Origin of the sequence: Rheinheimera sp. (assembly GCF_030690345.1) — a bacterium.
Lineage (GTDB): Bacteria > Pseudomonadota > Gammaproteobacteria > Enterobacterales > Alteromonadaceae > Alishewanella.
In genome coordinates this window covers 689,457-747,127 of sequence record NZ_JAUYGV010000007.1, presented here as the reverse complement: position 1 = coordinate 747,127, position 57,671 = coordinate 689,457, and the positions used below count along the sequence as shown (strand labels likewise).

At 50.1% G+C, this 57,671-nt stretch carries 52 protein-coding genes (1 of these 52 only partly in view); 16 read left to right on the top strand and 36 right to left on the bottom strand.

Annotated features, from left to right (window positions below):
- Positions 1-49: 49 nt before the first annotated feature.
- A complete protein-coding gene (locus Q8O77_RS14260) occupies positions 50-1,204 on the top strand; it encodes a cupin domain-containing protein (protein WP_305554440.1) in 1,155 nt (384 codons plus the stop codon).
- A gap of 76 nt (positions 1,205-1,280) precedes the next feature.
- On the opposite strand, the gene Q8O77_RS14255 is transcribed toward Q8O77_RS14260, so the two are convergent.
- Entirely contained in the window at positions 1,281-1,709 is a 429-nt protein-coding gene (locus Q8O77_RS14255) for a DUF4826 family protein (RefSeq protein WP_305554438.1), read from the bottom strand.
- A gap of 244 nt (positions 1,710-1,953) precedes the next feature.
- On the opposite strand from Q8O77_RS14255, the gene Q8O77_RS14250 reads away from it, so the two are divergent.
- The gene (locus tag Q8O77_RS14250) at positions 1,954-2,997 is read left to right on the top strand and encodes a Glu/Leu/Phe/Val dehydrogenase (RefSeq protein ID WP_305554435.1); all 1,044 of its coding nucleotides are present in this window, start codon (positions 1,954-1,956) and stop codon (positions 2,995-2,997) included.
- Between the two features lie 42 nt (positions 2,998-3,039).
- Here Q8O77_RS14250 and Q8O77_RS14245 read toward each other — a convergent pair whose 3' ends face one another.
- Positions 3,040-3,885, bottom strand: coding sequence for a patatin-like phospholipase family protein (locus Q8O77_RS14245; RefSeq protein ID WP_305554432.1), 846 nt, complete (start codon positions 3,883-3,885; stop codon positions 3,040-3,042).
- A gap of 143 nt (positions 3,886-4,028) precedes the next feature.
- On the opposite strand from Q8O77_RS14245, the gene Q8O77_RS14240 reads away from it, so the two are divergent.
- Genes Q8O77_RS14240 through prsR form a run of 3 tightly spaced genes read left to right on the top strand, consistent with a single transcriptional unit; the run spans position 4,029 to position 8,226 of the window.
- Positions 4,029-4,772 (top strand): serine protease, encoded by a 744-nt coding sequence (locus tag Q8O77_RS14240; RefSeq protein ID WP_305554429.1) that lies wholly within the window; start codon positions 4,029-4,031, stop codon positions 4,770-4,772.
- A gap of 40 nt (positions 4,773-4,812) precedes the next feature.
- Positions 4,813-6,846, top strand: a complete 2,034-nt coding sequence (gene prsK / locus Q8O77_RS14235) for an XrtA/PEP-CTERM system histidine kinase PrsK (RefSeq protein ID WP_305554426.1) — start codon at positions 4,813-4,815, stop codon at positions 6,844-6,846.
- A 24-nt stretch (positions 6,847-6,870) separates the two neighbouring features.
- Positions 6,871-8,226 carry a PEP-CTERM-box response regulator transcription factor gene (gene prsR, locus Q8O77_RS14230; RefSeq protein WP_305554423.1) on the top strand — a complete coding sequence of 452 codons (1,356 nt, stop codon included), beginning with the start codon at positions 6,871-6,873 and terminating at the stop codon, positions 8,224-8,226.
- 41 nt (positions 8,227-8,267) lie between these two features.
- Here the strand turns inward: prsR and Q8O77_RS14225 are convergent, their stop codons facing one another.
- The 10 genes from Q8O77_RS14225 to tkt all read right to left on the bottom strand — a co-directional run bounded on the left by Q8O77_RS14225 (position 8,268) and on the right by tkt (position 18,882).
- Positions 8,268-9,527: a lipopolysaccharide assembly protein LapB gene (locus Q8O77_RS14225; RefSeq protein ID WP_305554421.1), complete on the bottom strand. Its 1,260-nt coding sequence runs from the start codon at positions 9,525-9,527 to the stop codon at positions 8,268-8,270.
- Position 9,528: 1 nt separating this feature from the next.
- Positions 9,529-10,146 (bottom strand): energy transducer TonB, encoded by a 618-nt coding sequence (locus tag Q8O77_RS14220; RefSeq protein ID WP_305554418.1) that lies wholly within the window; start codon positions 10,144-10,146, stop codon positions 9,529-9,531.
- A 2-nt stretch (positions 10,147-10,148) separates the two neighbouring features.
- Complete coding sequence (locus Q8O77_RS14215; RefSeq protein ID WP_173499750.1) at positions 10,149-10,553, bottom strand: biopolymer transporter ExbD; 405 nt, start codon at positions 10,551-10,553, stop codon at positions 10,149-10,151.
- A gap of 11 nt (positions 10,554-10,564) precedes the next feature.
- On the bottom strand, positions 10,565-11,092 hold the full coding sequence (locus Q8O77_RS14210; RefSeq protein WP_305554413.1) for a MotA/TolQ/ExbB proton channel family protein: 528 nt from the start codon (positions 11,090-11,092) through the stop codon (positions 10,565-10,567).
- Positions 11,092-12,447 (bottom strand): MotA/TolQ/ExbB proton channel family protein, encoded by a 1,356-nt coding sequence (locus Q8O77_RS14205; RefSeq protein WP_305554410.1) that lies wholly within the window; start codon positions 12,445-12,447, stop codon positions 11,092-11,094. Before Q8O77_RS14205 ends, Q8O77_RS14210 begins: the two co-directional genes overlap by 1 nt.
- An 18-nt stretch (positions 12,448-12,465) precedes the next feature.
- Positions 12,466-13,236: a DUF3450 domain-containing protein gene (locus Q8O77_RS14200; protein ID WP_305554407.1), complete on the bottom strand. Its 771-nt coding sequence runs from the start codon at positions 13,234-13,236 to the stop codon at positions 12,466-12,468.
- A 248-nt stretch (positions 13,237-13,484) separates the two neighbouring features.
- Positions 13,485-14,549 carry a class II fructose-bisphosphate aldolase gene (fba, locus tag Q8O77_RS14195; RefSeq protein WP_305554404.1) on the bottom strand — a complete coding sequence of 355 codons (1,065 nt, stop codon included), beginning with the start codon at positions 14,547-14,549 and terminating at the stop codon, positions 13,485-13,487.
- 49 nt (positions 14,550-14,598) lie between these two features.
- Entirely contained in the window at positions 14,599-15,780 is a 1,182-nt protein-coding gene (locus Q8O77_RS14190) for a phosphoglycerate kinase (protein WP_305554401.1), read from the bottom strand.
- Positions 15,781-15,805: 25 nt separating this feature from the next.
- On the bottom strand, positions 15,806-16,810 hold the full coding sequence (epd, locus tag Q8O77_RS14185) for an erythrose-4-phosphate dehydrogenase (protein WP_305554398.1): 1,005 nt from the start codon (positions 16,808-16,810) through the stop codon (positions 15,806-15,808).
- A 74-nt stretch (positions 16,811-16,884) separates the two neighbouring features.
- Entirely contained in the window at positions 16,885-18,882 is a 1,998-nt protein-coding gene (gene tkt, locus Q8O77_RS14180; protein WP_305554395.1) for a transketolase, read from the bottom strand.
- Between the two features lie 330 nt (positions 18,883-19,212).
- On the opposite strand from tkt, the gene metK reads away from it, so the two are divergent.
- The 7 genes from metK to Q8O77_RS14145 all read left to right on the top strand — a co-directional run bounded on the left by metK (position 19,213) and on the right by Q8O77_RS14145 (position 25,194).
- Complete coding sequence (metK, locus tag Q8O77_RS14175) at positions 19,213-20,361, top strand: methionine adenosyltransferase (RefSeq protein WP_305554392.1); 1,149 nt, start codon at positions 19,213-19,215, stop codon at positions 20,359-20,361.
- A gap of 186 nt (positions 20,362-20,547) precedes the next feature.
- Positions 20,548-22,140 (top strand): AbgT family transporter, encoded by a 1,593-nt coding sequence (locus tag Q8O77_RS14170; protein ID WP_305554389.1) that lies wholly within the window; start codon positions 20,548-20,550, stop codon positions 22,138-22,140.
- Positions 22,141-22,245: 105 nt separating this feature from the next.
- Positions 22,246-22,974 carry a 16S rRNA (uracil(1498)-N(3))-methyltransferase gene (rsmE, locus tag Q8O77_RS14165; RefSeq protein WP_305554386.1) on the top strand — a complete coding sequence of 243 codons (729 nt, stop codon included), beginning with the start codon at positions 22,246-22,248 and terminating at the stop codon, positions 22,972-22,974.
- 9 nt (positions 22,975-22,983) lie between these two features.
- Positions 22,984-23,946, top strand: a complete 963-nt coding sequence (gshB, locus tag Q8O77_RS14160; protein WP_305554383.1) for a glutathione synthase — start codon at positions 22,984-22,986, stop codon at positions 23,944-23,946.
- Between the two features lie 24 nt (positions 23,947-23,970).
- The gene (locus Q8O77_RS14155) at positions 23,971-24,528 is read left to right on the top strand and encodes a YqgE/AlgH family protein (RefSeq protein WP_305554380.1); all 558 of its coding nucleotides are present in this window, start codon (positions 23,971-23,973) and stop codon (positions 24,526-24,528) included.
- Positions 24,528-24,944: a Holliday junction resolvase RuvX gene (gene ruvX / locus Q8O77_RS14150; protein WP_305554377.1), complete on the top strand. Its 417-nt coding sequence runs from the start codon at positions 24,528-24,530 to the stop codon at positions 24,942-24,944. Before Q8O77_RS14155 ends, ruvX begins: the two co-directional genes overlap by 1 nt.
- Positions 24,928-25,194: a DUF1653 domain-containing protein gene (locus tag Q8O77_RS14145; protein ID WP_305554374.1), complete on the top strand. Its 267-nt coding sequence runs from the start codon at positions 24,928-24,930 to the stop codon at positions 25,192-25,194. Before ruvX ends, Q8O77_RS14145 begins: the two co-directional genes overlap by 17 nt.
- On the opposite strand, the gene Q8O77_RS14140 is transcribed toward Q8O77_RS14145, so the two are convergent.
- The 4 genes from Q8O77_RS14140 to Q8O77_RS14125 form a co-directional block, all read right to left on the bottom strand.
- Positions 25,172-25,726 (bottom strand): hypothetical protein, encoded by a 555-nt coding sequence (locus Q8O77_RS14140; RefSeq protein WP_305554371.1) that lies wholly within the window; start codon positions 25,724-25,726, stop codon positions 25,172-25,174. The two genes, Q8O77_RS14145 and Q8O77_RS14140, sit on opposite strands and share 23 nt — an antisense overlap.
- A 5-nt stretch (positions 25,727-25,731) precedes the next feature.
- Positions 25,732-26,436 (bottom strand): hypothetical protein, encoded by a 705-nt coding sequence (locus Q8O77_RS14135; RefSeq protein ID WP_305554369.1) that lies wholly within the window; start codon positions 26,434-26,436, stop codon positions 25,732-25,734.
- Positions 26,437-26,500: 64 nt separating this feature from the next.
- The gene (locus Q8O77_RS14130) at positions 26,501-27,109 is read right to left on the bottom strand and encodes a DUF2589 domain-containing protein (protein WP_215397317.1); all 609 of its coding nucleotides are present in this window, start codon (positions 27,107-27,109) and stop codon (positions 26,501-26,503) included.
- A gap of 349 nt (positions 27,110-27,458) precedes the next feature.
- Positions 27,459-28,343, bottom strand: a complete 885-nt coding sequence (locus Q8O77_RS14125) for a tRNA/rRNA methyltransferase (protein WP_305554363.1) — start codon at positions 28,341-28,343, stop codon at positions 27,459-27,461.
- A gap of 140 nt (positions 28,344-28,483) precedes the next feature.
- On the opposite strand from Q8O77_RS14125, the gene Q8O77_RS14120 reads away from it, so the two are divergent.
- Together Q8O77_RS14120 and Q8O77_RS14115 are read left to right on the top strand one after the other, a co-directional pair.
- Positions 28,484-29,320, top strand: coding sequence for a 23S rRNA (adenine(2030)-N(6))-methyltransferase RlmJ (locus Q8O77_RS14120; RefSeq protein WP_305554360.1), 837 nt, complete (start codon positions 28,484-28,486; stop codon positions 29,318-29,320).
- 3 nt (positions 29,321-29,323) lie between these two features.
- Positions 29,324-30,106: a S1/P1 nuclease gene (locus Q8O77_RS14115; RefSeq protein ID WP_305554356.1), complete on the top strand. Its 783-nt coding sequence runs from the start codon at positions 29,324-29,326 to the stop codon at positions 30,104-30,106.
- Here Q8O77_RS14115 and Q8O77_RS14110 read toward each other — a convergent pair.
- The 5 genes from Q8O77_RS14110 to imuA are packed head-to-tail and all read right to left on the bottom strand — an operon-like array spanning position 30,079 to position 36,949.
- Positions 30,079-31,209, bottom strand: coding sequence for a dienelactone hydrolase family protein (locus tag Q8O77_RS14110; RefSeq protein ID WP_305554353.1), 1,131 nt, complete (start codon positions 31,207-31,209; stop codon positions 30,079-30,081). The genes Q8O77_RS14115 and Q8O77_RS14110 overlap by 28 nt on opposite strands.
- The gene (locus Q8O77_RS14105; protein WP_305554350.1) at positions 31,209-31,754 is read right to left on the bottom strand and encodes an isochorismatase family protein; all 546 of its coding nucleotides are present in this window, start codon (positions 31,752-31,754) and stop codon (positions 31,209-31,211) included. The genes Q8O77_RS14110 and Q8O77_RS14105 overlap by 1 nt, the downstream gene beginning before the upstream one ends.
- An 11-nt stretch (positions 31,755-31,765) precedes the next feature.
- Positions 31,766-34,870 (bottom strand): error-prone DNA polymerase, encoded by a 3,105-nt coding sequence (locus Q8O77_RS14100; RefSeq protein ID WP_305554347.1) that lies wholly within the window; start codon positions 34,868-34,870, stop codon positions 31,766-31,768.
- Positions 34,871-34,881: 11 nt separating this feature from the next.
- A complete protein-coding gene (locus tag Q8O77_RS14095) occupies positions 34,882-36,279 on the bottom strand; it encodes a DNA polymerase Y family protein (protein WP_305554344.1) in 1,398 nt (465 codons plus the stop codon).
- A gap of 1 nt (position 36,280) precedes the next feature.
- Entirely contained in the window at positions 36,281-36,949 is a 669-nt protein-coding gene (gene imuA / locus Q8O77_RS14090; RefSeq protein ID WP_305554341.1) for a translesion DNA synthesis-associated protein ImuA, read from the bottom strand.
- A gap of 137 nt (positions 36,950-37,086) precedes the next feature.
- Between imuA and Q8O77_RS14085 the strand changes: the two genes are divergently transcribed.
- Complete coding sequence (locus tag Q8O77_RS14085; protein WP_305554338.1) at positions 37,087-37,398, top strand: hypothetical protein; 312 nt, start codon at positions 37,087-37,089, stop codon at positions 37,396-37,398.
- Here the strand turns inward: Q8O77_RS14085 and rlmC are convergent.
- From rlmC to Q8O77_RS14020, 13 genes are all read right to left on the bottom strand, one after another.
- Positions 37,395-38,540, bottom strand: coding sequence for a 23S rRNA (uracil(747)-C(5))-methyltransferase RlmC (rlmC, locus tag Q8O77_RS14080; RefSeq protein WP_305554335.1), 1,146 nt, complete (start codon positions 38,538-38,540; stop codon positions 37,395-37,397). The genes Q8O77_RS14085 and rlmC overlap by 4 nt on opposite strands.
- Positions 38,541-38,608: 68 nt before the next feature.
- A complete protein-coding gene (gene pbpC / locus Q8O77_RS14075) occupies positions 38,609-40,879 on the bottom strand; it encodes a penicillin-binding protein 1C (protein ID WP_305554332.1) in 2,271 nt (756 codons plus the stop codon).
- A gap of 75 nt (positions 40,880-40,954) precedes the next feature.
- Positions 40,955-46,789: an alpha-2-macroglobulin gene (locus Q8O77_RS14070; RefSeq protein ID WP_305554329.1), complete on the bottom strand. Its 5,835-nt coding sequence runs from the start codon at positions 46,787-46,789 to the stop codon at positions 40,955-40,957.
- A 127-nt stretch (positions 46,790-46,916) separates the two neighbouring features.
- Positions 46,917-47,438 carry an RNA 2',3'-cyclic phosphodiesterase gene (thpR, locus tag Q8O77_RS14065; RefSeq protein ID WP_305554326.1) on the bottom strand — a complete coding sequence of 174 codons (522 nt, stop codon included), beginning with the start codon at positions 47,436-47,438 and terminating at the stop codon, positions 46,917-46,919.
- Entirely contained in the window at positions 47,438-49,714 is a 2,277-nt protein-coding gene (locus Q8O77_RS14060) for a YgiQ family radical SAM protein (RefSeq protein WP_305554861.1), read from the bottom strand. Before Q8O77_RS14060 ends, thpR begins: the two co-directional genes overlap by 1 nt.
- A gap of 185 nt (positions 49,715-49,899) precedes the next feature.
- Positions 49,900-50,793 (bottom strand): RES family NAD+ phosphorylase, encoded by an 894-nt coding sequence (locus Q8O77_RS14055; RefSeq protein WP_305554323.1) that lies wholly within the window; start codon positions 50,791-50,793, stop codon positions 49,900-49,902.
- A 178-nt stretch (positions 50,794-50,971) separates the two neighbouring features.
- Complete coding sequence (locus Q8O77_RS14050; protein ID WP_305554321.1) at positions 50,972-51,265, bottom strand: addiction module antidote protein; 294 nt, start codon at positions 51,263-51,265, stop codon at positions 50,972-50,974.
- A gap of 1 nt (position 51,266) precedes the next feature.
- Positions 51,267-51,566 (bottom strand): type II toxin-antitoxin system RelE/ParE family toxin, encoded by a 300-nt coding sequence (locus Q8O77_RS14045; RefSeq protein WP_305554318.1) that lies wholly within the window; start codon positions 51,564-51,566, stop codon positions 51,267-51,269.
- A gap of 273 nt (positions 51,567-51,839) precedes the next feature.
- A complete protein-coding gene (gene nadS, locus Q8O77_RS14040) occupies positions 51,840-52,124 on the bottom strand; it encodes a NadS family protein (protein WP_305554315.1) in 285 nt (94 codons plus the stop codon).
- 217 nt (positions 52,125-52,341) lie between these two features.
- The gene (locus tag Q8O77_RS14035) at positions 52,342-52,971 is read right to left on the bottom strand and encodes a hypothetical protein (protein ID WP_305554311.1); all 630 of its coding nucleotides are present in this window, start codon (positions 52,969-52,971) and stop codon (positions 52,342-52,344) included.
- Positions 52,964-53,596 (bottom strand): hypothetical protein, encoded by a 633-nt coding sequence (locus Q8O77_RS14030; RefSeq protein ID WP_305554308.1) that lies wholly within the window; start codon positions 53,594-53,596, stop codon positions 52,964-52,966. Before Q8O77_RS14030 ends, Q8O77_RS14035 begins: the two co-directional genes overlap by 8 nt.
- A gap of 390 nt (positions 53,597-53,986) precedes the next feature.
- Positions 53,987-54,733 carry a triacylglycerol lipase gene (locus Q8O77_RS14025; RefSeq protein WP_305554305.1) on the bottom strand — a complete coding sequence of 249 codons (747 nt, stop codon included), beginning with the start codon at positions 54,731-54,733 and terminating at the stop codon, positions 53,987-53,989.
- Positions 54,734-54,765: 32 nt separating this feature from the next.
- Complete coding sequence (locus Q8O77_RS14020; protein ID WP_305554302.1) at positions 54,766-55,368, bottom strand: HutD family protein; 603 nt, start codon at positions 55,366-55,368, stop codon at positions 54,766-54,768.
- A gap of 249 nt (positions 55,369-55,617) precedes the next feature.
- On the opposite strand from Q8O77_RS14020, the gene Q8O77_RS14015 reads away from it, so the two are divergent.
- Positions 55,618-55,995, top strand: coding sequence for a hypothetical protein (locus Q8O77_RS14015; protein ID WP_305554299.1), 378 nt, complete (start codon positions 55,618-55,620; stop codon positions 55,993-55,995).
- Between the two features lie 66 nt (positions 55,996-56,061).
- On the opposite strand, the gene Q8O77_RS14010 is transcribed toward Q8O77_RS14015, so the two are convergent.
- Positions 56,062-57,099, bottom strand: coding sequence for a S9 family peptidase (locus Q8O77_RS14010; RefSeq protein ID WP_305554296.1), 1,038 nt, complete (start codon positions 57,097-57,099; stop codon positions 56,062-56,064).
- A gap of 230 nt (positions 57,100-57,329) precedes the next feature.
- Positions 57,330-57,671, bottom strand: partial view of a GNAT family N-acetyltransferase gene (locus Q8O77_RS14005; protein ID WP_305554293.1) — the 3' portion only. It continues 126 nt past the right edge of the window; the window shows 342 of its 468 coding nt (coding positions 127-468); its start codon lies off the right edge, out of view — the gene reads right to left on this strand; its stop codon occupies positions 57,330-57,332.

The following is a 57,671-nucleotide window of genomic DNA, read 5'->3' as shown; positions in this document are numbered from 1 at the left end:
CATTACAACAAGGCGCTGAATTCAGCGCCTTTTTTCTCAGGAAACACTTATGTATCAACTGAATTTAGGCTCGCTTAGCGTGGCAGAGTTTCTGAATGAATACTGGCAGAAAAAACCATTGCTGCTCAAAGGCGGTTTTAAACAGTTTGCTGATCCGCTGACAGCCGATGAACTGGCCGGTTTGGCGCAGGAAGAAGACATCGAGTCACGTATCGTCAGTTGCGCAAATAAACAGTGGGATATGCAAACCGGACCCTTTGAGGATTTCACCGGCTTTGGCGCAACAGACTGGACCCTGCTGGTGCAAGCTGTGGACCACTGGCACCCTGACGCAGCTAAATTGCTGGACCCGTTTCGCTTTATCCCGAACTGGCGCATAGATGATCTAATGGTCAGCTTTTCCACACCGGGCGGCGGCGTTGGCCCGCATCTGGATCAGTACGACGTATTTATTATTCAGGGCGAAGGTAAACGTCACTGGCGGGTTGGCATGCCGGACAGCAGCTTAGAGCAATTATGCCCGCACCCGCGGCTGTTACAGGTAAGCCCCTTTAATGCCTGTATTGATGTAATAACAGAACCTGGTGACATTTTATATATTCCACCGGGTTGCCCGCATGATGGTATCAGTATCGAAAACAGCCTGAATTATTCGGTTGGCTTTCGTGCGCCGGCACAAAAAGATTTACTTACCGGGCTGGTAGATCATTTAATTGACCATGACATTACCGGCAACCGCTTTAGCGACAACGGCCGCAGCGCAGCAATATCCGTTGGCGCTATCAGCGATACCGATCTTAGTCAGGTGCAACAGCTGTTACTGCAGTTGGTTAATGACAAAGCCATGCTGCCGCATTGGTTTGGCAGTTTAATTACCCGCGCCAAACACGAGCTTGATATCAATGAGCCTGACCCGCACTATGCGGCTGATGAAATTGCTGAATACCTCGACGAAGGCTCGGTACTCAGCCGCAGTGGCGGCCTGCGCTGTTGCTACTATCAGCAGGCAAGCAGCAGCGATATTCTGCTGTTTATTAATGGTGATCAGATCACACTACCGGCCAATGAGCTGGCAACAGCACAGTTGTTGTGTGATTTTACCAGCCTGACTGCAGAGCAGAGTTTGCATTTTAACCAATCGGCTGAACGTTTGATGCTGCTCACTACCCTGCTTAACCAGGGCTACTGGTACTTCAGCGAGTAATGCTGTTACCTGTAAAACATAAATAAAAAACCGCACTTAGTGCGGTTTTTTATTTATTGTAAAGCAAAGACTACACTTAGCTGACAGCTTCAGCCTGCCACAGCTCGTCGTTATTAAACATCTCATATAAAGCATGTGCGCGATTGACCAGCAAATTGACAAAGTCTTGCTTGGTTTTATCGGTAATGCCTGAATCAATAATTTGCTGGGCTTTTAATTGCCAATGTAATGAAAACGCCCTGACGGCTTCTCTGGCATCAGGTGCGGCAGAAAATGCCATATGATCTGTCGGCAGATCGCCGCTAATCACCCAAAATGACTGTTTATCTTTGGTATTCAGCTTCCATACCGCCATATAGGGCGGTAAATAACGGCTTTCGGACGCTGCAACAGTGTCCGGAATAATACCTTTGCCGGCTAAATACTCATTCGCCTTCTGAAACTGCGCCCTTACCCATTCGGCACGTGCCTGTTCAATTTGTTGCTGAGTTAACTGCTCACTCATTATACGACTTCCTGCTGTAATTTTTTTTGCTACTTTAGGTGACTCGCCGGACACAATCAAGTGTTGCTGTAAATTGTCGACAATCACCTGGACTGACCAGATTATTTTTTCCGGCATTTCTGGTGTAACTCAGGTTGAAATGCTACATTTCGCGGCGCAAAAATGCCGCTGTCAAAGTGGCTGTTAACCAGACCGACTTAAAGCCCTGAAACAGTCAGGCAGTCAATAAACGGAGAAATCAGTCGTGGCCGTATTTAATCATTCTGAGTTCGATAATCATGAGCAAGTGGTCTTTTGCAGCGATGCAGAAACCGGTCTGAAAGCTATTATCGCTGTACACAGCACTGCTCTGGGTCCTGCTGTTGGTGGTTGCCGTTTATGGGATTATGTCTCAGACGAAGCTGCATTAAATGATGTCTTACGTTTATCCCGTGGCATGACCTATAAAAACGCGATGGCAGGTTTACCCTTAGGCGGCGGTAAATCGGTTATTATCGGCGATGCTAAGAAGATTAAATCCGAAGCCTTATTCCGTGCCTTTGGCCGTATGATCCATCGCTTGTCCGGCAGCTATTACAGTGCTGAGGATGTCAATATCACTACCGGCGACATAATGATCGTTAATAAAGAAACACCGTTCGTTGCAGGGCTGGAAGGTAAAAGCGGTAATCCGGCGCCCTTTACTGCGCTGGGAACCTATCGCGGCATAAAAGCGGCAGCGAAACACCGCTTTGGCTCAGACGATCTGAGCGGTAAAACCGTCGCTATCCAGGGCCTTGGCAGTGTCGGTTTTTATTTGTGTGAGCACCTGCACAAAGAAGGTGCAAAGTTAATTGTTACCGACATTAATCAGGACGCCGTGCAGCGTGCCGTAAACCTGTTTGCTGCTAAGGCTGTAGGCTTGGATGACATCTATGCTGCCGAGGCGGATATCTATGCGCCTTGCGCTTTAGGTGCCACGATTAATGACGAGACTATCCCGCAGCTAAAAGCACGTATTGTTGCCGGCTGCGCCAATAACCAGTTAAAAGAAGCACGCCATGGCGAAGTGTTGCGGCAAAAAGGCATATTGTACGCACCGGACTATGTGATCAATGCCGGCGGCATTATCAATGTCGCATCAGAGATGCGCCCGCAAGGCTACTCAGAAAGCGAATCAACAGCCAAAGTGATGGCTATTTACGATACGCTGCTGACTATTTTCCAACGCGCTGATGCGGAGCAACAGCCTACCAGTCAGGTAGCGGATTTAATGGCACAGGAAATTATCCGCCGCGGTAAAAACTGATACTTTTACCACGAAAAACACCGCGCCATGCGCGGTGTTTTTTTATGCTGCGGTAAATAAAGCCCCCAGTTTTAATGGCACTATGCTCATCGCGGTGTCGTAGCCGGTATTAAACAATTGCTGTTTTTGCTGCTGGCTCATGGCAAAGTCAACCGATGACACCGCGCCGGTGTTGATCACTATGGTATTGTGCCAATGTTCAGCATGCACATATTCTCTGGATACTGCGCTCATAAAGGTTCTGATTAACATATAAATGTAGGATACCAACGGAAAATAGCGGCTGGTTTTAACCGGCTGAGCTTCAGTATCGCTTTTCAACCGGAAACAGATTAACGGCACCCCACAGCCTGACCAATCATGATGCAACGCATCTTCAGACAGGATCACGCCATCGGTCATAATGTGGTTTTCAAACGCCTGAAAGGAAAAAAACAGCGGGATCGACATCGAAAAACGGATAGCTTTTGACACTTTAAGCGTTGGTGTGAGTAAGCGATTAAATACCACAGGCCCACCACCGTTAATGTCCGTAGCCAGCACATGTAAATCGTGTGGTAAATCAGCAAACGTTGCCCCCTGCAACTGTTTGTCTAACCAGGCTTCCAGCTTATTACCGTTACAAAGGCCGCCGGTACGCAGCAAAGAGGTAAAGGAGAAACTCCAGAATTGCTTAAAATCCGTTTGTAGCGCTAATGCTTTAATATCGGCCAAACTCCAGCCTGCGGCATATAATGCTGCGACAATACTGCCACCAGATACGCCAACCAGATGGCGAAAGCGGAAGCCCATTTCAAGTAACGCCTGTAAAATACCGATATAACAGCTAAGCCTGGTGCCACCGCCGGAGAATATCGGTACAATTTCTTTATCCGCTTTACTTAACATAGCAGCGCTTTCCGTGGCTGTTGAACAACATTGTTAGTATGGGGGAATTTCTCACGCTTGCCATTAAATGCTGCAGCTATTTTGTACAATCTGCGCTAGTATAGTGTCATTACACAATAACTTAGATATGGATTGTCTTAAGTATGTATAGAATCCTGCTATGCCTGCTGGCGTTGTATTGTCCCCTGCCGGTGTGGGCGGACTTAAGCAGCAGCATAGAGCAAATAAAGCCATCCGTTGTCGCCTTAGGAATATACAGCCCGCTGGGCTCTCCCAGAATCAAATTAATCGGCAGTGGCTTTGTTGTTGAGCCCGGCAACAAAATCGTGACCAATCATCATGTGATATCCAAACCGTTAAATACGCAACGTAATGAAAGCTATGTCGTACTTTCAGGCTCTGCCGACAATGTCATTGTTCATCAGATTATCAATACTAAACAGCAGCCGGCTCATGATTTAGCCGTGCTTAAGATTGATGGCAAATTGCCGGCCGTTGCCCTTGGTGACGCTAAGCTCATTGCTGAAGGCACTGAAATCGCCTTTACCGGCTTTCCTATTACGGCGGTGCTGGGCCTGTACCCGGCGACTCACCGTGGCATTATTTCAGCAATAACGCCGATTGCGATACCAGCGGATAATTCTGCACAATTACAAGCCTCTGCTCTTCGTCAGCTACGCAAGCCCTTTATGGTATATCAGCTTGATGCAACGGCTTATCCGGGCAACAGTGGCAGCCCGTTGTTTGATGTAAAAACAGCACAAGTCATCGGTATTATTAACCAGGTCTATGTAAAGTCTACCCGTGAAGCGGTATTACGGGACCCCAGTGCTATCAGCTTCGCCATACCGGTATCACTTTTACTGCCGTTATTGGATAACCAGTAACTAACATGAAATCAATACACCTTGGCACGGATGCGATTTAATGGATGTATTTAGCCAACTGGCGCTGGATAAAATTGGTTTTGCATTAGCCGGCTTGGCCAACCTGTTTTTCTTTCTGTTGATCCTGGTAACACGGGTAAAAAACCTGCCGCGCTTTTTGCTGTTAACCTGGGCCTTAATCAGTATATGTTGGTCGGTGTTTTATATGCTCAGCCCGGCACCGGCGTATTCCAATGCCACGTCGTTACTGCTGGAGCTGGCACGAAACTTTGTGTTAATGCTGTTCTTATTGTCAGCATTGGGCCAGGGAAATAAGAGCCTGCGGCAATTACTGCAGAGCCATACCGTAGTTGCGCTTACTCTGTTGATCAGCATTTGGTTTGTACTGAGTAAATGGCAACTGATCTCAGTCAATTTGATGTTCACCGGTAGCCTGGCACTGTATATTTTCCAACTTGCTCTGCTCGAAGCCATGTACCGCAAAGCAGCGGAGAACAAATGGCAGTATAAGCCGTTGGTGTTAAGCATCACCGTTTGCACCGCGTTTGATTTTATACTGTTAGCAGAAGCAGCGCTGTTTGGTCAGATTGACGCGCAAATGTGGGCTGCCCGCGGCTTTATCTGCGCCGCTATGGTACCGTTCCTGATTATTGCTGTACGCCGCATTCAGGCATGGGGCATAAGCGTTTATGTCTCAAGGGACATTGTGCTGCAAAGTACCCTGGTTTTAACTGCCGGCCTTTACCTGTGTCTGATCGCTATCGCTGGTTTCTACATTCGCTATATTGGCGGGCAATGGTCAAATCTGCTGCAGGCCATATTTCTGGTATTGGGCTTTACTATGCTTGCCGGCATGTTATTGTCCGGTGCCCTACGCCGGCGACTAAAAGTATTTATTGAGAAACACTTTTTTGCCAACAAATTTGATTACCGGTTAAAGTGGCTGGAACTGACGCGACAACTAAGGCTGGTTGATATAACCAAGCCTGAGCAATATGACACTATTTTACAAGCTTGGCTCAGCGCTATCGGCTACAACAGAGGCTGTTTACTGCGAATTGGCAGCGCTACACATATTGTGCAACTGGCATGCTATAACCGCCCGCTGTTGTCTGACAATGAAAAAACGCTGGTGCAACGTTATGTTGCAAAATTTGCCAGCAGCCATTGGTTGGTTGATTTGTCTGACAGTACCGATCCTTTTACGCAACAACAGAGCAAGCTGAGCAATGTCGACATTCAGTTAATAGTGCCAATTCATTCGGATGGCAAACTCTGGGGGCTTTGCCTGATGAATACTCCGCTGGTTGACAGGCAAAAGCTGAATTGGGAACTGCGCGATTACCTTATGTTAGTAACGGAGCAAATCAGCAGTTATTTAATGTTGATGCAAGCCAGTAAAGCGCTCAGTGAAAATGCCCAATTCGCTGCTTTTAGCCGCATGTCTGCGTTTGTGCTGCATGATCTGAAGAATGTAAAAGCACAAATCGATTTAATGTTACAAAACAGTATTAAACACAAAACTAACCCTGAATTTATTAACGACAGCTTCGACACCTTAGCGGCCATGCAGCAAAGGCTTGATAATATGCTGTCACAATTGAGCAGCAAGCGCAGCGACAACGCCGGCCAAAGTGTATTTAATGCCGCAAACATCGTGCAGCAGATCATTAGTCAACGCTGTGCGGCGAAGCGTCCGCTACCAATACTACACGTGGACAGTGATGCGGAGTTATCCTTGAATAAGGAGCGTTTCGCCAGCGTTGTTTATCATTTAATAGATAATGCACAGCATGCAACACCGGCAGATGGCGAGGTTAAGGTATCTATATTCAGCGATGCCTTTTACCTGACACTTGAGATAGCTGATACCGGTTGCGGTATGTCTGCCGACTTTATCAACCAGCGTTTATTTAAACCCTTTGACTCAACCAAAGGTAATGCAGGCATGGGCGTTGGTGCTTATGATGCGCTACACTTTGCAGAACAACATAACGGGCAGTTACACGTGAGCAGCACAGAAGGTACAGGTTCCATCTTTACCCTAAAGCTGCCACGCTATCAGCCTGTATAAAGCAGTAAATACAAGGACTGTTCAATGAAAACTGTATTAGTCATAGAAGACGATATTGGCATCCAGAAACAACTTAAATGGAGTTTGCCTGATTATGAATTAGTGTTTGCTCAGGACAGAACCTCAGCGTTAACACAATTAAGACGTTATGAACCCGAAGTGGTCACCTTAGACCTGGGCTTACCACCGGATCCGGCAAATGCCAGCGAGGGCCTTGCCTGCCTGCATGAAATTCTCAGCTGCCAGCCGGGTTGCAAAGTCATTGTTGTAACCGGAAGCAATGACAATGAACATGCGCTAAAAGCCGTAGCCCTTGGTGCCTACGATTACTACCAAAAGCCTATCAATACTGATGTGCTTACGGTGATTTTGGACCGGGCATTTAAGCTAAGCCAGCTTGAAAGCGAGAATAAAGCGCTCAGAGCCGCCAATCTGAACAATGCCGACATCATTGGTAACAGCGAAGCGATGGCAAAAGCCTGTCGCACGGTAGAGAAAATAGCCCCGACTGAAATTACCACCTTATTGCTGGGCGAGAGCGGCACGGGCAAAGAAGTCTTTGCCCGTGCTATACACCGGCAAAGCCCGCGTAACAACAAAGCCTTCGTTGCAATAAACTGCGCCTCCATTCCGGAGAACTTACTGGAAAGCGAGCTGTTCGGTTATGAGAAAGGCGCCTTTACCGGAGCAAACAAAACCACTCTGGGCAAAATAGAATGCGCTAACGGTGGTACTTTACTACTGGACGAAATCGGTGATATGCCGTTAAGTTTGCAGGCGAAAATGCTGCGATTCTTGCAAGAACGGGTTATAGAACGGGTTGGCGGCCGCCAGGAAATTGAAGTGGATGTCAGGGTGATATGCGCCACCCACCGTAATCTGGCAGAAATGGTGGCAGATCAGAGCTTTCGGGAAGACTTGTACTATCGTATCAGTGAAATCACCTTGCTAATTCCTCCGCTGCGCCAACGCGGTCATGATATCGTGGTTATTGGCAAGGTTCTGCTAAATAAATTCAATCACGAATTTAATACACAGATACAAGGCTTTACTGAGTCTGCTATGCAAGCCATGCTGCAATACAGTTGGCCTGGCAATATCAGAGAACTACAAAACAAATTAAAGTCGGCTGTTATCCTGGCCGACAGCAAGTATATCTCAGCTGAAGATATCGGCCTGTCAGAACAACATAGCAAAACGGATACACTGCGCAAAGTGCGGGAGCAAGCAGAAACCGGCGCGATTCGTCATGCCTACACCCTCGCGAATGGCAACCTGTCTAAGACTGCAGATGCACTGGGAATTACCCGACCAACGCTTTATGCCTTAATCGACAAGTACAGACTGCATGACTTGCGAAGTATTGAGGCTGAAACCTGAGATTGAAGCATAAAAAAACCCCACCGAAGTGGGGTTTTTCTTTACAGGCTAATGCCCTTTTGTTTCGCTTTATCTTTGATATAAGATTCCCACCCACGCACCTGACGGGACATTGTTGAATCTTTCTTCGCGTTCATCAGTGCAGCATAAGCTTCTTTATACTTTTTCTGATAGAAATACGCATCAACCAAGCTCATATAAACGCCTGACGGCTTATCCACGTTCATGGATAACGCCTTGTCATACGCTGCTATCGCATCGTTATAACGCTGAACTGCTAAGTAAGCCGAACCCTGACGGCGATAAGCATCGGCGTCGTTTGTTAACTTAGCTACTTCACCGTAATACTCAGCGGCCTTTAAGAACTCCCGGGCTGCCTGATAGTTAGAAGCAATAAAATTAAGGTTGGTTTTGTCTTTCTTCACCAAACCGCTTTTCATGTGCTTTTCCATCGTCACAGCTGCTTTGTATGGAATGTTATTATTCGCATACATCTGCGCTAACATTCTTACTTCAGAGTCTTTAACCAGATAGCCTTGCGAATAGGCCAGTTGTAATGTTGACAGCGACTTAGAGTACTCTTCAGTTAAAGTATAAAAGTTACCTAAATATACCCAGAACTGTTTGTTCTCCGGAAACAGCTGCACCATGGTTTCCACCACAGTAATCAACTCTTTGTAGCGCTTGGTCTCATACAAAGCAGCCATTTTCAGCTGATATGGGCCTTCAACAGGTTTAGCTGAAAAACGGATAGCGTCATCTGCCGGCGCCAATACCTTATCATACTGATTCATCAGATAATAAGCGTTGGCAATTCGCATATACGCATCTGAATTTTGCTCACCGGTAAACATTATCCAGCTTTCATAAGCTTTAATGGATTTCTGATACTGTTTGTCCTGTAACAACATATCTGCCAGCAACTTTAACGAACTGGCCTGATCATTAAATGTCAACTCGTCCGGCGCAACTGCCAGCGTCAGATATTTAATGGCCTGCTTTTCGTCTTTTGTTGCATACAGATTACCAAGAAAGCGGTTTAACGTTGCAGTATCAAACGTATTGCTGGATTTAGCCTCCAGCAATACGGCGATAGCTTCGTCCAGCTTTTCTTCATTGTACAGTTCAAAAGCTTTAACCAGAACTTTACCAACACGCTCACCCACAATTTGGGTTTTGCGTGCCTTACGTTCTTCTACCTGCGCCATATTTGGCTGAACAGCAGCAGACACCGGAGCAATGGCCACACCAAGCGTAGTCAGGACTATTAATGCTGAAGTAAGCGTTTTAAACTTTTTCATATCAACCTCCCGCCATGTCTAAAGTGAAATCCAACTGAACCTGCATCCCGGTCTGCTTTAACGGCTTACCGTCAACAACTTTCGGGCTGTATTTCCAGCGTCGTAAAGCGCGGATAGCTTCGCGGTCGAATACACGGCGTGGCTCAGCTTCGATAACTTCTACTTCATCAACGCTGCCGTCTTCCATAATACTAAACCGTAGCTTTACCCACCCCTGCAAGCCATCGCGTGCAGCTTGCACAGGATATCTTGGTTCAATACGAACGATAGGTGTTGCATCACCGTCACGCATCATACTGGATGGGTCACCTAAACCTCCCGCACCAGCTCCCAGGCTTAAACCCGGCATATTAAAGCCAATTGCACCGGCAGCATTAGCTGACTCAGGCTCAGGCTGCGGCGCCTTAGGCGGTTGAGCCGGCGGCGGCGGTGGCGGCGGTGGCGGTGGCCGACGTGTCTGCGTATCTGAATCAGGTGGCGTAGTGTTTAGCTCAATCACTATACGCTCTTGGTCAACCACCCGACGCTCTCCGGAACCTTTAACCAGAAGGGCCATAATCAGAAACAACACGAACGTTACCACCGCACCGATAATTAACGATGTTAGGAAACGTGCCATAGTTACTTAGTCTCCCCGGCGATACTGATCACCAGCGTTGGATCAGCAGCTTTAATCTGATCCATTACTTCCATCACTGTACCGTGTTTCGCTTCTTTATCAGCTTGCACAATAATAGTGTCGGTTGGTGATTCGGCTCTTAGCCGTTCAATATTCGCAGATACACGCTCAACATCAACCGTACGCTTATCCATCCAAATCTCACCATTCGCACGAATAGCGATAAAGATGGTTGCTGTAGGTTTCTTCTGAGCTTGCGCTGCCTCAGGCTTGTTTACATCGATACCGGCTTCTTTCACGAAAGAAGTAGTAACAATGAAGAAAATCAACATAATGAATACGATATCCATCATCGGCGTAATGTCGATTGCGGCCTCATCGTCTTCACGAATACGTTTACGTGCCATAAAAATCTCTCTTAATGATGCGGTAAGCTGTCAACGAGATCTGCTTTTTCCCGTTTAACTTTTACTTCCAGCCGCGAACTGAAAAATACGCCTGATAATGCTGCAACCATACCCGCCATCGTCGGAATTGTTGCCATCGAAATACCGGCAGCCATGGTTCTCGGATTACCGGTCCCCTGTGTCGCCATAATGTCGAATACTGCGATCATACCGGTTACGGTACCCAGCAAACCGACCAGCGGACACATAGCCACAAGCGTTTTTATCAGTAACATTCTTTGATCTAACTGAAGCGTCGCCTCGGAAATCCAGGTATCGCGAATTTTATGTGCATACCAAGAGGTAGTGTCTGGCCGGGCATCCCAACGGGCGATAATATCCCGCTTAATTTTTGGAAATATCCAGCTAACGTACCAGTAGCGCTCCAACATCATAAACCACATGATGAACAGCACCAGGGCGACAACATACAATACGTTGCCGCCGGTATGAATAAAATCCTGTACCGATTCCCACAGCTCAATAAGCTGGAGCATCATTAGGCTTTCTCCTTCTCCGCATGAGCAGCAACAATACCTGCGCTTTGCTCATCCAGCACGTGTAAAACAGTTTTCGCTTTAGAAGCAACGATACTGTGTACGAAAATCAATGGCAATGCAGCAATCAAACCCAGCGCAGTAGTAACAAGCGCCAGAGAGATATCACCCGCCATCAGTTTCGGATCACCGGTACCGTACAGCGTAATAGTTTGGAAGGTTAAGATCATACCGATAACAGTACCTAACAGACCCATTAATGGTGCAACCGCTGCAAACAGTTTGATCATACCAATACCACGGTCAACTTTTGGTGTTTCACGCAGAATAGCTTCGTCCAGTTTCAGCTCAAGGTTCTCTACATCTGCAGACATATTCTGATGGTATACCGTCAGGATACGACCCAATGGGTTGTCTTTTGATGGATTGCCCAAATTCTTCAGCTGGGCACGGATTTTTCCGCCCACTACGCTCAGTACAATGAAACGCTCAAGAGCAATCAGGAAACCGATAAACAGTAACACTGTAATCAAATAACCTACTGTGCCACCCTGATGGTAGTATTCCATTAACGTGCTGCGTTGCTGGTTTAAACGCAGTAATGAGTTACCTTTAGTCGGGTCAAGGAAGAAACCAACCAACTCACCTGGCGCTGCGTTATTAAAAGCGGCAACTGAGCTGTGAATTTTTGCCTGTGGCGCACGACCTAATGGCTGCAATTGATCCGTAGTGTCGTTGCGTAACAGATATTCATCTGCGGTAGTAACGTGGAAAGCACCAAAACGTGTAACACGCTTAGTTTCTACACCGCCATCCAGTTTAACCACTTCAGCATCAAACTTAGCAACTTTGCCTGACTCGGTCATTTCGGTCAGCATAGCCAGCCACAGATCTTCCATTTCTTGCAGAGTTGGTAATTCTGTTGCTTCTGCAATTTTACGCAGCGGCACATCACGGCCAGGATATTGCGCACTAACTACTGAGCTGGAAATGGTACCAATTGCTTCGTTCGCCGACTGACGTACCACACCAAACACTTCACCCATAGTACCTAAAGCACTTTCAAGTTCAGTTTGTTTTTGTGCAATAAGAATATCGTTATCAGCATATTGCTTTTGCAAACGCTTGCCACGTGCTTCTTCATCAGCGAATTGCTTTTTAGCCGTATTCAGTAATGCTTGCTTGTCTGAACGCTCGGCTAAGAATGCGCGCTCGCGTTCCTGGTTAGCACGGCCTTCAATAGCACGTTCTTTCTTGATTTGTTCAAGTAGCTGGTCCAGCTTGGCGGTATCAGCCGCTGCACCAAAAGCCATAGTTGCAGAAAGTGTTACTGCCGCAGCTACGACGAAAGATTTCATTTTCATTCTCATTTACTCTTACTCCGCTGCGAATAGTGGTACGCGATCCATTTCAAGCTGGGCTTCACGACGCGCCATCTTGATGAAATTGGTCACTGAATTCATGTACGAATCTGGTAATTCGTCCCAGCTTTGAGTTGTTTTGTTCCACACCCAACCGGCTTCACCGTCTAACGACTGCGCCATCAGAACCAAACGGCCCAAATGTACATAGTCAACAGTCATGTCGCTGCCGCCAACAGTTAAGGTGCCCTGGAACGCTGCCAGCTCTGAGCCGTAGCCCATTTCAATGCTGTAAGCTTCAAGGATTTGACGGAACTGCTCTGAACGCTGAACGTCTGAACGGCTCATCAATTCACGTAAATTTTCTACGCGTTCGGTGCGGCGCTCGGTACGCAGTGGAATATCAGCTTTGATAAACTGTTCCAGTGCATCGATCATACGGAACATTAGCGGTACCGTACCTTTATTGGTGTTCTCCAGACCATCAATTTGACGCTGGATAGAGTTAACTTGCCGTTGTTGGTCAGCAACCAGAGTCGCCAGAAAGTCGTTATACACTTTCAGGTTCTCAGTCTGGTCAGTAACCTGACGGTACTCACCCAGCAGTTCCTGAGACTGTTCATAAATAGTGTTAATTTTTTCTTGAGACTGCACAGCTGCGCGCTGGATTTGACTACCTTCCTGATGCAAAGCTTTTAAATCTGTTGCCAGAACATTCGCAGACAGAGCGAAAGTACCGGTCAGAGCTGTTGCAACAAGACTCTTGCGAATTTTATTGTTAAACATAGTTCCCAACCAATTATTGCTGATTAACGTAACCTGAAGTTGCAAGGGCCATACTGTTCTTGGAGACAGAGGCGGCCCTCAGTTAGAGGGTAAACCGTCCGCATCATTACAGGTAAAAACGCCCTTGTCAAGACAACACAGGCGTCCGGAGCTCTGCTCTGATGCGGTTATTTATGCGGTTTTTCACCCAATTTATGCACTATTAAACAAATGAAAATTTATTTGTTATAGTTCATTAATTTTTTTGCTTATTTTATATTCGGCGTTAATTTCCCCGCCGAATATAATGCAACCATATCATCCAGTGATATCGCTTTAATTTTGCTGCCGTGTCCGGCAGCATTAAACGCTTCATAACGGGCAATACACACTTCCATCATGGCTTTTACTGACTCTTGCAGATACTTGCGCGGGTCAAACTCAGCCGGATGTTGTGTCATATAACGCCGGATAGCACCGGTCGACGCTAACCGTAAGTCGGTATCGATATTGATTTTACGCACACCGTACTTAATGCCTTGCTGAATTTGCTCCACCGGTACACCGTAAGTTTCCGGGATCTGCCCGCCATTTTCATTAATGATTTTCAACCATTCCTGCGGCACCGATGATGAACCATGCATCACCAGATGCGTATCCGGAATACGCTCGTGAATGGCTTTAATGCGGTCAATTGCCAGAATATCGCCTGTCGGTGGCCGGCTGAACTTATAAGCACCGTGTGAGGTACCACAAGCTATAGCCAGTGCATCCACTTGCGTTTCACGCACAAACTGCGCAGCTTCTTCCGGGTCGGTCAGCATTTGATCATGGCTCAGTATGCAATCTGCACCTATGCCATCTTCTTCACCGGCCGCACCGGTTTCCAACGAGCCCAAACAACCTAACTCGCCCTCTACCGATACACCACAGGCATGCGCTATTTCAACAACTTTGCGCGTTACATTAGCGTTATACGCATAATCCATCGGCGTTTTGCCATCTTCACCCAGAGAGCCGTCCATCATTACCGAAGAAAAGCCCAACTGAATGGAGCGCTGACAGACGCCCAAAGAGGTACCGTGGTCCTGATGCATCACTACCGGAATGTGCGGAAATTCCTCTACTGCAGCCAGAATTAAATGCCGCAGAAAAGGTGCCCCGGCATACTTACGGGCGCCGGCAGAAGCCTGCACAATCACCGGGCTGTCGGTTTTATCCGCCGCCAGCATAATAGCGCGCATTTGCTCAAGGTTATTGACGTTAAACGCCGGTATGCCGTAGCCGAACTCGGCAGCATGATCCAGCATTTGACGCAGGGAAATAAGGGCCATGAAATCCTCTCTTAATCTTTTAGGGTACAGTTGTAATATGACATTTTTATTATTGTGCTTTTGCGCGTTGTTCCAGTATAGCTACTGCCGGCAGAGTTTTACCTTCCAAAAACTCAAGGAAGGCACCACCGCCGGTAGAAACATAGGATACTTTGTCAGCAATATTGTACTTATCGATAGCAGCCAGGGTATCGCCACCACCGGCAATGGAAAACGCATTACTGTCGGCAATCGCCTGCGCCAATGCCTTAGTGCCGGCGGCAAACTGATCAAACTCAAATACCCCTACCGGGCCGTTCCAGACAATGGTTCCGGCTGACTTTAAAATGTTAACCAGCTGTGCCGTGGTATCCGGGCCGATATCGAAAATCATATCGGCGTCGTCTACCGCAGCTACCGGCTTTAAGGTAGCAACTGTGGTTTCACTGAATGCCTGGCCTACCACTACATCGGTTGGTACCGGAATATTGCCACCACGCGCTTTGGCTTGCGCCATTAAACGCTGCGCTTCTGGAATTAAATCAGCCTCATACAGTGATTTACCGACATTATTGCCGTTAGCGGCAATAAAGGTGTTGGCAATGCCGCCGCCAACGATTAACTGATCGACAATACCGGATAACGACTCAAGTACTGTCAGCTTGGTTGATACTTTAGAACCACCAACAATAGCGACTAATGGCCGTTTAGGGTTTTTCAATGCTGCTGCCAGCGCTTCCAGCTCGGCAACTAACAAAGGCCCGGCACAGGCAACAGGCGCGAATTTCGCTACACCATGGGTAGAGGCCTGGGCGCGGTGCGCAGTACCAAAAGCATCCATAACAAATACATCACATAATGCCGCCAGTTTTTGCGCCAAAGCGTCGTCATTTTTGCCTTCGCCTTTATTAAAGCGCACGTTTTCAAACACTACGACTTCACCGGCATTGATGTCGATACCATCCAGATAACTACTCGCTAAACGCACTGGCGCTGCCAATACCTGCGCCAGATAATCCACTACCGGTTGCAGTGATGATTCTGCATCATACTCGCCCTCTTGTGGCCGGCCCAAGTGCGACATTACCATCACTTTAGCGCCTTTACTCAGTGCCAGTTCAATCGTAGGTAATGCTGCTTTTAACCTGGCATCAGAGGTGACTTTGCCGTTTTTTACCGGTACGTTTAAATCTTCGCGGATCAGTACACGTTTGCCGTTAAGATCCAAATCGCTCATGCGAATAACAGACATTTCTTGCTCCTTGTTATAAATTCGTTTACATCATCACCCGCGCGGTATCAAGCATGCGATTAGCGAAGCCCCATTCGTTATCACACCACACCAGGCATTTTACCAGCCGTTTATGACTAACACGGGTTTGCGAGCCATCGACAATGCAGGAATGCGCATCGTGGTTAAAATCCACCGATACCAGAGGCTCTTCAGTGTAATCCAGAATACCGGCCAGCTCGCCGATACGGGCTTGTTGCAGCACCTTGTTAACCGCCGCTATGCTAACGTCCTGATGCAGGGTGACACTTAAATCCATCGCCGTCACATTTACCGTAGGCACCCGCACCGCTATGGCTTCAAAGCGGCCGGCAAATTTCGGCAGTATGCGCTCTATGCCCAGCGCCAACTTGGTATCTACCGGAATAATTGACTGGCTGGCCGCGCGGGTGCGGCGTAAATCCGGATGATATGCATCTATTACCTGTTGATCATGCATAGAAGCATGGATAGTGGTAATAGTACCGCTTTCAACACCAAAATGCTGATCCAACACCTGGATCACCGGCACTATACAGTTAGTGGTGCAAGACCCTGCTGACACTACTGTCATATCAGCAGTTAAACTGCCGTGGTTAATACCGTAGATAATAGTGGCATCGATATCGGTGTCTGCGGGATGGGAAAACAATACTTTTTTCGCGCCCGCCGTTAAATGCCAGTTGGCATGCTTGCGGCTGTGAAATACGCCGGTGCACTCCAGCACCACGTCTACTTCAAGCTCACTCCACGGCAGTTCCAGCGGATCCGCCTCAGCAAACAAGGCTATCTTGTTGCCATCAACTGTTATACCACCATCGTAGGAGCTGACACTAAAGCCAAAGCGTCCGTGTGAAGTATCATACTTCAGCAAATGCGCTACGCCTTTGGCGTCGGCCAGTTCATTAATGGCCACCACCTGCAACTCGTGTTGCCAACCGTTCTCATAGATGGCACGCAGAATATTACGCCCGATACGGCCAAAGCCGTTTATTGCCAGTCTGATTGCCATAACACCACACTAAATGACATAAAAAAACACGACATAAGAAAATGGGACCAAAGCTGGTCCCATTGTATTGCACATTACGCCAGCAACTGTTCAGCTGCTTCGAGCACTTTTTCAGTGGTAATGCCAAAGTGTTCGAATAACTGTTCAGCCGGTGCCGACTCGCCAAAGCTGGTCATGCCGATAATTTTGCCGGTTAGTCCGACATATTTATACCAACAATCGGTAATACCGGCTTCCACCGCGATGCGCTTGCTTACTGAGGCTGGTAAAACGGCTTCGCGGTAAGCGGCATCCTGTTGTTCAAACACGTCTGTTGATGGCATGGATACCACACGCACTGCCTTACCCTGCTCTGTTAGCTTAGCTGCGGCTTGCATCGCCAATTCCACTTCGGAGCCGGTAGCAATAATAATCAACTCTGGTGTGCCGGCGCAGTCACGCAGAATATAACCACCGCGTTTTACATCGGCCAGTTGCTGCGCATTACGTTGCTGTTGTGCCAGATTCTGCCGGGTGAAAATTAAGGTGCTTGGGCCATCAGTGCGCTCTATCGCGGCCTTCCAGGCTACGGCAGATTCTACCTGGTCGCACGGGCGCCAGTTCATCAGGTTTGGCGTAGCACGCAGTGCTGCCAGTTGTTCTACCGGTTGGTGCGTCGGGCCATCTTCACCCAAACCGATAGAATCGTGAGTGTAGACAAAAATGACACGCTGTTTCATCAGTGCGGCCATACGTACCGCATTACGGGCATACTCCATAAACATCAGGAAGGTAGCACCGTAAGGTACAAAGCCGCCGTGCAGTGCAATACCATTCATAATGGCCGACATGCCAAATTCACGTACGCCGTAATAAATGTAGTTACCGCTGGCATCGGTGCCGGTGAGTGGCTTAGAGCCGGACCAGATAGTCAGGTTAGAACCGGCTAAATCCGCCGAACCACCGATAAACTCCGGTAACAGCGGGCCAAAAGCATTTAATGCATTTTGTGATGCTTTGCGGCTGGCAATATTAGCCGGGTTGGCTTGCAACTGTGCAATATAAGCTTGTGACTGCTCTGGCCAATTGGCAGGCAACTGGCCGGCTACGCGACGGCTGAACTCGGAGGCCAACTCAGGGAAAGCGGCGCTGTAGCGGGCAAACAATTGCTGCCAATCTTGCTGCTGTGCGCTGCCTTTGGCTTTGGCATCCCAGTCAGCATAAATATCAGCCGGAATGTCAAAAGGCGCATGCGGCCATTGCAGGAAATCACGCGCGGCCGCAATTTCAGCATCGCCCAGCGGTGCACCGTGGCAATCGTGGCTGCCGCCTTTATTCGGTGCGCCGTAACCTATTACCGTACGGCAACAAATTAATGTTGGTCTGGTGGTATCTGCTTTGGCCTGCGTAATAGCAGCTTCCACAGCAGCGGCGTCATGGCCGTCAACATTGCTAATCACCTGCCAGCCGTAGGCCTCAAACCGTGCAGGGGTATTATCGGTGAACCAGCCTTCAACATGGCCGTCAATAGAAATACCGTTGTCATCCCAAAAGGCAATCAATTTACCCAGGCCTAAAGTGCCGGCTAACGAGCAAGCTTCATGCGAAATACCTTCCATTAAGCAGCCATCGCCTAAAAAGGTGTAAGTATGATGGTCAACAATGTCGTAACCCGGCTGGTTAAACTGCGCGGCTAAGGCTTTTTCTGCAATCGCCATACCTACCGCATTGGTAATACCCTGGCCCAGCGGGCCGGTGGTGGTTTCCACTCCCGGCGCATAACCGTATTCCGGGTGGCCCGGCGTTCTGGAATGTAACTGACGGAACTGTTTTAAATCGTCAATGCTTAAGTCATAACCGCTTAAATGCAGCAGGGAATACAGCAACATGGAGCCATGGCCGTTTGACAGAATAAAACGGTCGCGGTTTGGCCACTGCGGATCCTGCGGATTATGCTTGAGAAAATCACGCCATAACACTTCGGCAATGTCGGCCATCCCCATTGGGGCGCCCGGGTGTCCTGATTTAGCTTTTTGCACCGCATCCATGCTAAGCGCACGGATAGCATTAGCGAGTTGTTTACGAGATGGCATGTTCACTCCTGACATTGCGCGGCTTCTTATAATGAAGCTGATTATTATTAAGCTGAAATGTTAAGGCTCAAAGTGTCGCTATTTTCACAGAGCCCCCGCCGGATGGCAAATTTAAATCCGTCGGCAGAAACAATTTTCAGCCGCTCAGATCTAACTGGCTGCACTAACGTAATAAGCAACGTAAAATAGCATTAAAGACGTCTGGGTGGCAGATTTTTCTGGCAAAGACAGCACACTTTCTCTAGAATAGCCGCCTATTTTTTGGGTTCGTTATGGCATTTTTAAGCAGAACGAACTTAACTGCATTAACCTTATTTTGGAATACAACCGATGGCACAACACATTTTTACTTCTGAGTCAGTATCTGAAGGACATCCGGATAAAATTGCTGATCAGATTTCTGACGCCGTATTGGATGCAATCCTGGAGCAAGACCCTAAAGCCCGCGTAGCCTGCGAAACCTTCGTTAAAACCGGTATGGTGCTGGTAGGTGGTGAAATCACGACTTCTGCCTGGGTTGATATTGAAGAAATTACCCGCAAAACCGTGCGCGAAATTGGCTATGTGCATTCAGATATGGGCTTCGATGCCGATTCTTGCGCCGTATTAAATGCCATCGGTAAACAATCGCCGGACATTAACCAGGGTGTAGACCGCGCCGATCCGAAAGAGCAAGGCGCCGGTGACCAGGGTTTAATGTTCGGCTACGCCAGCAACGAAACAGACGTATTGATGCCGGCCCCTATTACTTATTCACACCGTTTGGTACAACGTCAGGCGCAGGTGCGTAAAGACGGCACCCTGCCATGGCTGCGCCCGGATGCAAAATCCCAGCTTAGCTTTATATATGAAGACGGCAAACCGGTAGGTATTGATGCGGTAGTATTGTCTACCCAGCACTGCGATACCATCAGCACTGCAGATCTGCGTGAAGCGGTAATGGAAACCATTATTAAACCGGTATTGCCGGCAGAGTGGTTAACAGCTAAAACCAAATTCTTTATCAACCCAACCGGCCGCTTTGTTATCGGCGGCCCTATGGGCGACTGCGGCTTAACCGGCCGTAAAATTATTGTCGACTCGTACGGCGGTATGGCGCGTCACGGCGGCGGTGCTTTCTCCGGTAAAGATCCATCAAAAGTAGACCGTTCAGCCGCTTACGCTGCGCGCTATGTGGCGAAAAACATTGTTGCTGCCGGCCTGGCAGAACGTTGCGAGTTGCAGGTATCTTATGCCATCGGTGTAGCAGAGCCTACCTCTATCAGCCTGGAAACCTTCGGTACCAGCAAACTGAGCGAAGATCAGTTGATTAAGCTGGTGCGCGAGCATTTTGACCTGCGCCCTTACGGTTTAATTGAAATGTTACAACTGGAACGGCCAATATACCTGCCAACTGCAGCCTACGGTCACTTTGGTCGTGCTGAGTTCCCGTGGGAGCAAACCGACAAAGCGGAATTACTGCGCCAGTACGCCAAGTAACCATCGCTGGTCAGTTAGATAGAAAAGGAGAGCCCGGCTCTCCTTTTTTACACCTGCTGTTAGCAAAGCAGAATAATAATTTCGCCTTATCATCCGGCACTTTTTGTGTATGATAAGCCGTTATGTTGTATCCGGGGTCCTCTGTCTGTGAGCAGAGCGAAACAAAACTATAAGAAAGGAACATGTATGTCTGAACAAGCTGCTAACGCCGCTAAAACCGGCTGGCTTAACCGTGCGCTTAATGCCATAGAAGTGGTCGGTAATAAATTACCTGACCCTGCTGTATTATTTGCCCTGCTGATGGTGGTGGTCTGGGTGGTATCCTGGGCCCTGGCCGGCGTCAGCTTTAATGAAGTAGACCCGCGTACCGGCGCAGCTATTCAGGTAAATAACCTGCTGGCCGCCGACTCAATGACCACCTTTATGGCCAAAATGGTCAATACCTTTGTTACCTTTGCCCCGCTTGGCGTAGTGCTGGTAGCCATGCTGGGCTTAGGCGTGGCTGAACATACCGGCTTTATTAATGCCGGTTTACGCTCTGTACTATCGGTTACGCCAAAAATGCTGTTAACGCCGGTACTGATTGCTGTCGGTGTTGCCAGCCATATGGCGGTAGACGCCGGTTATGTACTGGTTATTCCGCTGGGCGCTGTTATTTTCTATGCCGCGGGCCGTCATCCGCTGGCCGGTATCGCCGCAGCCTTTGCCGGCGTATCGGGCGGTTTCTCTGCCACTATACTGCCATCAAGCCTTGATCCGCTGTTGTCAGGCCTTACTCAGGTATCGGCGCGTCTATCATCTGACCCTGCTGCAGCTGAGCTGTTTGTCAGCCCGATGAACAACTATTATTTCACCACCGCCTCTACCTTTTTGGTGGTTATTGTCGGTTGGATAATTACTGACAAGTTTATTGAGCCAAGGCTTAAATCTACCGTGGTAGACGGCGACCCGGCCGATATGCCAAAAATGGACGACTTAAAACCCAACGAGCGTAAAGGTTTGCGCTGGGCCAGCTTTTCTATGCTGTTAAGCATAGTGCTGTTAATTGCGTCAGCCTTGCCGGAAACTTCTGCCTGGCGCGCACCTGCCGGTACAGTATTGGCAGAAGGTCAAAGCAACCTGTTGGTTTTCGCCGCTCCGTTAATGCAATCTATTGTCAGCATTATCTTTGTATTCTTTTTAATTCCCGGCGTGGTATACGGCTATGTGTCCGGTAATGCCAAAAACCATCGTGATATTATCAAAGGCATGAGCAAGGCCATGAGCGGCATGGGCTATTACATTGTGATGGCGTTTTTCTGTGCTCAGTTTATCTATGCTTTTGGCCAGTCTAACCTGGGCGCCCTGCTGGCGATAAAAGGCGCCAACTGGCTGCAGGAAATGGCATTCCCAATGGGCTTTACGCTGATTGGTATCGTGTTTTTATCCGGCTTTGTTAACCTGTTAGTCGGCTCAGCGTCGGCTAAGTGGGCGCTTATTGGTGCCATTATGGTACCTATGTTGATGGAGCTTGGCGTATCGCCGGACTTAACCCAGGCCGCTTACCGTGTGGGTGATTCTTCTACCAATATTATTACGCCGCTGCTGCCTTACTTCCCGTTAATCGTGGTGTTTTGCCAGAAGTATGTTAAATCAACCGGTATCGGTACCCTTATCGCACTAATGCTGCCGTACTCTGTCGCCATGCTGGTATTGTGGACTGCCTTCCTGCTCGGTTTCTGGGCGTTGGATATTCCACTGGGCGTGGGTGCCAGCTACAGCTACCCGGCGGTAAACTGATCCGCTTGTACCTTTAACAACCCTGCTACGGCAGGGTTTGTTTTTTCTGTTGCTTGCCTTTGCCGCCTGCTACCATATCGGCATTGTTCAGTTGCAGAAGTTTTTATGCGTATTCCAAGAATTTACCACAGTGGTGCTGTTGCACTTAACCACGAATTTGCCCTTGATGATGATGCCGCCAACCATGTTGGCCGTGTGCTGCGCATGCCGGTTGGCAGCGAGCTGCAGCTGTTTAACGGCGACGGCTTTAACTACCCTGCCCGAATCAGCAGCAGCGATAAAAAGCGCGTTAATGTTATTGCCACAGCACAGCTGGAAAACCCGGTTGAGTCGCCACTAAAAATTCATCTGGGCCAGGGTATCTCGCGCGGTGACAGAATGGATTTTGCTATTCAAAAAGCGGTAGAACTGGGCGTTAGCGAAATTACCCCGCTGTTTACCGAACGCTGCGGTGTAAAACTGGACGGCGAACGTTTGGCCAAACGTCACGAGCAATGGCAAAAAATCGCCATCAGTGCCTGTGAGCAAAGCGGCCGCAGTATAGTGCCAACTGTGCATCCGGCTATTTCGCTCGATGTCTGGCTTATGCAAAGCACAAAAGAATTAAAGCTAACCTTGCATCCGTGGGCAAAAGACACCATTAAGACGCTTATACCCAATCATAATATCCGGTTAGTAATAGGCCCTGAAGGCGGCTTCAGTGAACAGGAAATGGCACACACCACAGCTGCCGGCTTTAACGGCATTCAGTTGGGGCCACGCGTACTGCGCACCGAAACGGCAGCACTTACCGCTATCAGTGCGTTACAACTGCAATTTGGCGATCTGGCCTGAGGATACAGCATGAGTAAACCGATAAAACTTGGCATAGTGATGGACCCGATATCGGCCATCAATATTAAAAAAGACTCCAGCTTCGCTATGTTGCTACAAGCTCAGCAACGTGGTTATCAAATTCATTATATGGAAATGGCCGATTTATATTTGCTGGAAGGTCAGGCGCGTGCCAGTACCAAGCTATTAACGGTGCAGCAAGACCCGGCCGGTTGGTATCAGTTTGGTACTGAGCAGGATATTGCCCTTAGTGAGCTGGATGTGATCTTAATGCGTAAAGATCCGCCGTTTGATACCGAGTATATCTACGCCACTTACATTCTGGAGCGGGCAGAAGATCACGGCACGCTGATTGTAAATAAACCGCAAAGCCTGCGCGATGCCAACGAAAAGCTGTACACCAGCTGGTTTAGCCAACATACGCCAAAAACTCTGGTCAGCCGTGATGCCAAACGCCTAAAAGCGTTTTACCAGGCCGAACAGGACGTAATATTAAAACCATTGGATGGTATGGGCGGCGCGTCAATTTTTCGCTTAAAACCGGGTGATGCTAATGTCAGCGTAATTATTGAAACGCTAACCGAACATGGCAGCCGCTATGCCATGGCGCAGCGTTTTATCCCGGAAATCAGCCAGGGTGATAAACGAATACTGGTAGTAAACGGTAAACCCGTGCCATACTGCTTAGCACGCATTCCGGCCAGCGGCGAAACCCGTGGCAACCTCGCAGCCGGCGGCCGTGGTGAAGCCAGACCCTTGTCAGATTCTGACCTTGCCATTGCCAATGCGGTAGCACCCACGTTAAAAGCCAAAGGACTGATTTTTGTCGGTCTGGATGTAATAGGCGACAAGTTAACTGAAATTAACGTTACCAGCCCAACCTGTATCCGCGAAATTGAAGCGGCGTTTCCAATCAGCATCACCGGTTTGTTATTTGATGAAATTGAACAGCTGCTGGCAGCCCGCCAGTGACAACCACGTTGTAACGAGGTCACTATGCAGAGTTTTCAGAATCATTTTTTAATTGCTATGCCGTCGTTAGATGATCCACTGTTTAAACGCAGTGTTGCTTATATTTGTGAACACAATGATGAAGGTGCCATGGGCATCGTGATTAACCACCCGCTGGAAGTGAAGGTGGCCGATCTACTGCAACAACTGCAAATTGAGTTCAACACCGCAAGCCCGGCGGCAACTGCACATGTTTGCGCCGGCGGTCCGGTGCAGCACGACAGAGGCTTTGTACTGCATACTGCCAAAGAAGGCTACGCCAGTAGTATGCGGCTGAACGACAGCCTGATGGTTACTACCTCAAAAGATATTTTGTTTGATCTGACCACCGACAACGCCCCGGAAAAATTTATCCTGGCGCTGGGTTATGCCGGCTGGACTGCCGGCCAGCTGGAGCAGGAAATTGCCGATAACGCCTGGTTAATCATTCCGGCCGACAGCGATATTATTTTTGACTTAACCCATGCCGAAAAATGGCAAAGCGCCACGGCGAAAATTGGTATAAAACCCTGGCAACTAACTAACGAGGCCGGTCACGCTTAATGAGTCGCACCATTTTAACCTTTGATTACGGTACCAAAAGCATAGGCGTGGCGGTAGGTCAGGAACTTACCGGCACCGCCTCATTGCTTAACGCATTAAAAGCTCAGGATGGCACACCCGATTGGGCCGTGCTGGAAAAGCTGATTAACGAATGGAAACCTCAGTTATTGCTGGTAGGCTTACCATTGAATATGGATGGCACCGAACAGCCGTTTACCGTGCGCACCCGTAAGTTTGCCAACCGGCTGCATGGCCGTTTTGGCTTACCGGTAGAGCTGCATGACGAACGCCTTACCACCACTGAAGCACGCAGTATGCTGTTTGCTGATGGCGGTTACCGTAATTTGGCCAAAGACAAAGTGGACAGTTTATCGGCAAAAATCATCTTTGAGAGCTGGTATGAACAACAAGCTTAAACCACCAGTTGAGCCAGGCTTCTATCAGCATTACAAAGGCGCTTATTATCAGGTTATTGACTGCGCCCGCCACAGCGAAACCGAACAGTGGCTGGTGATTTACCGCGCCCTGTACGGCGATTTCGGTCTCTGGGCGCGGCCGCTGGAGATGTTTACTGAAAACGTTGAAATTGCCGGCGAGTTACTGCCACGCTTTCAGTTTATCAGCCAAACTAAACCGGATGCAGTTACGGAAAATCTGCCGGATTAACCTCTTGCGCCAGCAGCAGTGTAATGTCTTGCTGCGATAACCAGCTGCGTAACTGCACAGCACCGGCTTTTAGCTGATCATGCCGGCCAATTAATTGCCACAATTGTTGCACAAAGCTGTCAAAACCCGCCGCTGCATCGTAATGCAGCGCCCCGCTCTGACTAATCACGCTTAGCAAATGTCGTATCAACTCAGCGCTCTGTTGTAGCTTTTGCTGATACGGGGTCAGCGTTTGCTGCAGGCATTGTTGCAATGGATACAACATCTCTACCGCTTCACGTAATTGTTGTTTACGCAACTGGCCGCGATGTTCGTCACGGTGCACCGGCGCGGTAAGTTTGCTGCGCAAACCTGCCAACTCAGCACTGGCCACTAAACCGTAGCTACTCAGCAGTTGTTCAGCTGCAGCAATCCAGCTTAGCAATGCCGCCAAGGCCTGCGGTTGCTTGCGTTCAAACCCTGTTACCAATGACGGAAACTTCAACAGCAAGTCAGTTAACTCTTTAACCAAATGAACAGTCGACTTTTGCATAGCGGTTATTCCGGCAATAAACGACGGCTGACTTCACCGGTACTGCTTTCCATCTGCTGCCACTCCATGCCGTCTTCAGAGATTTTCAGCTTGATATAAATGATATTTTCCGGCTTTTCTTCCCGCAGCTTATGCGACTCAGCAATGACATTTAAATTTTCAATTACTTTGCGCTGACTCAGTACCTTAATTTCCTGTGTCGCAGCCGCCACTACTCTGGAGGTTATCTGTTCGATATTCAGTTTCGGCAGGCTTTCACGGCTTACCAGCTGATACTCGTCTGCCAGTTGCACCAGTTGGCGCACCGCCAATTGACTGTACTCTTCAACCGGCGCCATATCCTGCTTAATACGCAGTGATTGCTCCAGGTCATGGGTTTGTTGTACCAGTGTCGCCCGCAAAGCTTTCGATGCTTTAGATGGTAAGCTGGTGCGCCCCAGGCTATTGGTAAGCTCCTTGTACATCAGGCTGTTAAATTTATTATTATCAATAGGTTGATACTGGGTTTCAGTTTTCTCTGTCAACGCATCCAGCGCCACCGGTATCGTCAGTTCAACATCGCCAACGCGCATATGCGGTATAGCAAAATGTTTAAGTAAATCATGTTTGGCGTATTCTTCGGCTACCTTAACGGTTTGAATATCCGCCATCACTCTGGCGTTAGTAATGCTGCTGATAATACTGCCCAGGTACTCATTTAAATTCGGCATATTGGTGTCCCTGTTAAAACAGGCCGGCAGCAGCGCCACCGGCCCAAACCCATGCTAACGTCGGTCAGGCACTGACAATACTGTCTTCCAGCATCGTCAGGATCCGATCTAACCCTGCCGGTATTTCATCATTTAATGCGGTGACTTTTACGCCGAGGTTATAGGTTTTCTCTACACTTACCCCGCGTGTCGACGAGCGCTTATACGACGCCGAAGCTTTGAAATTAACAATTTTGTAGTTAATGCCAAGCTCAGCGCTGGCAGCAAACTCGCTGGATACGTTAGAGGTTTCGGTCGAGGTAAGCTTGGCATTAAAGTCGATAGTGATTTCTTCAATCCGCAATGCCGGTATGGTTAGCATGGTTAAAAACGGCACCTTTATCGACACTTCCGTCGAGATGAAATTACTGGTTACATCTGTACCGGGCGGCAACCCTTCATCTGTCAGTTGCTGCGCCGTCTTGCCAACATGAGGATTAGGCGTTGACTTGGTAAAATCAAAATCGACATAGCGTAATGCTTTACTACCGCCGTTATCTTCAAACCCTACTGCCTGAATAAAACTAACCTGCGACATTGACGCCGCATGTTGTGCTTGCACGGCCGCCTGTAACGGGCCACCGATATAGACGCTGAAATCTAAACTGTTGAGTTCCTGCACCAGATTTGGCATGACTCTCACTCCCTGCTAGCTGTACCTACTCTGTTAAGGCTTTTCGGTTGCCGCCGACTACCAACTCGCCGGCTGTTCACCACAGCTACTACAGACGGTACATCAGCACCAGCCCGGCAGTGCTATATAGCCTGGCAGGCACTTACAAAATTACCAGCGGCAAAATAGGGAATTTCGTTACGTTTTGCTTATAAATAACTGACAAAAAAACTGCCATATTGAACCGGCGATAGCCGGCGGCGGTTTAATTGCCATCTTGCAAGATGGCCAGCAGGTAGATGTAAGCCGGCGCCAGGCGCAGCAACTAAAACAGCAGTTTAGTGCGTTTTAGCCGCTAACGTTTTGACCACTAAAGCTGCTGACGGTACCATTCGCCTAAGATCAGGCTGGCCGCTACGCTGACATTCAGCGATTCTACCTTGCCCGAGCCCGGAATTTGCAGCGCGATATCGGCGCTTTTAGCGACGTTTTTTGACACGCCAAACATCTCTTCACCAAATACGATCACCACCTTAGCCGGAAGCTGGCTTTGATACAGCGAGGTGCCGGCGTGGCTGGAGGTGGTAATCAGTGTATAACCGGCTTCTTTGCACAGCTGTAATGCCAGTGGCAGGTTGTCGCAACTTAAGCCATCAACAAACTCGCCGCCGCCCTCTGCCGTGCGCAGTGCCGCGCCCGATTGCAACAGCTCAGGTTGCTTCATAATAATGCCGCCCACGCCAAAATGCGCACAGCTACGCGTTATCGCACCTAAATTGTGCGGGTTACCCACGCCATCCAGAGCCAGCAAACAGTCGCGTTTACGGCCTTTTTGCTGCAAATATGCCGCCAGACTTTGTTGTGGCTTGCGTTTTACCAGCAGCACCACGCCGCCGTGATGGCCGCTACCAGCGACTTTCTCCAGCTCTGCGTCATCAACAATATGGTAGGCTTTTTTAACAGCCGCTAAATACTTCATCACATCGGCAAATTTCGCTGCCATTTGCGCTGAAACATACAGGCGGATCAGCGCATCCGGCCGTTGGTTAAACAATACCCGGCAGGCGTTTTCTCCATACACCTTGCCTTCATTGTCCTGCACGCTACGCACGGTTTTAACCGGTTGCGCTTTATCAGCTGCAGGGCGATTGGCTTTATTGGCTACCGGCCTGGCGTTTTTAGCGCCTGCCTCTTTGGTCCAGGGCTTGTGCAGTGGATTGGCCGCTTTGCCGCCTTTGGCTTTGTGTTGTGACATAAAACATCCTGCATGCGCCGTAAGGCGACGGTAAATCAATAATGCGGCGGATTTTACCAGCTGCGCGGCAACAATACTTGTATTTTTCTGTGCGCGCAGTATGCTGACGGCCTTTAAATTTGCCGCTAAAGGCCTTGTTTATGCTCAGTTATCGTCACAGTTATCATGCCGGTAATCATGCCGATGTGGTGAAACATCTGGTACAGGTTGCCATTGTTGACTACCTGCTGCAAAAAGATAAACCCTTTTGCTACCACGACAGCCATGCCGGTGCCGGTCTGTACAGTTTACTTGCTGAACAGGCGCAGAAAACCGGCGAGTACCAGGGCGGTATAGGTAAACTGTGGCACCACCAGGCGCAAAGCCCTGCACTGGCGCACTATATAGCGCTGATAAAACAACTAAACCCCGATGGCGAGCTGGCTTTTTACCCTGGCTCACCGAAAATTGCTGCCATGCTGCTGCGCAGCGGCGACAGCATTCAGGCCACCGAGCTGCACCCGACAGACCACCCTATTCTGGCCAGCCAATTTGCCCGACGCCGCCACAGCCGGATCGAACATATGGATGCCTGGGCCGGCTTTAAAGCCATGCTGCCACCACTGCATAAGCGCGGCCTGGTATTGATAGACCCACCCTACGAGCTGAAAACTGAATACCAGGACGTGGTAGCCGGCTTACAAAGCGCTTATCAGCGTTTTCCGCAAGCTACCTATGCAATTTGGTATCCGGTAATAGAGCGCAGCGCGGTAGAAGCTTTTATCAGCGCTATTGTCGCTACCGGCATTAAAGATCAGCTGCGGATTGAATATTGCCCGCTACCGGATAGCATCGGCTTTGGTATGACCGGCAGCGGTATGCTGGTGATTAACCCGCCCTATACGCTGGCCAAAGATATGCAGCAGGCCTTAGCCGAGCTAAACCCGCTGTTAAGTGCACAAGGTGAATTTCAGGTGCACCAACTGGTGCCGGAGTAAACTATGCGTATTCTGATCGCGGCGGCATTATTGCTGCTGAGTAACCCACTACAGGCTTTTAGTAAAACCGGCCATCAGCTGATTTGCGATATGGCCTATCAGCTGGTGAGCGACACAACGCGGTTGCAAATTGACAGCCTGATTGCCGCCTCACCTTATCAGCAGTTTAGCCAAAGCTGCAGCTGGGCCGATGAAATGCGTGCCGATCCGGCCTTTGACTATGCCTCAGCGCTGCATTTTGTGAATTTTTCCCGTGATAAAAAGCAGGTAAGCGCCGCAGATTGCCCGGCGCACGGTTGTATTTTATCTGCCATCACCGATATGCAGCGGCGTTTAAAGCAAAACCGCAATGACTGGCAAGCGCTGTTGTTTCTGGCACATTTTACCGGCGACTTACACCAGCCGCTGCATGTCAGCTTCGCCGATGATTTAGGCGGTAATCGCACTGCGGTGTATTTTTATGGCCTGCCGAATAACCTGCACGGTGTGTGGGATTTTGCGCTGTTAAAACAGCTGGGCTATGAAACCGACGCCAATAAAGCCGCTGCGCTGTTTAACCGTATCAGTGCTAAGCAGCGTTCAGCCTGGCGGCAAGGCAATGCGCTGAGCTGGGCCAATGAATCTGCGGCGCTTACGCTGGGGATTTATCAGGGCTATACGCCAGGCATGTTAATTGATGACAGCTATGTGCTGCAATATCAGGCGATAGTAGAGCAGCGCTTACAGCAGGCTGGTGTGCGGCTGGCGCTGCTGTTTGATCAGTCCCTTGACGCTACCGTTAACTGAGTAGCTAACCAGCGGAACACCTGCTGCTGTTGCTCAGCGTTAAATTCATGACCATATTGCGGATACAAGCTGGTAACCAGCTTGTCTGCTGCGCCATGCGCCTGCCACACCTTTGCCAGTTGCGCATAAGCCTGCTCAACGCCGGCCTGCGGCATTAATTTGTCTTTGCCACCATTAATAAACAGCATCGCTTTGGGCGCAGCAAGCGCCGCCATGTCGGGAATATCTAATTTTGCCGCTAAGCCCGGGTGCAGCATGTAAAACGCCGACTGGCCTTTGAGGATATTATTGCCGGGCCTGATTAAATGCCGGTAGCTGTTTAGCCAGGCTACGGCCACCCCGGCCTTTATATCGTCGGTTAGTGCCGCCAGTTGCCAGGCACGAAACGCTCCCATCGAAAACCCCAGCACCGCCAACCGGCTGCTGTCGGCTTGCGGCAACTGTTTTAAATATTCTACCAAGCGTAAATCTTCATAGGCGGCCATACCGGCCAGCGAGCGACCCAACATAAACATATTGCCGGCCAGGGATTGCTGCGCGCTGAATTCAATCGGGCCACGATCGCTCCAGCCAAAGGTATCAGCCGCCAGCACCAAATAGCCTTGTTTAGCCAGCGCATCGCCGACAAAGTTACCGCTGAAATACTTGTCTGCCCACTGCTGCGCCGCTGGCAGGCGCGCGTCGGCTGCAAACGGCTGTAGCCATTTTTCTTTGCCAATATCAAAGCGGGCGCCGTGATCATGCAGCAGTAGCACCGCAGGCGCAGGCTTAGCCGCATCGGGTTGCAATAACATTAGCTGCACCCTGCTTTGCTTAGTCAGCTGCACCGACCACAACTGCGCGCTGTAACCATCGCGCGCCTCGGTTTTTAACAGTTTTGCGGCAAAATCAACCGGCTCATCCGGCCATAGCAAGGCTTCGCGTAATGCAGCCCGGCCCTGTGCACGCCAGTGCTGAATATCGTTAAAGTGCTCTGGTTGCCAGCTTAACGGGTAGGCTTGTTGCGGCAATAACTGCTGATAAAAATCCGGCAATTGCTGGTCAATCAGGCTATCTGCCTGCAACGGCAACGCCAAAACTAACAGTAGCCAACACCCGCGCATTAACGGATCCAGCCACGACTTATCTGGCGGAAGGTATCAGTGCCGCAACATTCCAGCCATTCAAACGCCAGCATTTCTTTGCTGATAATCTGTGCGCCGGCCTGCTGCATACGGCTTAAAGCCAGCTGCTTATTTTGCTCCGTGCGCGAGCCTACGGCTTCAACCACCACAAACACCTGATAGCCCAGCGTCAATAAATCCATTACCGACTGCAGCACGCAGACATGGGCTTCGGTGCCCAGCACCACAATTTGCTTGCGCTCAGCACAAGCCAGACTGCTGGCAATATGCGGCTCTTTTAACGCACTAAAATGCATTTTTTGCAGCACCTGCGCCTCAGGAACCAGCTCTGCCAGTGCCGGCAGCGTAGCGCCTATGCCTTGCGGATACTGCTCGGTGGCCCACACCGGCACCTCCAGCTGCACGGCCACCTGCAGCACCCAGGCCGCCGCCTGCTCGACTTCTTTGCTGTCAAAAATAGCAGGTGCCAGCTTTTGCTGCATATCAATCAGTAACACCAGGCTTTGTGAGGCTTGCAGTAACATAGCAGTTCCCGTTAATGAAAATCGCGTGAGGACAGCCTAAGTTCAGCCAAAAGCGCGGATAAGTCAACCAGCTTACCGGCGATAATATGGGTTACCTCGCCCTCGCGTTGTAAAATACCATCCACCTGTAAAATACGTGCGGTTAAAAAGCTTTTTTGCTGCGCCTGCGCTGTGGCCAGCCACACCAGCACATTGGCAGTACCGGTTTCATCTTCCAGCGACATAAAGGTGACTCCGGCTGCCGTACCCGGCCGTTGGCGTAACGTCACTAGGCCGCTTACCCGCACCGGGCTGTTATGCCGCACGCGGTGCAGCTCGTCTACCGGCACGCTGCGCGGTAATTTGCCGGCCCGGCGCAGCAACGCCAGCGGATGCACAGCCAACGTAAGGCCGGTGGCGGCATAATCTTCCAGCATTTCCTCTACCGCGCCAGGTGGCGCTAAATAGGCCGGTGCGGTTTGCGCCACCTGCATCGCAGCCTCAGACGGCTCCGGCGGCTCGCCGCCGGAGGCAAACAGCGGCAGGCTGTGCTGGCTATCCATCAGTTGCCAGCGGCTGTTATAACGATCGCCACTAATGCTGCTTAGCGCATTAGCACTGGCCAGTGCTTGTAAATCGCTGCGGCTAAGCCCGGTTTGGCGCAGTTGCACTATATCCCGATAGCCACCGGCCGGGCGTAACTTTAGCAGTAACTGTACCCCGGCCGAAGATAAGCCTTTAATCTGGCGTAACCCCAACCGTATGGCCTTACCTTGTTGTTGCAGGCAATAATCCCACTGCGATTGATTAACACAGAGCGGTAACACCGTGACACCGTGGCGCCTGGCATCCTGCAGCAGCTGCGCCGGGCTGTAAAACCCCATCGGGTAGCTGTTAAGCAAGGCGGTGCAAAAGGCGGCCGGATAATAGTATTTCAGCCAGGCCGACACATAGGCCAGCACGGCAAAACTGGCAGAGTGCGACTCCGGAAAGCCATATTCACCAAAACCGCAAATTTGCTGATAAATGCGCTCGGCAAATTCCAGCGCGTAGCCGCGGCTTTGCATGCCGTCAATCAGCTTATGTTTAAACTGCAGCAGCTCGCCGGTTTTCTTCCAACTGGCCATGGCCCGGCGCAACTGATCGGCCTCGCCGCCGCTAAAACCGGCCGCCACCATCGCCAGCTGGATCACCTGCTCCTGAAAAATCGGCACGCCCAGGGTGCGGCTTAGTACGCTTTCGACTTCGACAGATGGGTACTCTACGGCTTCTTCACCGTGGCGGCGTTTTAAATACGGGTGCACCATATCCCCCTGAATAGGCCCTGGCCGCACTATGGCAATTTGTACCACCAGGTCGTAGTAACAGGCCGGGCGCAAGCGCGGCAGCATGCTCATCTGGGCACGCGACTCTATCTGAAACAGCCCGACAGTATCGGCTTTTTGGATCATCTGATACACCGCCGCATCATCGCCCTGCGCGCTAATGCCGGCAATGCTTAAATCCTGCTGTTCGTGTTGTTTTAGCAGCGCAAAGCATTTGCGGATAGCGGTTAACATGCCCAGTGCCAGCACATCCACTTTTAGCAGCTCCAGCGTTTCCAGATCATCTTTATCCCACTGGATCACTGTTCTGTCGGCCATGGCTGCGTTTTCTACCGGCACCAGCTCATACAAAGGCCCCTGGGAGATAACAAAGCCGCCGACATGCTGTGATAAATGCCTCGGGGCGCCGCGCAGTTGCTCAACCAGCGTAATAAGCTGCTGTGTGGTGTCGCTATTGCTGTTAAGCCCCAGCGTGCCCAGTTGCTGCTGCCAGCTCAGGGCCGGGTCACGCCGCTGAATGTTTTTCACTAAAAAATCCAGTTGGCTGACCGGCAGCCCCAGCGCTTTGCCGACATCACGCAGCGCACTTTTAAAACGGTAGCTGATCACGGTAGCAGCCAACGCCGCACGTTCACGGCCATATTTTTGATACAGATACTGGATCACTTCTTCGCGCCGCTCATGCTCAAAGTCGACATCAATATCCGGCGGCTCTTTACGTTCACGCGATAAAAAGCGCTCAAACAGTACCTGAATTTTCTCAGGATCTACCGCTGTTATTTCCAGGCAATAACACACAACCGAGTTAGCCGCCGAGCCTCTGCCCTGATACAAAATGCCGCGCGCTTTGGCAAACTGTACCAGGTCATAAATAGTCAGAAAAAAGTATGCATAGTTAAGCTCAGTGATCAGTGCCATTTCTTTATCGATAATGGCCTGCACCCGCTTTGGCACACCAGCAGGAAAGCGCAGCTTGCTGCCCTGCACCACCAGATGCGCCAAATAACCGGCCGCCGTTTCGCCATCAGGCACCAGCTCGCTCGGGTATTGGTATTTCAGCTCGTCCAGCGAAAAAGTGCAGCGCCGGGCGATAGCACAGCTTTGCTGCAGTAGATCAGTGCTGAATAATTTTTCCAGCTTAGCCAGCGGCCGCAGTGCACGCTCGGCATTACTCAATAGCTTCCGCCCCAGCTCTGCTATTGGTTTGCCGGCTTTAATGGCACTGACGCAGTGCTGCAGCGCCAGCCGCTCAGGAATATGCATCAGCACAGCACCACAGGCTACGGCCTTTAGCTGATACTGCTGTGCCAACTGCTGACAGTAAGCGCTAAAAGCCGCTTCGTTATGATTAAGTTGGCGGCGCATGGCCAGCCACAGCCGGTCACTGTGGTATTTTTGCAGCCAATTGGCCCAGTAGCTATCGCTGTCGTTATCGCCGGCAGGTAACCACAACAGCAAGCAGTGTTGCAGCGACATCAGATCCCATTCGGTTAAGCAGTATTCGCCCTTACTGCTGCGTCGCCGGGCATTGGTAATAATGCGGCACAGCTCGGTGTAAGCGGCTTTATCCGGGCACAGTAATACCAATTCCAGTTTATCTAACTGAAAATAACTGCCGACAATCAGCTTAATATTCAGCCCTTGCTCGTTAATCTGCCGGTAGGCCCTTACTATACCGGCCACCGAGCACTCGTCGGTCAGCGCCAGAGCGCTATAGCCCAGCGCGGCAGCCTGCTGCACCAACTCCTGCGGGCCGGAGGCACCGTGCAGAAAACTAAAGTGGCTTTGACAAAACAGTTCAGCGTAGGCCATGGGCAGTTGCACTAACTAAACAAACCATGCACAAACCACTGCTGCTGCGCCGTGCGGTACAGCCAGAGCCATTGGCCTTGTTTGTTGCGGCCAATAAAATAATCGCGCTGGGCGGCCAGTTGCCAGCCATCCGGACACAAGCGCTCCGGGCCCCGGCTTATTTCTATCGTTTCACGCAGCGCCACAGGTTGTGGCAATAAAAATGCCGGCCGCTGTAACAATGCTGCTGCGCCAGGCTGGCTTTGCAACAAGGGCAAAGGCCGGCCACTGGCTTGCTCAGGTAAGTGGCGATTTTGCAGGCTAAGCCCGCTTACCGCCTCACGGCCCAACCGGGCTTGCAGCAACGACACCAGCTGTAATGCCGATACATTGCCCTGTTGTGGTTGAAATAAATCCTCGCTTTGCGCCTGCTGCGGCGCAAATTGTGTAACTTCCAGTTGCAGGCCATACACCGGCGCCTGCAGACGGTTAGTTTCCAGCTGCAGCTGACACAGCTTAAGCCAGTTTGCGGCACGATATTCGCCCTGCGCCGAGCCGATACTGATGCATTGCGTGTCGCTGTCACGGCAATACAAACGCAATGTCAGCTGATGACACAACGCATTGTTGCGCTCAAGCTGTTGCTGCAGTTGCTGTAGCAACTTGCTAAGCGGCGCACTGAGTACGGCCATATCATGGATGTCATACAGCAATTCAAGATAACGGCTAAAGCCGGGCTCGGGCCGGATATAGTTAAGTGCATGGAAAAACTCACCGCGTAAACGGCCGAGATAACTGACTAAACGGTTGTCAAAGCGCCGCGCCAGTTCGGCTGCCGATAACGCCAGTAAGCGGCCCAGAGTATCAATGCCCAAACGCTGCAGCTGTTGCTGTAAATCTGCTTCCAGCTCAGTAAAGCTAAGCGGGCTGCGTTTTAGCGCCGCGTCTGTCAGACTGTGATCGGCAGTGAGTTGATTAAATTGCTGCCGTGCCAGGCATTTAGCGGCAAAGGGCGTCGCAGCGGTGGCATAAGCATAGCGATACGGCAAGCGTTTAAGCTCTGCCATCAGCGCATTACGGTAGCCATCCAGGCCATGATACAGCTGCAGCATATTGCACACCCGCAAATACAAGCCGGCAGGCGGGTCCGGCGCAATTTCGCCGCTTACCTGATACAGCTGCTGCGCAACAGACAATAACACCGCTTGTTGTTGCTCCCTCTGATAAGGGATCAGCTGCAGGTTGTGGCACAGTGCCGCAGCGGTAGCCAGGCTCATCTGCAACTGCACCCCTTGTGCGGCCGCCTGTGCATTCAGTTGCACAATACTATGCTGCGCATCCACTACCGCCACCGGCAAAGATTGTTGCCCGCTATCCGTTAAGCTATCGCACTGTAACGCCGGAAAATGTAAATACAGATACAGCGCCATCTCAGCCGGCCTTACGCTGTGGCAGCTCAGCGGCATCTGCTGTAAAACACAGCGCCGGCCAGCGGCTTTGCATATCCAGCACAAAAGCCGATCCCGGCCAGCCGCCTTTGCGCTTATGTACGCTAAGTTGCAGCCCCTGACGATGAGGTTTAAGTTCCAGGCTTAAGTTTACCGGCAAGCTCAGGCCAGCGGAGGGCCGGCGCAGTAATACTAAACTGGCCGCGCCCTGCTCTGCCGCCAGTTGTAAGCGCCTGGCCTGAGCCAGTTTCAGCCCTGCCTGCCACAGCAATACCGAGGCACAGCAACCGCTTTGCAGGCACTGCTCTGCGGCCCACAACGCCTCTTTGCCGGTTTTGGCTGTAACAATAACTAATTGCGACAGTGTTATACCGGCAGCACAGAGCATATCGGCACAAGGCATGGCCGGTGGTGAGATGAGTACCAGTAAGCGGCCACTGCTGTGCTGCTGTTGTAAATACGGTAGCAGCAAGCGCAGCTCACCAATACCCAACTGCGTTTGCAGCTCAATTAAGCCACTGGCCGGGAAGCCACCGGCCAGTTGTTGATCCAGCTCAGGGGAGCCGGACGACACAGCCTGATACGCCGCCTGCTGGCTGTTGCCGTGCCATAGCAGCTGGCGTCTGGCTAATTGTTCGAGTAACGCTGACATAATCGACCCAAATACTGTTTATAAATACAGTATAAATTAAGTGGCGTGATATGCAAATCAGCTTTGTGCTACCGGATTAAGCTGCCGTTAATCTGCAGATGTTAAAAACACTGTATTGCAGCAAAAGGTGAGCCCAAATGAAAACAGTTATAGTACTGGTTTGTAGTTTTACCCTGATATTTAGTCAACTGGCACTGGCTAAGAATGACAAGGACAAGCCACTGCCGCCGGGGCTGGCGAAGAAACTGGAAAACGGTCAGCCGTTACCGCCGGGCTGGCAGAAAAAACTGTCTCCGGGCCATTTTTTGGCAGACGATTATTATCGCCGTGGCACGGTGCTGAGAAAAGCTGATACAGATGGCATTGTCACAATACAAATTGAAGGTACCGTTATCGAACTGTTTGAACACAGCCGTGAAATTGTCCGCATATTAGAAGGAAGACGTTAAACCCGCCTTTGCAGCAGCGTCAGCACTTCATAATGATTGCTGTGGGCAAACATATCAAACAGTTGCACTTTCAGAAGTTTATAATCTGTTAATGCCGTAAGGTCCTGCGCCAGCGTTTGCGCATTACAGCTGGAGTAAATCAACCAGTGCGGCGCTAAGCGTTGTATATCCTGACACAGTACTTCACCCAATCCCCGCCGTGGCGGGTTAACCACCAGTAAATCCGGTGCCTGTGCCGCCGCGTTGGCAAAAGCGGCAGAATCGAGCGCCTGAAACTGCACCTGAGTTAAGCCGAGTTCATTGGCAGAGCGCTGTGCGCTGGCAATGGCGGCGGGTGCTATCTCAATCCCACTCAGTTGTTGTTGTGCTGTTGTCAGATGCAGACCAAAGCCGCCAACACCGCAAAACAGATCCCAAATCTGCCTGAAGTCACCATACTGCTGTTGCAACTGTGCCGCCCAGTCTGCTGCCGTGTGGTATAACGCCGCCGCCATCACCGGCTGGGTTTGAAAAAAGCTTTGCGGCGTTAAGTACAGCGGTACCTGGTTTAATTGCTCAGCCAGCAGGGTTTGCTCTGTCAGGATAATTTCGTCTTCGCCCTCCAGCAGCGCCGCAGGCTTGGGTTGCAAATTAACCGAGCACACCTCCAGCTGTGGCCACTGCGCCAATAGCCAAGGCAGATGCTTTTGCACAGATGCCAGGCAGTTTTTTGAGCGCAGCACAAAACGCAGCATAAAGCGGCCACTGTGCAGGCTTTGGCTAAGCAGGATAAATTTCAGCTCGCCGCGCCGGGCGCTAATATCGTAAGGGGTTAGTTTCGCGCGTTGAATAAAGGCTTTACACAGCGCAAAGGCTGGCGCAAACGCCGGCGGATACAACGGGCAATCAGCTAAATCGACCGCCTCGCCCTGTGCATTAACAATGCCCAGCATTGGCTGCTCAACCGTACCCAGTGTCACCATCTTAGCTTTATAGCGAAAGCCCTGCTCTTCTGATGCTACCGGTTCAAGCAGCTGTGCCGGTTTAAACGCGGCTAACAAGGCTGTTAGTTGTTGCTGCTTTAACGCCAGCTGTTGTGAGTAAGGTTTATCCAGCCAGTGGCAAGACAGGCAGCGTTTCGCTGCAAAATGGGCGCAGTGCATAGATTATCCGCCGGCCGTTAAAAATTGGCGCCATTCTAGCGCAGCCGGCGGCTATACGCACCCACCCGCTACTGTACGCGTAAGCGTTGGCTGGCTACACCACCTAAATCATCTACCACCCGCAATTGAAACTCACCGGCTTCGCCTTGCCAAAATAAGGTTTCACCCGGCGCTACGGCCCCCAGATAACGGCTGTCGATAAACCAGTGCGCCCGGGTTACAGCGCCGTCAAAGCTGGCTTGCAGCGCAATTTTTTGCTGATCGGCCGTTTTACCCAACTGATACGTCAACGCTTGCTGGGGTGAGCGGATTTGCGGCGCTTGCTGCGATGACTGCGGCTGAGCAATGCAGGCCTGTTGATAAGCCGGCGGCGGGGTTAATACGATACCGGACAGCTGATAAGCACGGGCAATGTCCGAGGGCCAGAATTCAAATACTTTCAGCTCAGTTTGCGGCGGCTGATGGCTACAGGCGCGCAAGCCGGTCGCGCTATACACCGGCACAGCACGGTGTATATCGGATACTTTAATCGGCGACACGCCGGGAATAAACCAACCGGGCCGCGTTTGCGGGCAGTATTTATTTGGCAGCTCGCCACTGCGGCTGCACAATGCCACCTGCTTCAGGTTCAGCTTACTGCCGGCGGTGAACAGGCGTTGCTCCGCTTGTTTATCGCGCGGCAACAATGCCAACAGTTCAAATAACAAGGGCCCGGCAGCAGTGCGCCCCACCAGATTAGGGTTGCTGCTGCCATCAAAATTACCCAGCCATACCGCCAGCACATAATCACCGCTAAGCGCGACAGACCAGGCATCACGAAACGCATAAGAAGTACCGGTTTTCCATGCTACCGGCGTGCTGTCTGTCAGCTCGCTGAGCAAACCGGCTTGCGGTTTGGCATGCTGGCGCAGCATATCCAGGGTTAAAAACGCCGCTTCTGCGCTTAATAACGGTTGTGGTGCTGCCGGTGCCGGCCCGGCCTGCCACTGCAAAGTCTGCCAGTTACCGCCATTGCCCAGCATGGCGTATAACTGCACCAGTTGCTGCATACTCAGCTCCATGCCACCCAGCACCAGTGCCAGACCATAATGCTCAGCGCTATAAGTTAACGGCACCTGCGCCTGCTTTAACCAGTGGTAAAAATCCGGTTTGCTCAGGCTGGCTTGTAATTGCACGGCCGGTACATTGCGGCTGTTAATCAGCGCTTCAGTGGCATTAACCGGGCCAACAAACTGGCGGTCAAAGTTTTCCGGGTTAAAGCTGCCATAACGGCGCGGCAAATCGCTTAACAGGCTTTGCGGATGAATAACGCCCTGTTGCAACGCCAGCGCATAGACAAACGGCTTCAGTGCTGAACCCGGCGAGCGTAGCGCTGTAACCCCATCCACCTGGCCGGCGATAGCGGCATTATAAAAATCGGCCGAGCCAATCCAGGCCTGCACCTGCATGGTGCTGCGTTTTACCAGCAACACACTGGCATTGTTAAAGCCTTTGTCGGCATTACGCCGCAAATACCCTGTTACCAGTTGCTGCATACGCTGCTGCAACCCGTGTTGCAAGCTGGTGTAAAAACGCCCGCCACTGAGGCCCTGAGCCTGCAGCTGATTAATGAAATGCGGTGCTGCGTAGGCCAAGTCGGCGCGCTGATAAAACTTCAGCGGCAAACTTAAGCGCTGCGCCGCACTTTGCTCAACGGACGGATAGTGCTGCAGCCACAAGGCGGCTAAACGCTGGCGCGCCAGCTCCAATTGCTGAGCGCCTTGTGTGCTTAACGGGCTGCGTTGGTTCGGGTTTTGCGGAATAACACTCAGCGCTAAGGCTTCGGCCAGCGTTAGCCGCTGTGCTTCTTTGCCAAAATAAATCAGGCTGGCCCCGGCCACGCCTTCAATATTGCCGCCATAGGGTGCGTAATTAAAATAGGCTTCTAAAATCTCGTCTTTGCTAAAATGCCGCTCCAGATAGAGCGCATACGCCAGTTGCTGCAGTTTACCGCTAAAGCTACTGGTATTCAGCCCAAAGCGCAGCCGCGCCAGTTGCATAGTTAAAGTAGACGCGCCCTGGCGCCGGCCGCCTTTAACCACGCCCTGCCAGAAGGCGCGGCCAACCGCGCTGATATCAACACCGAAATGGCTATAGAACTGCCGGTCTTCATACAACAAAGTGGCTTGCTGCAGCGCCGGAGCAATATCGGTCAGCGGCACCCGCAGCCGGTAGCGCTGATCCGCCGCCAGCCGCAGGCTTAACAACCCGCCGTCAGCGGCAAAATAGGCACTGCTTTGCAGATAATGGCTATACAGCGCCGGCTTTGGCGATAACAGCAGCAGAAGTAGCGGTAGCATAACCACTGCCATTGCCAACACCCACCCCGGCCGCTTCTTTAACATGTTTTTAGGCACTACTGCTCCGCCACGGCGTTAGTTCAGATCTGCCGCGCTGACAACAAAGCGCCCTGCCGCTGTGCTGGCATACACCGACAAGTCATACATTGACTGCGCCGACACCGTGGGCAGTACAAAATCACCGGCCGCGGTTACCTTCACCTGATAGCGCAGCTCGGTCATTTGCGGGCCAAAACCGGCGTAATACACCACACGATCTTCACGGATATCCACATAGTCGGCACGCCAAACCCCGCTTTGCCGCGCTACTGAGCTGCGCACTACGGCAAAACCGGCCGGCAGTAAATCGACTACCGCCACATTGCTGTGCCAACCGCTGGTTAAACTGCGCAGGCGCAGGCGTACGGTAAGCTCTTGCCCCTGTTTCGCTGTAGTAACCACTTTGTCTTCGGCATCCAGATAATCGCGCACTACTTCCAACTGCTGTGCTACGGCTTTAGCAGGCGCAGTTTTGGCAAAACCGGCTTCGCTTAGCGCATAAAACAGCTGCTGTTGGCTCTCTATCAGTATTTGCTCTGCTGCCGTGGTAAAGGCGGCGCGCGGTATGGCGCTTTGGTTATCCGCCGGTGTTAACGCAGTACGTGCGCCCTGGCCATCCAGCTGATAAAACTGCGGTGGCGTAGCGGCAGCTTCGGTTTGCAAACGGCCATAGGCGGATAACGCCAGTACCGTATAGGCCGACGCGATGGTGTTGTAATCGCCCTTAAACACCGGCTGTAATAACTGCAGAATGGCTTCGCCATCCAGCGCTTTGGCTTGCTCAGCAAAATGGCTGGACAACAAATACACATACTGTGCATCCAGGCTTAGCTGCGACTGAAACGCCGGGTTAGCAAAAGGCGGCAGCGGTGTGGCAATACGCGCCAGATAACCGCGTTGCAATGCTGAGGTTTTACCTAAGCGATAACCGGATAACAAGCCGCGTGCCAACTCCGGCTTTTGCAGCAACTGATAACTGGCCGCGATATAAATAGCGGTAATATCAGCCTGCCAGGCTTGCTTATGTTGTTTCTCCAGCCGCTCGTGTAATTCCACCAAATAGTTGGTCGTCACCTCGCCGCTGCGGGTCAGCAGGTAAATCGCATTGGCGCGCAGCCGCGCCTGATACAAATTGGCCCCGCTTTGCCGCGCAACGTTGCGCAAATATTCCAGTCCCTGCTGGTACAGATAATCCGGCACGGCCAGGCCCTGCTCGCGCGCGGCTAACAGAAAATGCATCACATAAATGCTGGGGAAGTCGGCAGTGCTGTAACCACCGGGCCAGAAGCTAAAGCCGCCGTCGCTTTGCTGGCGCTCTGCCAGTTTTTGGATCAGCACGGCAAATTTCTCGTTCAGCATCGGCCACTGTGCCTGATACGACGGTTGCTGCACTAAGCCCAGCCACGGGAACACCTGCGACACCACCTGCTCGGTACAGCCATGCGGATACTGCGCGAGATAATCGGTAAAGCTCTCTGCCAGCACCAGCGGGTTAGCCGAGGCAATAACATGCTGCTGCGCAAACTCAGCATACAACGGATAGCGGGTATTAAGCGTAACCGGGCCTTTATCGGCAAAACCGGCCTGTAGCGTAGTGTGGTAATGGCTAGCCGGGCGGATACTCAGGCTGATACTGCGACTGGCCTGTTCCACCATATCGCCCTGCTGATAAGTCGCGCTAAAGCTTAAGCTGGCCTCGCCCGGTACATCAGCGGCTTTTAAGCGGAAACGTGCACTTTGCTCGCTGTTTTCGCTGATATTAAGCACCTGCTCTGTTGCGCCGGCAGCGCTCAGGCTGTCAGGCAAGCTAAGCTGCACGGTAATGGCGGCATCTTTACCCGAGCCTTTTACGCCATTGGCTACCGACACGCTGATATCAAACTCGTCGCCGGGCGCCGCACTGGTTAACACATCAGGGGTTAGCACAAAGGGGCCGCGCACGCGTAAATCGCGGCTTACCGCCGACAGCGCCTCTTCACTTACCGCCACCGCCATCAGTTTTAAGTTACCGCTAAAGCTGGCCGGCACGGTAACCTGCTGCGTCGTTATGTCAGTACCGGCTTTTACTATACCTAACCAAAATACGCCCGGCTGATCGGCTCTGCGGGCAAAAGGATTAAGGTTGCTATCCAACATGGCGGCGGCCATAGCGCGGCGCGCGCTGTCACCACCTACCCCGGCCAACTGGCGCTGCAGTGCGCTGAATTCCGGCAAGACTAAATCCAGCATCTGCAGGCTGCGCACCTGCAGTGCGCGTTTTTGTAAGTAGTGTGATAACGGGTCCGGTAACTGATACCCGGCCACCTGTAAAATGCCCTGATCCACGCCGTACAGCAGTAAATCGGCCGGCCGGTCGGTTTTATAGCCCAGCGTGAAGGCTTTACCCGGCCGCACTTCTTCCGGTGCCACCAGGCTGATTGCCAGTTCACGCTTGCTGCGGTCAATATTAAACGGCACCACAGCATAACTGAGCGGGCTGACAAACAGCGCGTCTGAATCACTGCCGCGCACAAAGCTGACGTTAATATAGGCATTGCCCTCAATACCTTCAGGCAGCACTATATGCTGAATGCTGCTGGTGGTGTCGGCAGTAAACCAGCTGAACGCATGCACTTTGTCGGTTTCAATGCTGATCAAGCCACTGCCGGTATAAGGGGCGGTAATATTCAGTTCGATGCGCTCACCGGCCTTATAATCGGCTTTATCCAGCCGCACGCTAAGGGCGGCGTTTTTCTCCAGCATGGCGCTGATATTGCCGGCGCCTATTACGCTGAACGCTACCTTACCCAGCAGTTGTTCGCCTTTTAGCAACTGCAGTTCAAAATCACCGGCGGTGTCGGTAGGCAACTGATACGCCGTACCGGCTGCGGCTATGCTAAACGGCGCTTCGTTTAACGTTAGCTGCTGCACTATGCTCTGGTACTGATAGGTGCCGTCGTTTTGTTTTACCAGGCTTGACAGCGGCCGCTTTTCTACCAGTTTCAGCGTTAATTCATCCAGCGCTATCTGCTCTAAGCTGTTGTTAATGGCAATAAATTCCACACTACGGCTTTGCTGTTTTTTCAGGTAAGTTAATTCACCATCGCTTTTTATCCCCACCAGCTCGCTAAGCGGTGACAACAGCGCACTGTGCATGCTTTGCACACTCTTACCACCGCCGCCGTCAAAGCCTTCGGTAGTTAGCACCAGCCGGTAAGTACCGCCGCTGTATTGTTCAAGCGGCAAGTTAAAGCTGGCTTTGCCGTCGGCATCGGTTTGCTGCTCATCCAGGCTCTGGCGCACACTGGCACTGTTAAGCTGCTCGTCCTGCGGCGCAATAAAGCGGTAATCCTTGTACTCCGTAAAGCTAAACCCGGCTGGGATCAGCTCAAATTTGGCGGTAACGCGCCGTTGCTGTGCCGGGGTGCCAAACAGGTTATCCAATTGCACCTGCGCGACTAAGTTTTGTGGTGATAACCAACCTTTACCCTGCTGGTTAAAGCGGCTGCTTATTTTCAGCGTGTCCGGCTGAAACTCCTCCACCGCAAAACTCACCGAGCCCAAATGCCGCGCCGTATTGCCCTTGCTGTCCAGCAGGCTGATATTGGCATGGTAATTACCGGTGTCGCTGTGCGGTTGGGTGTCGAGGCTAAAGCTGTGCATGCCCAGACCGGTTAAACGAAAGTTTTGCTGCCAGAACACACTGCCGCGCGGCCCCTGCACCTGAATTTTTAACGGCAGCTTTTGCTGTGCCAGCGATAAATCGTTATGGCGGATAATAGCCGCCAGTTGCACCTGCTCACCCGGCCGGTAAATACCACGATCACTAAACATATAGGCACTTAATGCTTTGCTGCTTTGCTCGTCCTGATAACGACCGCTGGTATTAAATTTGGAGTAATCCAGCTGGCGGCTGTATCTGTCGTATGGAATAAAGCTGCTATCGGTTACGCCATCGCGGCTGCGGCTAACCAGATACACCACCGGCTGGCGCTCCCGCACCAGGCCGTTGGTTTTGCCCAGCTTAACGCTGCCCTGCGCATCGGTAGTACCGCTTTGCACCGCTACGCCGTTTTTCCCCAGCAGCTCTACTTTAGCGCCGGCCACCGGCTTGCCGTCGGCAACCGACATCACAAACACCTGTTGCGTGGTATCGGCGTTATGTTTTACCAGCAAGCCTAAATCGGTAACCAGAATAACCCGCTTATCCAGCTCGCGGCCTTCGCTTTTCGGCCGCGCCGGGTCAAATTCGCTTAGCTGGATAAAAAACACCCCCATACCGGCCTGCGCCAGATACGGCTGTAACTCCAACGCCAGATAATTCGCCTGTTTGGCATGGCTGTTGGCCAGGCTGAAGGTTTTTTCAAACAGGCTGCCGATATTACTTTCATCAAAGTTATAGTTAAAAAAGTACGGCTGACTGATATCGCCACCGGTTTGGCTGATAAAGTGATTCAGCTGCTGTGGTAACAGCTTATGCAGCTTTACCCGTACGCCTTTTACGCCGCGGCTAAGCAATTGCAACTTCTGCTCGCCGCTCAGCGTTAGCATGGCGCCTTCGCCCACTATGCGTGCCTCGACCGGATACTCCGGCGCCTGCACCACAGCGCGGTACTCATTGGCCAGGGTAAACTCGCTGGCCGATTGCAAGCCTTTGGGCACGCTGACAAATAAACTTTGCCCGGGCGGCACATCCAGCTTAATGCTAAAGGCGCTGTCATGTTGCTCTGGTGTTGGCATCAATGTAAAGCTGTGCAAGTTAGCTTGTTGCAATACGCTGCTGTTTACTTCGCCCGGCGCCCAATAGTTTGAATTGCGCTGCGGATGCTTGGGCAGCAGATAAATTTTCAGCTTATTTTGCAGCTCAGTGCGGTTAATGCGATCAGTAAAGCTTAACAACAACATTTGCTCCGGCTCTTGTTCGAGCTGTTGTCCAGAGCCGCGGATAATGTCTGTGCGCAGCTCTTCTACCTTTAAAAAGCTGCTTTTATCCGGCACCAGCAATTGTTGCGAGCTGTCACGGCCGGTTTTACCGTCGCCCTGCAATGCTTTTACCCCGGATTTTAACAGCAGGGTTAAATATTGCTCACGCTCAGGTAAGGTCAGCGCAGCCGATTGCAGGTATAGCTCGCGGCCGCTTTTATCGGCGCTGAGGCTAAACTCCAGCGCGTTACCTTTACTGCTGATATCGCCGCCATCAGGCCGCATAACCAGGGATAACTGCGCTTTTACGCTGTCGATATCCACCGGATGGCTGAAATTTAATGTGGCAACTATCTGCCGTGTGGTTTGTTCGGTGGGGTGCTGATAAAACCGCAGCCGGTTAATTGCTGCCGTTAACGGCACAGTGTCAAAGCTGTATTGCTGCTCTGCCAGTAATGTATCCGCGGCAAAAATGCGTTTATCCAGGGTTACATTAAAGCGGCTGCCGGCAGGCCATGCCTGCTGTGGCATAAAGGTGAGCGTGTTGTCATCCTGCCACTGCCACTCACCGGCAATGGCCGGGCTAATGCTGACGCCCTCTGTTAACACCTCGCCGATTAAATCCAGCCGTGCCGCCGAAAGCGGCGGAACCGGAGCGATGCGCTCTGCCTGGTTGCTCATATCATAGCTAAACTGCAAACGCAGTAAGGTGGGCTGCTCAACATTATCCTGATAATGCCCCAACTGCGGGCTCTGTAGCGTCGCTTTTACCTTCAGCGGTTTGGGTAACTGCTGGTAATAGTAATAACCGCCGGCAGCGGCAGCAACAATAGCCAGCACCAGTGCCAGGCCGCCCCAGAAACCAGCCGGGCGCTGTTTGGCACTCTGCCGCAGCTGGTGCGCCCAACCGGGGGCTGTCCAATTTACCGAGCCGAAAATTTTACTGAAAAATGACGCAGAGGCAGGCATAACCAATCCTTGTTAACGGGGTGTCGTATTTCGGGTGTGTGCGCCGAGTATAGGCCGCGAAAATTAATCACTGATGAACTATAGCAGTTTGCGGTATAACTCTTAAGCCCCTGAGGCTAAAGAGTTGTTATATCAGCATAAAGTGATGAAGCGGCAAATACTGCAGCCTGCCTTCAAACTGCGCCGACTGATACAATCCAAACTCACTAACCTGCAGCGTTAACGGCAGCACCGGCTGCTTAAATGCCGCATCACACACAGCATGCCGTGCCAGGGTAATATGTGGCCGGTAGTTATCATGGATATCGTTAAAGCCCGCTGTTTGACACAGCGCTGCCACCTGCCGTTGCAACTGCAACAATGCATCGGGTATTACCGAAGGTGCCAGATAGAGAATTTTTGGTTTGGCAAAACAGGCCAACGTATCCAGCGTAATGCTAAACGGCGCTACGATAATTTGTTGTGTCGCGCTAACCAGCCGCTGTTGCTGTGCAGCATCCACCTGACCTAAGAAAAACAACGTTAAATGCAGATTGTCGTTATCTACAGCCTTAGCGCCCGGGCACAAGCTCAGCGCCTGCTGCTGATACGGCAGCAACTGTTGTTGCTGCGCCGGGGAGAATTTAAGGCTGAAAAACAGCCGCTGCATCAGCCTTTCGGCCGCTGTGGTGTTTTAGCACCATGACCTTTACCACCGGCCTTTGCTGCTGGTTTGCCATTGGCGCTAAACGGTTTTTTGCCTTGCTTGTCATCTTTTTCCCATGTTTCACGCTGGCTACGCTTGGCAATCGCTTTAGCAGCAGGGTTTAAACCGGTGTGGCGGCTAAGTGCCGGTTGGCCGCCTTTTAACGGCTTTTTAAACTGCTCGTCTTTGCCCTCTTCCGGCACTAAGCAGCCTTTGCTGCGGCCAATTAAGTGCTTTAAGCCCATTTTAATTAACGCTTCGCGAATTTGCGGCCAGCCTTTCGGGTCGTGGTAGCGCAGTATGGCTTTATGTAAGCGGCGTTGGCGCTCGCCTTTGGGCACCGCCACCACTTCGTCATTGGCTTTGTTGATGTTTTTCAGCGAGTTCATTTCCGTATGGTAAATGGTGGTCGCGTTCGCCATTGGGCTGGGGTAAAAGTTTTGTACCTGGTCCAGTTTAAAGTCACGCTCTTTTAACCACAGCGCCAGATTAACCATGTCCATATCGGTCGTGCCAGGGTGGGCAGCAATAAAATACGGAATTAAAAACTGCTCTTTACCGGCTTCTTTACTAAAGCGGTCGAACATTTCTTTAAACTTGTCGTAGGCGCCCATGCCCGGCTTCATCATCTTCGACAGCGGGCCTTCTTCGGTATGCTCCGGCGCTATTTTTAAATAGCCGCCAACATGGTGCTGCACCAGCTCGCGCACATAGTTCGGATCTTCTACCGCTAAGTCATAACGCACGCCGGAGGCCACCAACACCTTTTTAATACCGGGCAAATTGCGCGCCTCACGGTACAGCTCTACCGTCGGGCTTTGGTCGGTGTCCATATGCTCGCAAATGGTCGGGTACACGCAGCTGGGCCGGCGGCAGGTTTGCTCGGCTTTGGGTTTTTTACAGTTTAAGCGGTACATATTGGCCGTTGGGCCACCAAGATCGGATATCACGCCGGTAAAACCCGGTACTTTGTCGCGAATATCCTTGATCTCCTGCATAATCGATTCTTTCGACCGGCTTTGAATAATACGGCCTTCATGCTCGGTAATAGAGCAGAACGAGCAACCACCAAAGCAGCCGCGCATAATGTTCACCGAGGTTTTAATCATCTCGTAGGCCGGAATTTTCTCCTTGCCATATACCGGGTGCGGCACGCGCTGATACGGCAGGCCAAAGACTAAATCCATCTCTTCGGTAGAAAGCGGAAAGGCCGGCGGGTTGACCCAAATATGCCGGTCGCCATGGCGCTGCATTATCGCACGGGCACAACCCGGGTTAGTTTCCTGGTGCAAAATGCGCGAAGCATGAGCATATAGCGGCTTATTTACGCTTACCTGCTCAAAGGCCGGCAGCTTAACGTAGGTTTGCTCCCACGGTTTTTGTCGTGGCGGCTGCACTAAAATCGGTTTGGCTTCCACCTCTTGCGGCTTAGTTAAATCGATACCGGCTTTGGCATATTCCGAATAACTACTGCAGCCAACATCATCGGCGCCATAAGGGTTGGATATAGGGTCAATTTTGCCGATTTTATCAATGGCAGTAGAATCCACACCGCGCCAGCCAGGCAGTGGCTCTTTACGGATCACGGCCGTGCCGCGTACATCCTGGATCTTGCTAATCGGCACACCAGAGGCAATACGGTGCGCCACTTCGATTAATGGCCGCTCGGCGTTACCGTAAATAAGAATGTCAGCCTTGGCATCAAAAATGACTGAACGGCGCACTTTTTCTGACCAGTAATCATAATGCGCAATACGGCGCAAACTCGCTTCTATGCCGCCAATAATCACCGGCACGTCTTTATAGGCTTCTTTACAGCGCTGGGTATACACAGTAACCGCGCGGTCCGGTCGCTTGCCGCCAATATCACCGGCGGTGTAAGCATCGTCATGGCGCAGCTTTTTATCGGCGGTGTAGCGGTTAATCATCGAGTCCATATTGCCGGCCGACACGCCATAAAACAGGTTTGGCTTACCCAGGCGCATAAAGTCGTCTTTGCTGTGCCAATCCGGCTGGCAAATAAGGCCAACCCGATAGCCCTGGGCTTCTAACATGCGCCCAACTACCGCCATACCAAAGCTGGGGTGGTCAACGTAAGCATCGCCGACTACCAAAATAACATCGCAGCTGTCCCAGCCAAGTACATCCATTTCCTTGCGCGACATAGGTAAAAACGGCGCCGTGCCATAGCACTCTGCCCAGTATTTCGGGTAGCTGAATAAATCGCGCTCAGGCGCCATGCGTGCTACAGGGGCAGACTTGCGGGAAACGGTAGTAGCAACAGTGGACATAAATTAAGCACCAGAGCGGAACAAGGGCGCGTATTATACAAGGAGTGCGGGGGAAAGGCGAATCTACGTCATGCTTTAAGAAAAGCGTGAACTTAAATTCGGTTTGTGATCAACATCATCCGAATTGGGTTCAGCTACTGAGCCCTCCAACCAACAAAATCGGCAGATATTTGTTCATCGCGACGGCGGCCAAGTGTAGAAGTTATTTCTCTTTTAGAGTCCCAAATAAAAGAACCGTCAGCTGAAATTTCGCATGTTTGGGCTAAAGGTTCTAAAGCATACAATCCATAACCGTGATAACCAGCTACTTTAGAAACCATCGTATCGAGAACTTCAAAGTTTTTGTCGAAATCTTCCGCTCTAACTGCAAGATTTACACAATGAGCAGTTCGCACACTCGGGTACATTAGTCCCTGCGCCTTATCCAATATAAAATCTTCTGCAATCGTTGCTGATACAAAATAGTCTTTTGCAATTGGATCCGAACGAAAAATTTCAGCAATTGCAGAATCTACAAATGCTTGCGCAAGAACATAGGCAGGATGCATTTTTAGACTTTCTTCAACAGCCAATTCACTTTTTTCCGAGTTAATAATTGAACGTCCTGAGTTAAAAATTGCTTGGTATTCCCCAATAATTGCACACGGAAACTCAACTGGAGATTTGACTCGAAGTCTTATCAGTTGAACCAAATCCCCTGCTTTTGCACCAATTTCCTCTAGTGCCAAACGACTATTCCAGCCAGCATAAAGTACTTTAGTATTCGGGAAAGACGCACGATTAAATGATGGCGAACCGTTTTTGGGGTAGATCATTTGATCAACGTTGTGGAATATTTCTCCATTTTCACATACACGTGCACGATACCAAACTTGATGATGTGACCTTGTAATACCAAATAAATAATAGGACCTTATAAGTTGTTTAAACATCGCTCCAACATCGTTCCGAGAAAGCCCCCCGGCCGAAGCCTGCTTTAGTTCCTCGACGATTCTTTTAAGCACATCAGGATGTTGCAGGTCGTTCATAAAAAAACCTCAGGGTCAGGTATGGCTTTTTGCCTGCCTTTTCAAAATTGATGGAAACAGCTTATTGAATCTCAAACTTTCGGTTAAATTTACCGAAAAACCGAACTTGGTCAAGGCATTATTTGCTGCAAAAGCTAAGGGCGCAAGAATGCGCCCTTATGGTGGTTTGACGTGGCTGCTAAGCCGCTGGCTTGACGCTGAATTGCAAGCCAAGTGCTTTGGCGACTTTTAATACCGTGCTTAATTGCGGGTTGCCCTCTGCCGACAATGCTTTGTATAAACTCTCACGACCCAAGCCGGTGTCACGTGCCAGTGTTGCCATACCTTTCGCACGGGCAATATCGCCCAGCGCTTTGGCAACAAAGCTGGCATCACCATCACATTCGGCAATAGAGGCTTCAAGGTACGCCGCCATCTCCTCTGGTGTACGCAGGTGCTCTGCTACATCGTAATCTTGCAGTTTTATGCTCATGTTACACCTCAAGCGTGTTTACCAGTTGATAGGCTAATTCGATATCGGCACGTTGACTTGCTTTATCACCACCGCACAACAGGATTATCAAAACATTTTGCCGCTGCGCGTAATACACCCTGTAACCCGGCCCAACATCAATTTTCAGCTCAGATACGCCGAATTTTAAATTGCGATGCACGCCCGGGTTACCAGCCGCCAGGCGCTGAATTCGGGCCTGAATGCGCGCTCTGCCTTGAATATCCTTTAAGCTGTCCAGCCAGTAACTAAACTGCTCAGTTGCTTTAATTTGCTTTACCATTACAGTGTATCCCTCAAGATACTTTTTGCAAGATTAACTTGTGTTACAAGCAATTCTTGTAAGCATGCGCATATCGCTGCACGCTTAAACTTAACTTTTAATTAACCTTAGCAAGCAACAGAAAGTAAGCAAATTTTTGGTAGGATGGGATTGAGTTGTTGTAATGGCGTAACAGCCATTTACCGAAAAACCAAACTTGGGCAAGGCTTTATTTGCTGCAAAAACTAAGGGCGCAATAATGCGCCCTTAAGGTGGTTTGGTGTACTGGCCTGTTTAGTGTGCAGCCAGTTGATGGTAGAACTCGGGGTCGTCCTGAATAGTAGCCAGCACTTTAGCGGCAAGGCCGGTTGGATTGCGCCTTTTACTCTCCCAGCTTTTTATCGTATCAACACTGGTGCCCTGTGCTTGTGCTGACTGCGCCTGAGTAATGGCTAAACTTTCGCGTAGGGTTTTAACATCCGCTACTTCATAGCGGGTTACACGGCTTGGAGCCTTACGCCCTTGCTTAATATCCACCGCTTCGGTCAGAGAATCCTTTAGCTCGTTAAAGATACTCATACTTCACCTCGTCCGCAAAAACAGAGTTCAGTGTAGACCTAATATATTTATTCACTAACACAGCTGCTAATCAGAGTAATATGCTGCGCGGTTATGCAGGTTTTGCTCGCTTTAGTTACCGATTAACTGCCCGCTGTCGTTTGCCTGAACTCAAAGATCCAGTTTAACCAATATCTTCCTTCGCTCTCCCACGTAAATACTTTGATAAAGCGTACTATCAGTAATTTATAGCCGGAAGAGACTGAATATTAATCAGTTTTGCACCATCCATGTCTTCAAGTAAGAGTTTTAAGCTGTCTGCTTCATTCAAATGCTTAATGGTATCCGGATTGAGACTTGTACCTAACCTTATGTTAGGGTCGGCTAATTCTGTTTTCAAAAAGGAGTCAATACCGACTTCAAGTTGAGGTGCCATTATGATTATTTCACCTTCTTCACGTTCAGAAATTAGCCCTTTAGCTATTTCGACATTTTTTGCAATCGATAATCTTTTTCCTTTGAATTCATTTAGACTAAACCGATGCCATACTTCTACATTTGATGGATAATCAACTGGATCTCTAATAGGAAAGACCCATTTGTCCAGTACCAAAAAGTTACCACCGCATTTACCACTTCCACCGCAACCACCACCCGAAACCCTGCCAATATTGATTGGAGTATTTATAATAAAGCATACGACGGCATAAATTTTTTCATCCCTTTTAATTATCTGAGATTGGCTAATTTCCAACACTTGTAAATTTTCCAGACTTATCTCTACTTCGCTACAACTCTCGTCTGCATTAACATGTGACATAAAGAGGAATTGGAGAATTGCTATTGATGCAATAAAATATCTAATCATTTATATATTCCTTTTTAAGTAAATTTAATGTTTGACCATGTACACATACAGAAACCTTTTCCGGAAATTCGTCTTTGGGGAGATTGATAAAAATTTTCTTGCAGTTCTTCAGGATATTTTCACTTGCTGGCATTGAATAATCAACGATGTAATCGGGAGGCTTTACCGTCCAGTATTCATTTTTCAAGACACCACCTAACGTTGACATTGATGCGCCTATAATGATTGCCGCCAGCCCGGAAGCTCCTGTTTTGACATCAAACGAAAAACCTGTACCTGAACCAGAAGCTTCGAACCCACCATCATTAAAGCCCAATACAACAAACAACAAACCTATTGATATAACTGAAAACCCTATCTGAATAACTGCAACCTTCATGACTTGTTTATTTATCATTGTTTTCTGATTGGCTTGCTCAGCAATTATGACAGAATATAAAGCGTAATCATTGGCAGTATTAAGCAATGGCTTGACATCCCTAAATGAATTTACAATGTTATCTGAGTTGTCGCTTTTGACAGAGTTTTGTAGATTATTGATATTCTCTATGACATTAAAAAGTAAGAATACGGGAATGCAAATACCTAAAATAATACCTGCCAAAAGCCGAAGCAAGTTACCCATGACGTCCTCCTTTTCGCCTACTAAACATGACTATTTTTTGGTTGATTATTAACCAATACGTCAGTCAACATCATGTTCAGTAAAAAATCAAATTATCAGAACCAGAAAAAGTTTAAATTGGCTGAGAAGCTAAATGAGCTAAGGCTCAAGTCCTGAGACGCAAATGTTTTCAAAAACTTGAGGGATAAGAAAATAGTTATAAAAATCAGGACTAAATTACAAACGTTTTGTAAATACTGTGACTTAAGTTGTAAGTCTGGAGCGAGTTACTCTTTATTCAGGATAAGGTCTCGTCTTTTACCCACCCCCTCAAAAACTACCGAACAAGATTATTAAACTTTTTATTTGCTGTTATATTTAAAGGGACAAAAATCATGTAACAGAATTAAATCAACTTAGCTTCGGCTTTAACTGCGCCGGGCAGGTAAACTGCTGTGCGTTGTCGCCGAAAAAGCTGCCGCTGCGCAAAAAGTGCAGTACCTGATCTATAACCTGTTGCCGTTTCATCAGAAACGGATGCGATACTTCTACCGTAACCAGTGCGCACATGCCTTGTACTTTAGTGTTTTCAACCGACACCTTGCCATCGTCCGGGTTAGGCAAAAACGTAGACAACATAAGATTAATAGAGCTGGTACCGGCAATTACGCCCAGCTCAAAACTTACCGGCCCCAGCTGTTTGGGTATATCTTGCGCGCCGGTACCCAGCTGCATACCGGCCGGGCCGTTATACGCCTCAAAACCCGGCACATCTTTTAAATTGTCGACTACCTGACTGCCCTGATTTGGCGGCCCCATCATCACTACGCGGCCTAAATTTGCAATTACATTGTCCTGCAGATATTGGCGCAGCAAAATGCCGCCCATAGAATGGGTAACAAAATGAATAACACGGCTTTGTTTTGCGCTGCACTGTGCCAAGGCCGGTGGAATAACCATTGGCGCTAATACTTCAATGGCATGCTCTCGTGAGGGATAATCAACATTCACAGTATGGTAGCCGGCATCATCAAGCGCTTGCTGCATGGTTTCCATTGCACCTGCGCTGCGGGCAAGGCCATGCAACAGCACAACGCAGTCTTTAGCCACACTGTTAAACGATATAAGCAGTAAAACAGCTGACAATGTTATTCGCATAGCCTTCCTTGTGTTGCGTTACTACGCATTTATTAAAATTTTCCCGTACTGTTGCCGCATTGCGCATCGGATATGCCGATTATTATTACCTGCGCATTATCATTACTGCTTAACTGCACGTTACCCGTTTCATCAATCAGATTAAGTGTATGCTGCGCTTGCAACGTTATGTGCTTTGCGCCAGACACCGCATTTATGCTGCCGCTGGCCACATACAACAGCGTTTGTGGGCTTAGCAGCAATGTTTGTACAGCACTGCCAATTGTCAGCACTTGCAACTGCGCCTGCACAGCACCGCGGCGGGTCATCAGGTTAAAATCCCGCACTGCGCCATCAAGCAGCGTGCAGTGAATGGCAGTTTCACCGGCAAAGGAAAACGGCTTAAGCGGCGCATCCAGCAGCTGCGGATTAGCGCCAACACCATGTAAACAAAAGCCCCCGCCTGTAAGCAGTAAAATTATGCGGTCGATGTTATCAAAGCGGGAGAACGGGCCGTCGCTGGCTACTTCTGCGATGGATAAACGCCATAACAGCCCGTGCTCGTCGTCCTGCCGGCACAGCTGATGGGTAATGCCGCCACCGTTTTGCCAGCGCTGGGTTTGCCACTGCGTCGGCATGATCAGCTCGATACTCATATTGCCTCAATTAAATACGTTAGAAAATGCGCTCATCACGCTTTACCGGTAATCCTGAATTGTGCTTAGCCATTGCTTAAGCGCGCCTGGCTGTTAAAATCGAGCAATGTCTTGCGCAGTGCCGTTGGCATATGCCAGCTTATCACCACAAGGTAATGCTAAATGCAGCTTAAACCAATAAATTTTATGAATAAACTCAGATTATGATATATGGGTACAGGCAGGCCGAATGCCTGTAAGGATCAGAGATTGAAAAAAGCCATGTTGATTACCTACGGCATCAGCTATTCAGCATTAGTACTGTTTAACGCGTTTTGGACCTTATCGCTTGAGGGAAGCTCCGTGTTAGCTGTTCTGGTAAGCCTGCTCTTCCCCGCAATATACTTAACGGGGCTTTGGGGTTACACCTTTGAGCAAAAAATAGGCTCAGCAGCAATGTGGCGTGTGTTTTTCTTTCTGCTGTGTTTATCAACCGCCTCTGCACTGCTGATTGAGATCATCATTTCCCGCGGTACATTTATAGTTTTTACAGCATTTAGTGTGATCTTCACCATGCCAATGTTGTATTTCCTGTACCAATATAGCAAAGGACAACAGAGCTTTTGGTTGAATTCGACGCAAAGCTAACTGCGCAAAAAGTGCAATCCCTGATTAACCAGCTGTTGCCGTTTCATCAAAAATTGCTGCAATAAACTACTTGATGTAGCGCGAAAACCACTGGATCAGCTCTTCTCTTGCTTCATCTTTGCGGCCGACTAAATCGTGGTCGCCGTCTTCAAAAATTCTCATCCTGAAAAACCTGTTGTTGTTGATCAGCTGTTCAGAAAACTTCATTGAATGCATAACGTTAACCGTTTTATCATCCCGGCTGTGCATCAGCAGTATCGGCGCTGTTGATATTTGCTCTACCCATTTAACCGGTGAAAGCCTGTTAAATACCTCATCCGGGTTGTCTTTGTAGCCATCAATCAAAGAAATATTGTTTTGTATTCCGGCTCTGTTGCCGGCCCAAAGCCTGCTGTCTGTAACGCCGTTCACTGTCGCTATGGCAGCAATTTTTTGTGGCCGCTCTTTAGCAAGTTGCCAGGTTGTCAGCCCACCGCGACTGACGCCATAAACCCCGACTTTATCTGATCTGAGCGCAGGAATACTTTCAATGATGCTAAATAATGCTGTTATTTCATTAATATTATCTGCGCCATATTGCTCATCTTTGCGATAGTTGCTGGCAATTATGGCAAAACCTTGCTGCGCTATCGGGAACAACTCGTATGCCACATGGCCAAAAACTAAACTGCCGAGGTTGCGCGTGCCCCCTCTGTTGTAAATGATGACCGGGATCTTTTGCTCTTGCTTAAGGCTATTTTTCGGCACAATCAATACGCCATGTATTTCTTGTCCGTCGACTACATAGGTCAAAAATCTACAGTCAAGATTCTCTTTCGCCGAGTCAAAACTTGCCCTTTGAAACGTTGTTGTAAAATAAGTCTCGAAGTTTTTTATTTCTTCAGCAATATTTTCAACGCCTTGGCGCTTAAGCTGCGCTTCTTTTCTGGAGCGGACAAATTCCAGCCAGGAGTCATATGACGAAAATTCAGCACTAAAGCAACTATATTGGTGTTTTATACTTTTAATGTTTTGTAAGTATAACGCCGGCTGGGCTGTGTATCCTTTGAACGAGATGACGGCCGTTGAAAACAGCAGCGCTAAAGTAAGAAAACCAACGTTCATTGTTACCTCCGTGTATGGATCCGGGCACGGCATCAGGTGTTACTTCTGACTTACCGTTAGCGGGAAATAGGTTAGCTGAATTTAAACTGCCTGTTACATTTACCGAAAAATCAAACGCGGTCAAGGCTTTATTTGTTGCATATATTAAAGGCGCAAACAGGTCGAACGTCGGGTTAGGCGGCTTGGTTATGCAGGCTTTGCCGACAAAGCTCAGGCATTACATCTGCTCTTTACCCCTGGCGTTTTTCCATCAGAAAGTTGGTTAGTACTGCGCCGCGCACTTCCTTTTGCTGTTGCCTTACCACCTCAAAGCCATAATGCTGAAAAAACGGCTTAGCGGTAATACTGACATCGGCATAAAAGCGTTTTACGCCATAGCGCTTGCCGGTTTTTAACAGGTGTTTCATTAAGGCTTTGCCCACACCCTTGCCCTGATGCGCCTGGTGGCAAAAGAAAAAGTCGATATAGCCATCACTTTGCACATCGGCAAAGCCGACAATCTCATTATTGTGCAGAGCAACAACAGGCTCGCTTTGCGCCAGGCGTGCCGCCCAAACATTGGCATCGTAACG

Coding starts and splice junctions, on each gene's coding strand:
- Q8O77_RS14240 (WP_305554429.1), top strand. CDS start 4,029: ATGTATAGAATCCTGCTATGCCTGCTGGCGTTGTATTGTCCCCTGCCG.
- pbpC (WP_305554332.1), bottom strand. CDS start 40,879: ATGCTACCGCTACTTCTGCTGCTGTTATCGCCAAAGCCGGCGCTGTAT.
- Q8O77_RS14260 (WP_305554440.1), top strand. CDS start 50: ATGTATCAACTGAATTTAGGCTCGCTTAGCGTGGCAGAGTTTCTGAAT.
- Q8O77_RS14205 (WP_305554410.1), bottom strand. CDS start 12,447: ATGAAATCTTTCGTCGTAGCTGCGGCAGTAACACTTTCTGCAACTATG.
- imuA (WP_305554341.1), bottom strand. CDS start 36,949: ATGTCAGCGTTACTCGAACAATTAGCCAGACGCCAGCTGCTATGGCAC.
- Q8O77_RS14255 (WP_305554438.1), bottom strand. CDS start 1,709: ATGAGTGAGCAGTTAACTCAGCAACAAATTGAACAGGCACGTGCCGAA.
- Q8O77_RS14100 (WP_305554347.1), bottom strand. CDS start 34,870: ATGGCCTACGCTGAACTGTTTTGTCAAAGCCACTTTAGTTTTCTGCAC.
- metK (WP_305554392.1), top strand. CDS start 19,213: ATGGCACAACACATTTTTACTTCTGAGTCAGTATCTGAAGGACATCCG.
- gshB (WP_305554383.1), top strand. CDS start 22,984: ATGAGTAAACCGATAAAACTTGGCATAGTGATGGACCCGATATCGGCC.
- Q8O77_RS14245 (WP_305554432.1), bottom strand. CDS start 3,885: ATGTTAAGTAAAGCGGATAAAGAAATTGTACCGATATTCTCCGGCGGT.
- Q8O77_RS14220 (WP_305554418.1), bottom strand. CDS start 10,146: ATGGCACGTTTCCTAACATCGTTAATTATCGGTGCGGTGGTAACGTTC.
- Q8O77_RS14045 (WP_305554318.1), bottom strand. CDS start 51,566: ATGGTAAAGCAAATTAAAGCAACTGAGCAGTTTAGTTACTGGCTGGAC.
- Q8O77_RS14025 (WP_305554305.1), bottom strand. CDS start 54,733: ATGCGAATAACATTGTCAGCTGTTTTACTGCTTATATCGTTTAACAGT.
- Q8O77_RS14030 (WP_305554308.1), bottom strand. CDS start 53,596: ATGGGTAACTTGCTTCGGCTTTTGGCAGGTATTATTTTAGGTATTTGC.
- prsR (WP_305554423.1), top strand. CDS start 6,871: ATGAAAACTGTATTAGTCATAGAAGACGATATTGGCATCCAGAAACAA.
- Q8O77_RS14215 (WP_173499750.1), bottom strand. CDS start 10,553: ATGGCACGTAAACGTATTCGTGAAGACGATGAGGCCGCAATCGACATT.
- Q8O77_RS14135 (WP_305554369.1), bottom strand. CDS start 26,436: ATGCCGAATTTAAATGAGTACCTGGGCAGTATTATCAGCAGCATTACT.
- prsK (WP_305554426.1), top strand. CDS start 4,813: ATGGATGTATTTAGCCAACTGGCGCTGGATAAAATTGGTTTTGCATTA.
- Q8O77_RS14115 (WP_305554356.1), top strand. CDS start 29,324: ATGCGTATTCTGATCGCGGCGGCATTATTGCTGCTGAGTAACCCACTA.
- Q8O77_RS14190 (WP_305554401.1), bottom strand. CDS start 15,780: ATGTCTGTTATTCGCATGAGCGATTTGGATCTTAACGGCAAACGTGTA.
- Q8O77_RS14200 (WP_305554407.1), bottom strand. CDS start 13,236: ATGTTTAACAATAAAATTCGCAAGAGTCTTGTTGCAACAGCTCTGACC.
- Q8O77_RS14210 (WP_305554413.1), bottom strand. CDS start 11,092: ATGATGCTCCAGCTTATTGAGCTGTGGGAATCGGTACAGGATTTTATT.
- epd (WP_305554398.1), bottom strand. CDS start 16,810: ATGGCAATCAGACTGGCAATAAACGGCTTTGGCCGTATCGGGCGTAAT.
- Q8O77_RS14155 (WP_305554380.1), top strand. CDS start 23,971: ATGCAGAGTTTTCAGAATCATTTTTTAATTGCTATGCCGTCGTTAGAT.
- Q8O77_RS14110 (WP_305554353.1), bottom strand. CDS start 31,209: ATGCGCGGGTGTTGGCTACTGTTAGTTTTGGCGTTGCCGTTGCAGGCA.
- Q8O77_RS14140 (WP_305554371.1), bottom strand. CDS start 25,726: ATGCAAAAGTCGACTGTTCATTTGGTTAAAGAGTTAACTGACTTGCTG.
- fba (WP_305554404.1), bottom strand. CDS start 14,549: ATGGCCCTTATTTCCCTGCGTCAAATGCTGGATCATGCTGCCGAGTTC.
- Q8O77_RS14170 (WP_305554389.1), top strand. CDS start 20,548: ATGTCTGAACAAGCTGCTAACGCCGCTAAAACCGGCTGGCTTAACCGT.
- rlmC (WP_305554335.1), bottom strand. CDS start 38,540: ATGCACTGCGCCCATTTTGCAGCGAAACGCTGCCTGTCTTGCCACTGG.
- thpR (WP_305554326.1), bottom strand. CDS start 47,438: ATGCAGCGGCTGTTTTTCAGCCTTAAATTCTCCCCGGCGCAGCAACAA.
- Q8O77_RS14050 (WP_305554321.1), bottom strand. CDS start 51,265: ATGAGCATAAAACTGCAAGATTACGATGTAGCAGAGCACCTGCGTACA.
- nadS (WP_305554315.1), bottom strand. CDS start 52,124: ATGAGTATCTTTAACGAGCTAAAGGATTCTCTGACCGAAGCGGTGGAT.
- Q8O77_RS14145 (WP_305554374.1), top strand. CDS start 24,928: ATGAACAACAAGCTTAAACCACCAGTTGAGCCAGGCTTCTATCAGCAT.
- Q8O77_RS14120 (WP_305554360.1), top strand. CDS start 28,484: ATGCTCAGTTATCGTCACAGTTATCATGCCGGTAATCATGCCGATGTG.
- Q8O77_RS14130 (WP_215397317.1), bottom strand. CDS start 27,109: ATGCCAAATCTGGTGCAGGAACTCAACAGTTTAGATTTCAGCGTCTAT.
- Q8O77_RS14105 (WP_305554350.1), bottom strand. CDS start 31,754: ATGTTACTGCAAGCCTCACAAAGCCTGGTGTTACTGATTGATATGCAG.
- Q8O77_RS14035 (WP_305554311.1), bottom strand. CDS start 52,971: ATGATTAGATATTTTATTGCATCAATAGCAATTCTCCAATTCCTCTTT.
- Q8O77_RS14125 (WP_305554363.1), bottom strand. CDS start 28,343: ATGTCACAACACAAAGCCAAAGGCGGCAAAGCGGCCAATCCACTGCAC.
- ruvX (WP_305554377.1), top strand. CDS start 24,528: ATGAGTCGCACCATTTTAACCTTTGATTACGGTACCAAAAGCATAGGC.
- Q8O77_RS14010 (WP_305554296.1), bottom strand. CDS start 57,099: ATGAACGTTGGTTTTCTTACTTTAGCGCTGCTGTTTTCAACGGCCGTC.
- tkt (WP_305554395.1), bottom strand. CDS start 18,882: ATGCCATCTCGTAAACAACTCGCTAATGCTATCCGTGCGCTTAGCATG.
- Q8O77_RS14060 (WP_305554861.1), bottom strand. CDS start 49,714: ATGGCGCCTGAGCGCGATTTATTCAGCTACCCGAAATACTGGGCAGAG.
- Q8O77_RS14225 (WP_305554421.1), bottom strand. CDS start 9,527: ATGAAAAAGTTTAAAACGCTTACTTCAGCATTAATAGTCCTGACTACG.
- Q8O77_RS14055 (WP_305554323.1), bottom strand. CDS start 50,793: ATGAACGACCTGCAACATCCTGATGTGCTTAAAAGAATCGTCGAGGAA.
- Q8O77_RS14070 (WP_305554329.1), bottom strand. CDS start 46,789: ATGCCTGCCTCTGCGTCATTTTTCAGTAAAATTTTCGGCTCGGTAAAT.
- Q8O77_RS14085 (WP_305554338.1), top strand. CDS start 37,087: ATGAAAACAGTTATAGTACTGGTTTGTAGTTTTACCCTGATATTTAGT.
- rsmE (WP_305554386.1), top strand. CDS start 22,246: ATGCGTATTCCAAGAATTTACCACAGTGGTGCTGTTGCACTTAACCAC.
- Q8O77_RS14020 (WP_305554302.1), bottom strand. CDS start 55,368: ATGAGTATCGAGCTGATCATGCCGACGCAGTGGCAAACCCAGCGCTGG.
- Q8O77_RS14095 (WP_305554344.1), bottom strand. CDS start 36,279: ATGGCGCTGTATCTGTATTTACATTTTCCGGCGTTACAGTGCGATAGC.